We start from the raw sequence: 55,250 nt of genomic DNA, 5'->3' as shown, positions 1-55,250 counted from the left end.
AGCGCGAGCTGTCCGCCCTGCTCGACCGGATCCGGCACGAGTCCTCGCTCGGCACCAGGATCTTCGTGCTCGGCGTGCAGCCGATCCGGTCTATCGCGGCCTTCGACTCCGGGCTGGGCTCCGTGGCCGAGAAGCACGCCCGCAGCCTGGACGAGGCCAGCGCGGCGATCTGCGCGGGGCAGGAGCGGCGCTGCTTTGTTCCCATGGCCGCAACCCTCGCCTCAACGCCGGGGCGGGTGCGCACGGCCGCGCAGTACGTGCAGTGGGCCAATCTCCTCGCCGACAAGATGGCGCCACCGCTCGATGCCGAGTACCTGGCTGCTGCCCGAGGAACTTCCCGAGGAACGGCCGAGGGCCGCGCGGAAGCGTGGGGTGCCAAGCCGCTCTCGCCTGGCCCCCGCCGGGCGGTCGCCAGGCTGGGCATCCTCGCCGCCGACACCGAGGTGCACTGCGACCACATCGTTGCCCTGGCCAGAAGCGCCTACGGCACCCGGTCGGCCGCCCTGACGCTCATCGACGGCGACCGACTCTGGGACCTGGTGAGCGTGGGCTGCACTCCACGCGTCTACTCGTTGGCCGGGTCGATCACGGCCCTCGCCGTGAGCGGGGCCGGAGCGTTCGTGATTTCTGACATGCTCCTGGACGACCGGTTCACCGCCCGCCCGCCCCGTCTGGGCCAGGAGCAGACCCGCTTCTACGCGGGTTTCCCCATCGAGGCCGACTCCGGCGAGCGGATCGGCGTTCTGTGCGTGTTCGACTCGGAACCCCGGGGCGCCGCCGAGGTCGACCCCGTGCTGCTGCGGGAGTTCGCCCTCCTGATCCAGGCCGACCTCGGCCGGCGTCAGGAGTAGGCGCCGCCCGGCCGGCGCGGGTCAGACCGGCGCGACCGGCTGTCTCAGCACCGTCTTCAGCTTCGCGGGCGCGGCGCGGCGCGGGTCGCCGAGGTAGATCTCATGGTGCCGGCCGTTCACCCTCAGCCCGTAGCTTGCCAGGAACTCCCCGTGCAGACGGTCGAGGGCGGGTGCCTCGGCGGCGTAGGGCCCGACATGCAGCAGCTGCGCCGACAGCCCCTCGTCGAGCCTTTCCACCCGCACCCGGGCGAGCGCGGACAGCTTCTTCTTCGCGAGCGCGCCGGTGATGGCCCCGGCGATGAAGGCATCCGTCACCCAGTCCGGCTGGCTCATCAGCAGCGTCCATTTCCACTCCGCCTTCGCGCCGGCGGTGAAGACGGAGGCATCGTCGGCGTACCAGAGGCCTTCGAGCGGTGCGATGACCATCTCGCGGCCGAGCGCACGCTTGGCCGCGAACTTGACCGCGAAGGCGATGGCGTAGAGGGCCTCGACGGCCTCGATGTAGGCCGGCGCCGTGTCCGGGTCGCCGACCCCGTCGAGGGCGACGAACCGCTGGGCCGGAACCTCGATCAGCTCCCAGTCCACGTTGGCAGGCCCGTAGAGCGACGGATGAGCGCGCTTCACGTCCCAGGGGCCGGCCCCGCCGGGCGCGGTGTTGCGGGGCGCGCGCAACGCTCCGGTGCGCCGGTCGGTGCGGAATGGCACCGGGTCACTCATGGGCACTCTCCAGGGGATTCACTGACTCCTGCTAGCGGGAACTGATGGACGCGAACTTGCGCACGCAGAGCGGAACGAACACGACCAGCATGACCGTGGTGCCGATCAGCACCGTGGCAATCGGGTTCTGCATGGTCCAGATATCGGGCACCGGAGCTGTGCCCTCATTGCCGAACAGCTCCCGTGCCGCCTGCACCAGCGACGAAACCGGGTTCCACTCGGCGAAGACGCGCAGCGGGGTCGGCAAGGTGTCGCTGGGCACGAAGGCGTTCGAGATGAAGGTCAGCGGGAAGAGGATCAGGAAGGACGCGTTGTTGATGACCTCGGGAGTCTTCACGCTCATGCCGAGCAGCGCCATCACCCAGCTGAAAGAGTAGCTGAACAGCAGCAGCAGTCCCACGCCGGCGAGGAATTCCGGCACCGAAGAGTTCACCCGCCAGCCCACGAGCAGCCCGGTCAGCATCATGATCACCATGGAGATCGTGTTCAACGCCAGGTCACTATTGGTGCGTCCGATCAGCACGGCGGAGGAGGTCATGGGCAGACTGCGGAAGCGGTCGATGATCCCTTCCTTGAGGTCCTGCGCCATCGCCGCGCCCGAGAAGGTCGACCCGAACACGACGGTCTGAGCGAAGATCCCCGCCATGAGGAACTGGACGTAGTCGGTGCCTTCCACGGAGATCGACCCGGCGTAAACCTGGCTGAACAGCAGCACGAACATGATCGGCTGGATCACCGCGAACACGAGCATGTCGGGCGAGCGCTTGATCTTGATCAGGTTGCGCTTGGTGACGGTCCAGCCGTCGGAGTACCAGAGCGAAAGCGGGTTCCAGGTGGGGAGGGTGGCAGCGGAGCTCATTTCGACTTCTCCAATTCCACGTCGTCCGCCTGGTCGGCGGCCTTGTCCGCCTTGTGGCCGGTGAGTTTCAGGAACACGTCGTCGAGCGTGGGCCGGCGCATGCCGGCGTCGTGCAGACGGATGTCCGCGTCACCCAGCGCCGCCAGCACCTGCTGCAGCGCCCGCGGCCCGTCGACCACCGCGACCTCGAGGCCGCGGCCGTCGCTGGTGATCGCCGGTTCTCCCGCGCCGTAACGGGCGAGGATATCCCGTGCCGCCACGCCGTCGCCGGCCTCTACCAGGGCCACCTCGAGGCGGTGGCCGCCGATCTGCGCCTTGAGGTGGTCGGACGTGCCCTCTGCAATCACCCGGCCGTCGTCGATGACGACGATGTCGTCCGCGAGCTGGTCGGCCTCCTCGAGGTACTGGGTGGTGAGGAGCACGGTGGTGCCGTCGGCGACCAGGCGCTTGATGACGGCCCAGAGCGCGATCCGGCTGCGCGGGTCCAGCCCTGTGGTGGGCTCGTCGAGGAACAGCACCTTCGGGTTGATCACCAGCGCGCCGGCCAGGTCGATCCGGCGGCGCATCCCGCCGGAGAAGCCCTTGACCGGGCGGTTGCCGGCCGCGGTCAGCTCGAAGAGGTCGATCAGCTCCTGGGCCCGGCGCCGGGACTCGGCGCCGCCCAGGTGGTACAGCCGACCGACCATCTCGAGGTTCTCGAACCCGGTCAGGTTCTCGTCGACGGCCGCGTACTGTCCCGAAACGCCGATAATGCGCCGTACGCCCTTGGGGTCGGCGACGACGTCGATGCCGTCGACGAACGCGGTGCCGGAGTCCGGCCGGATCAGGGTGGTCAGCATCTTGACGACGGTCGTCTTACCGGCGCCGTTCGGGCCGAGCAGCGCCTTGACGGTCCCGCGCGGCACGGACAGGTCCAGCCCGGCGAGCGCATGCACCGGCCCGGATTTGGAGTGGTACACCTTGGTCAGACCTCTGGCCTCAATGATGGTCATGGGACATCCCTGCCTGGTCGGGGGAAAAACTAGGGAAACGAGCGGGAACGAGCGGAGCCACGAAATCAACATTTTATGGACCTCGACCGGCTCGGACAAGCGCCACACCTGAACGCACGGATGCGCCCGGCCGACCAGGTCAGCGTGGAACTCCATGTCGACCGGTCCGGACGCGACCTCGGCCAGGTGCAGAAGGGTGCCGTGCTCGTCGGTGCTATACCGCACCGGCACTGCGGCGGTGCCCGGCACGACGGCTGTCTGTCCCAGAAAACCGGTCGGTTCGAGCGCAGCCGAACGGCCGGCTAGCCGGCGGCGAGGATGTCGACGACGAAGACGATCGTGTCGGTACCCGAGATGCCTGCGTCGGGCTGGCCCTCGGCGCCGTAGCCGAGTTCCGGCGGAATCGCGATCATCACCTGGGAGCCGACCGTCTGGCCGACGAGACCCTGGGCGAAGCCGGGAACGACGGCGGCCAGGGAGATCGGGGTCGGACCGCTCTTGCCCCAGGTCTGGTCGAACACCTCACCGGTGGACCAGACGACGCCCGAGTAGTGCATGACCACGGTGTCCGCTTCGGCGACTGTGGCACCGTCACCCTTCTTGAGAACCGAGGTCTTCAACTCGGTCGGAGCGTCGGTTGCCGGGATCGTCACGGTCGGAGCGCCGTCCTCGGCCAGCTTGACAGTCGGGAAGCCGTCCTCCGGCTTCTGGTCCTCGCCGTTCGCGCGAGGGGGGATTTCACTTTTGACGTCGATGACGAAGATGATGTTGTCTTCGGCCCCGACCTTGAGCTCCTCGTTGCCGGTCTCGCCGAACGCGTCAGCCGGCGGGGCCACGACCGCGACGCGCGATCCGTAGTTCGCGCACGCGACACCCTTCATCAGCGCCGGGAATACACTCGAGTCCTTGGCCAGGGTGATGGGAGCGCCGAGGTCGTCACCGAAGCCGCCGGCGTTCATCTTCTCGCCAGTGTTCGCGTTGTAGACGGAGAACCCCAGTTCGACGATGTCGTCGGTCTTGACGGCGTCACCCTTGCCCTCGGTCACGACGGAGACCTCGGTGGCCTTCGTGGTCAGCGGCGACTCGAATTTCACTTTGGGCTCGGCGCCGGCCTTGCCGGAGACTTTCACGGCCTCCGACGCCGTGCCGGAATCGACGCAGGCGATTCCCGCCGCTCCGGTGTTGTCGGAGGGAGACCCGCTGCACCCGGCGAGGGCGAGCACGGCAACCGTGGCAATGGAGATGAGGGCAGGAAGTTTACGCACGCTGATCTTTCTCTTCGACGGTGATCTGTTCACAATGATCTGTTCGACCACTGATCTGTTCGGCAGGATTCGATGCACACACTGATTTGCGAGGCATCTGAGTCGATGGGCATCCGTTCGGGCCTTCGCCAGTATGCCCGACCGAGATCAGTGCCGCCTGAATCCCGGCTGGCACACTGTCAGCCGGGCAGGCTCAACACCGGGACGCCGCCGGGTCAGAGACCTTCGGCGATCGCGGCCGTGGCAACGAGCCACGCTTTACGGGTGCGCGGCGCGAGCGCGTCATAGTTCAGCGATCCCCCGGCCACGAGGGCGGAGTCATACGGCACGTCCACGACGGTGCGGGTCAGCTTGCTGAAGTGGTCGTGTAGCCGCACGGAGAGCTGACGATCGGCCGTCTTGGCCGGTGACGCCAGGATTGTGACCGCCTGCGCGACTTTGTCGGCGTGGCCCTTCTGACGCAGGCCGTCGAGCAGCGAGGCCGCGCCGTACGCGGTGTCCTCTCGGATGGTGGAGACGACGACGAGTTGGTCGGCCGCGTCGACGGCCGCCTCCCAGTTGGACGCCCGCATATTGTTGCCGGTGTCGATGATCAGCACTCGGTAGAACCGGCTGAGCGCGGCATGCAGTTTGCCGAAGGCCACGTCGTCGATACTGGCTGCCCCGGCAGGGTCGAGGTCGGAGGCAAGCGCGTCGAACCGGGCGTCACCCTGGTTGCGCACGTAGTTGTCGAGGTCGCCGACCCGGGCGGAGCTTGAATAGGCGAAGTTGTCGAGGTCGCGGAGCAGGTCAACTGCGGTGTTGGTGTGGGCGGCGGTCTGCGCCCGCACGCCGAGGGTGCCCATGGTCTCGTTGTTGTCCCAGGCGAGGGTGTATCCGCCGCGATGGATGCCGAAGGTCGCGGCGATGAGCAGGGTCGCGGTGGTCTTGTGCGCGCCGCCCTTCGGGTTGAGCACGACGATCGTGCGCGGGCCGACCAGGCTGCGCTGCACGGACGCGACCGCCGCGCGGTGCGACATCTCGCCGGTTCCGGGGGCCGGGGAGACGAGTCCGCCGGTGAGGCGCCGCACCGTGCCCTGCCAGCCCAGAAGGGCCGGCCCCGCCACGAGCGGCGGACGGGAATTCATGAAGTCCGCGAGGTTCGGACCACCACCGGCGAACGCCGCGGGGGCGATCGAGGGGTCGTCGGCGGGCACCTCGGCGAACGTGCCGCCCGGCACCGGTGCCGGGCCGACGAGGTTCGTGGCTGCCCGGGGAGCGGAGAAGGGCGAGGCCGCGAGGTCCTGCTCCTGATCGTCCTCATCGTCGGTGTCGGCGTCGAGATCGAGCACGAGGCCATCGAACGCGGTAAGGGGTGGGACATGGGCCCGTGCCGACGGGGCCGGTTCGATCTGCTGGATGACCTCGGCATCGGCATCGCGCATGTCGGCATCGCGCTTGGCTTCCTTCAGCGTTGCCGTGTCAAGCGCAGCCGTGCCGAGCCCAGCGTCATCGAGCCCGGCGGCCTGGAGTTCGGCGGTGTCGAGACCCGATTTCTGCTGTTCTGCGGGCACGACCAGCGCGATCAGTTCGACGTCCTCGGTTTCGGAGACAGCGGCGGAGACAGCGGCGGAGACGGGAGCAGGCGCGGTCGACACCGGCTCCGATGCCGGTCCCGGTTCCAAGGAGGTCGGGATGAAGGCCCCATCGTCTTCTACGTCCCCGTTCGGGTGAACGATCAACGGCGACTTGCCCTGCTCGTCTTCCGCGGTCAGGCGCACCGCGCGATCGATCGCGCGCGCGGCATCCGTGACCCGGTTGATGATTTCCTCGCGCACGCCGGCCTCGTCGGCGGCGGTGATGCGCGAGCTGACACCGTCGATGACGAGCTCTCCCGTTCCGTCGCTTCGGATCATCGCGCGGATGCGGGGAAGTTCGGAAATGTTCTGCGTCATATTCGGCCTTTTTTCGTCGAGCTCAGCTCATCAAGCGTGAGCACGTCGAATTTCGGTCAAGCGTGCCCCGTTCAGCCTACGGGGTAGCGGCGTCCACCCCTCGTTTGGCCGGGCGACGCACTCAAAGGAGTGCGAGGATCGGGCACTCACCCCCCCCTTCGCGGGCACGCTGCAGCAGCCTCCGGGCGGGGAGGCTGTTCATCACAGGTTGAGCAGCGTCTCCGGCGGTGAACCAATTCGACGGAGATTCTGCTCTGAAACGACCTTTTCGGAGTTTCTGGCATTGATTCGGGAATAATCTCCGTCGAATTCGTTCGGGGCACGGGCGTGTGACAGGGCGGGCCGGGGTCAGGCGTGCTCGGCTAGGCCGCGTGTGGCTCCGGCACTGCCCAGCGGATGGCGCGCAGGCCGGACCTGGTGGCGTGCGTGTCGTCATGGCCGCTCTGCCGTCGGCATTCCACGAGGTCGTTCGTCGGGGTGATGTGCGGGTCGCGGCACGAGCTGGCGTAGCTGGTGTAATCCGTTTCGAGCAACAGCTGATCGTCGGTGAGGTGTTTGTCGGTCATCGATCTGCGTTCCTGGTTCAGGCGCACAGGCCGAGTTTCCCACGACGGTTGCGCGCAGTGCTGCCCGTGTTCTCTGGCACGTTCTGGTGCGGCCGGGCTGAGTGATTGCGTCATAGCGTACGTTGGCAGACGCCGAATGTCTCCACAATGTCGAGTACTGGTCATTTCATCCACCTGACCGAAACCCGCCCGGCCCGCGAGCGGCGACATCCGTCGACCACAGGTCGACCGAGTCCTAAGACGAGCAATCGGGTCAGCGGAAGGCGGTGATCCCGGTGAGGTCCCGCCCGATCAGGAGCGACTGCACGCTTTCGGTGCCCTCGTAGGTGTGCAGCGACTCGATGTCGGCGAGGTGCTGGATGACGTGGTTTTCGAGCAGGATGCCGTTGCCACCGAGCATGTCACGGGCCATCGACGCAATCTCCCGCGCCGCCCTGGTGTTGTGATACTTCGCCAGCGACGCCTGGATCGGGCGCAGCGTTCCGGCGCCGTCGAGCTCAGCCAGACGCAAGCAGTGCAGCTGCATCGACGTGAGCCGGGACAGCATCATGGTCAGGCGCTCCTGCACGAGCTGGAAACCGGCGAGCGGCTTACCGAACTGGATGCGCTGGGTCGAGTAGTTCAGAGCCGCCTCGAACACCGCCGTGGCGTGGCCGAGGGCCGACCAGGCCACTCCGAGCCGGGTCGCGAAGAGCACCGTGGAGGCGTCCTTGAACGTGTGGGTGCCCGGCAGCACGGCGTCCAGCGGGATCCGCACATCCGTGAGGGTGATCCGAGCCTGGTGGATGGCGCGCAGGGACCCCTTCCCGGTGATCGTCTCTCCGTGATACCCGGGGGTGTCCTGTTCCACCAGGAAGCCGCGCACATTGCCGTCGTCGTCGCGAGCCCAGACCACCGTCACGTCGCCGACCGAGCCGTTTCCGATCCACTTCTTCTCGCCGTTGAGCACCCATTCGTCGCCGTCGCGCTGTGCGGTGGTCTCCAGGCCGACCGAGTCGGAGCCGTGGTCCGGTTCGGTCAGGGCGAAGGCGCCGAGTTTCTCGGCGCGGGCCAGCGGCACCAGCCAGCGTTCCTGCTGCTCCGGGCTGCCGAACAGGGCGATACTGCGCAGGGCCAGCCCGCCCTGCACGGCGACCACGGTACCCATCGAGCCATCGCCGCGGGAGATCTCCATGTTGACGAGCCCGGCCGCGAGCGGCGACATGGGACTCAGTCCGGGGCCGACGACACCGTCGGTGAGAAGGTCGAGCTCGCCGAGTCTACGGGCAAGGTGCAGCGGGTACTCGGCTTTGTCCCACGCAGTCGTCAACTCGTCCAGCGACTCGGTGGCAAAACTGCGGGCGCGGTCCCAGAAGGCCCGGTCAGTTTGAGGCACGTCGGCGAATACGCCGTAGTAGTCGGTGTCGAGGGGCGTGGATACGTCGTAGTCGGGCACGGTTTCCCTTTCGTGGAGGACAGCGAAGTCGGGCAGGCCTGATCGGCTGATGTCGTCCGGCACCAGGGAATGAATGCCCTCGTGCGCCGGTCAGAAAATACCCAGGTACAAGTTCTATCTGACACTCAGTCTCAGGTCAAGTGATACTGAGTCTCAGCGGGAGCGCGTCTGGGCGCGCAGCCGCTCCTCGATGGCGCGAGCCAGTTCGGTGGGATCCGTGGCGGCCGGGAAGACGGCGACGACCACGTCGCCCGCGGGTCGCGCCTCGGGACCTTGCGCCGCGGCATCCAGGTGGAAAAGCCGTCGCACCTCGGTGAGTTCGGCGGCCAGCGAATACGGGCCGACGTTGTCCGTCGCCCGGATCAAGCGCCGCAGCACGAAGTTGTGGGTGGCCGTCACGGCGGCCGCGAAGCGGATGGCAGTCAGGGGCGGCACACCCGGCACGGTGCTGCGCAGGTAGCTGGCGAACATCCGTTCATACCGGATCGCCATAATGGTTTCCCGGTCCCGCAGCACGGGGGTCTCTCGCAGGACCCGGTCCCGGATGCGCACGATCTCCAGTCGCTCGCGGAACCGCTCGAAGACCATGGCGGCGGCCTCACACACGGCCAGCCAGGGATCCGAATGCGTCGCAGCGAAGTGCTCGTCGATACGGGCGACCAGCTCGTCGTGGTCGGCGAAGATCACGTCGTCCTTGGACCGGAACTGCCGGAAGAAGGTGCTGCGCGAGACCCCGGCCGCCTCGGCGATGTCCACGGTGCTCGTGGCCTCATAGCCGTGCTCCTGGAACAGGCGAACCGCGATGTCGGCAACCTCGACCCGCGAGAGAGGTCTCTGCGGCCCGAGCGGCTCGGCAGGCCGGGAGGATTCGGCAGGCAGGTCTGACATGGTCAGGTGAAATTATCATGGAATGCGCACGAACGGATGCCCTGACAGGCCACCCCCGCTTGCCCGGTGCGGCACGGACGGGCAAGCTGACGGCGGCGCAGGAGTGACCCTGGCCGCTGCAGGAACGAGCGCCGGCACCCAGGCAGAGCAGGCGCCGCGCGGGGCGCCGCGCCCTCACGACCTCCTGGATTTCCGTGGCCTTCCTGCCGGTGTTTCTTGTCGACGCCGCACTCCTGGGTGATGCCCTGCTGAGCTGCCGGGTTACGAGCGCGACGGCCAGGAGCCGGTCCCGCTGGGGGCAGCAGCATTGGCCGGCCTCCCGAGCCGTTCTTGTGCTGCACGCTCCAAGCATTGAGGCGATGGTGTTCGGCTTCAAGGCACGACGCCTCGGCGCATAGCACCCGCAAAAGTGGCTCCGCCACCTCAGCTCTGGTCGCACACGCCGAATCGGAGTAACGTCACCCGCACGGTCAACACAGACGGCAAACTGCCGCGCCGAGAGAGAGCGCTCCATACATGGACTTCAATCCCCAGTGCCAGCAGGCCGCTTGCGCCGGACTCATGCGAACCCGAGCCGTGGCAACCGACACCCTGGCGGATGAAGAGATCTGGTTCCTGTGCGACGAGTGCGGCTCCGAGAAGCACTGGACGAATCTTGCCGACCAGGACGCTCCGCGGCACCACACGAGAGGGTCCTGATCGATCGGTTGCGTAGCTCCCGGAGGGGCCAGAGCTGACCACACCCCGGGGATGCCTGTCGGCACAGGCGGAGCGCCGGGTCAGCTGTCGAACCGATTCGACGGAGATTTTCCTGAAAAACAGCTGTTCAGCAGTGTCTAGGGCCATTTTGGCCCAAATCTCCGCCGAATTCGTTCAGCGGCGTTGCCGCACGGCCTCGGACTCGGAGCAGGGCGTTCGGGCACACTGCGTTCGGCACGCACGGTGATCCCGCGTAGCGGTCCACTGCTCGTCTACGTCGGCACCAGGAACAACCGCCCCGAAACCCCCAATTCGTGATCCATCATCGCCCGCAGCCGTCAGGATTCGCTCATCGAGGCGTAACGGTCAAATTGAACATAGATTTCGAATAGCACTTATCCACAATAGGAAAGACCCTCATTTCTTTGTTCTAATTTTGGCAACCTTTTGTTTGTGATCAACCTCTGGGAAAGCTTCGAAGCGGTTGCCGTGCCCGGCCCGTCCGCGGCGGCCCGGGCGGTCGCTGAGTGGCAGACCCTCGCGGTGGGGCGTGGGGAGTCTCTGCGGTGTTCGGCGGTGTTCGGCGGTGCGCGGCTTCGACGACGACGACGACCTGCTGCAGGTGACCGCGGCGGTCGGGGTCCACGGGAGACGGGTGGACGCGGTTCGGGTGGCGGCAGCGGCCGAGGTCGCCGACCGGTCCAGGCCCGACGCGCTCGCCGTCAGAGATCTGATCAGCAACGGCGGCCAACAGAAGGCCGTGATCAACGATGGCGGACGCATCATCGCCCGGGGCGCACCGGAGCGTGCTTTACCCGCGCGGAGCGACGGGCCATCCGCATGCTGCGCGGAGCCGCACAGACCATGGCACCACCCCGGCTCGAAACCGGGCCCCACACAGGGCGAAACACGACCAAATCCCGCACCCATACCCACACCGACACCGACATCGACACCGACAGCCGCACCGACACCCGCACCCGCACCCGCATGACGGCCACCATCGAACGGAAGAACGCAACCCGGGACGACGAGTAAGGGGGTACTGGGCCCTAGGCTCGACCGGTTCGACCAACGTCACGGGGTCCCTGGCCGGGTTGGGTCTCCAGGGTCTCGCACGCTCGACCACCGAGGGGGAGCCGCCGGAAGGACAGCCTGAAGGACAGCCGGAATTGCCCTGGCCCACCGGGTGCCGTAACTTCTGAGTCGGTGCTGTTCGCTGCCGCGCCGAGTCGAACCGGAGTTGAACATGACCACAATCGAGCTGCTCGTCTACGCCGACCGCCTGGGCGGCACCATCCACAATCTGCAGACGCTGCTCGACGGCCCGCTGAGGGCCTTCGGCAGCGTGCACGTGCTGCCGTTCTACGTTCCCTTCGACGGCGCGGATGCCGGCTTCGACCCGATCGACCACACCGCGGTCGATGCCCGACTGGGCACCTGGGACGACATGCGCAGCCTCGCCGGCACGCGCGGGCTCACCGCGGACCTCATCGTCAACCACGTCTCCTCCTCGTCGGTCGAGTTCATCGACTGGCTGGCCCGTGGCACCGCCTCCACCTCCGAGGGCATGTTCCTCACCTTCGACACCGTGTTCCCGAACGGCGGCACCGAGAAGGACATCACGGCGTTCTACCGGCCGCGACCCGGACTCCCCTTCACCGCCTACCAGGGCGCCGACGGCAGCCGTCACCTCGTCTGGACGACCTTCATGCCCACCCAGGTCGACCTGGACGTGAACCACCCCGCGGCCCTCGCCTATCTGCGTCGGGTGTTGCAGACGCTGGCCGCCGGCGGCGTCACAACGGTGCGGCTCGACGCCGTCGGCTACGCCGTGAAGACCCCCGGAACCGACAGCTTCATGACCGAGCAGACCCTCGAGTTCGCCCGCACGGTCGTGGCCATGGCCCACGAGGAGAGCCTCGAGGTGCTGGTCGAGGTACACGCGCACTACAGCCAGCAGCTCGCGATCGCCCCGCTGGTCGACCGCGTCTACGACTTCGCGCTGGCACCTCTGCTTCTACATTCGCTCGGCACCGGAACCGTTGACCGCCTCGCGGACTGGCTCAAGATCCGCCCCGCGAACGCCATCACCGTGCTCGACACTCACGACGGTATCGGCGTCATCGACGCGGGCCCGATCGGCGACAAGCCGGGCCTGCTGACCCAGGCCGAGATGATCGACATCTTCGCGCGGGCGGAGCGTGCCACACACGGCCACTCCTCCATCGCATCCGTCGTGCCCGAGTGGTTCACGCTGCCGCACCAGATCAACGCGACGTTCTACAGCGTCCTCGGCGGCGAGGAAGTGCCCTATCTTCTGGCCCGCGCCGTGCAGCACTTCCTGCCCGGCCGACCGCAGGTGTACTACGTGGGACTGCTCGGCGGCCTCGACGACACCGAACTCTTCGAGCGCACCGGCAATGGCCGCGACGTCAACCGCCACGTTTACACGGCGGAGGAGGTCGAACGTGCCCTCGCGACCGACGTGACCCGGGCCCAGCTCGGCCTGACCCGCATCCGCAGCACGCACCCGGCCTTCGACGGCGACTTCTCCTGGACGGCCATCGGCGACGACCGACTCGAACTCCTCTGGACCGGTACGGACGCCGTCGCGCGACTCACCGTGGCCATGACGCTGGACTCACCGAGCCTCCGCATCGAGCTGACGGATGCCGGACGCACGCAAGTGCTCGACACCGTCACATCCGTCGCCGCCTGGGAGCCCCCCGCGCGCTGACCTATTCGATCGGTCGAGATCGGGCTTGACTGGAGTGTGCCCACACCCCGTACCCGCTGCTACCGCGACGGCTCTCTCGTCGACGAGGATTTCCCGCTCGCCGAGGTGTCTGAGCACCTCGCCCTGTCCGGCGCCGTCGTCTGGGTGGACCTCGCCGATCCCGGCGAAGAGGATCTCGTCAGCCTCGCGGGCGAACTGGGCCTGCACGAGCTGGCGGTCGAAGACGCCCTGACGCTGCGGCAGAGGCCCAAGCTCGACCGCTACCCCGACCACCTGTTCCTGTCCGCGTACTCGGCCGAATTCGGCGTGGCGACCGCTCAGGTCACCACGCACGAGATCGCGGTGTTCATCACCGACCGGGCCTTGGTGACCGTGCACACTGAAGGCTTCGACCTGGAGGCCGTCGTGGCCCGCTGGGATTCGGCCTCCGATCTGGCCCGGAACGGAGTGGCCTTCCTCCTGCACGGGCTGCTCGACCACCTCGTCGACGGCTATTTCGACGCCGTTGAAGCACTGGACGAACAAGTCGAAGAACTCGAGGACCAACTCTTCCTGCCTGGTACCAAGCAGGAAGCGGTGCAGCGGGCCTCCTTCGAACTGCGCAAGAGTCTCGTGACGATACGCCGGGTCATTCTTCCTATGCGCGAGGTCGTGAACACGCTGCTGCGGCGCGATCTGCACCTGCTGCGGGACGAAATGGGTCCCTATTTCCAGGACGTATACGACCATGTGCTTCGCGTCATGGAATGGACGGAGAGCCTGCGTGACCAGGCCACCGCCATCCTTGAGGCGAATCTGGCGATTCAAGGCAATCGGCTCAACGTGATCACGAAGAAGGTGACTGGTTACGCAGCCATCATCGCCGTGCCCACAGCCATCACGGGCTTCTACGGGCAGAACGTGCCCTACCCCGGCTTCGCCCAGCCGTTGGGCTATTACAGCTCGGCCGCGCTGATCGTGGGGCTCTCGGCACTTCTCTACGTGCTGTTCAAGCGCAACGACTGGATCTGACGCTCCATGCGTGAAGAACTTAGTGCTTGAAAGCGTCCTTGACGTTTTCGCCGGCCTTCTTCACACTCGCCGAAGACTGCTCCGCCTTGCCGTCGGCAACCTTGGAATCATCCTTGGTGGCCTTGCCCACGGCCTCAGTGGCCTTGCCCTTGAGGTCCTGGGCGGCGTTTTCAATCTTGTCGGATGCACTCATAGCGTCTTCCCTTTCCAGTGGTGTTGCGTCGGTGGCAGCCAGGCGCGCGTGCCCCAGACGTATGCGGTCGCAGCCGTCGAGTCCCCGGCGTCATCATCATCATCGGCCGGACCGACGAGCAACGAATCGAACGTGGGCATGACGGCACCGGCGGATATGCTGTCGTCGACGGCGGGTGAGTGGAACATCGGGAATCCTTCCGTTCTGCGGCTGACAAAGGCTGTCAGTAATACGACGTGTGTTGTGGCATATTTGTCACACGGATTTGTCAAGTAATTTTTGGACACGGCGGGTGAGAGGGTGGAGGAATGATGCCAACGACCCCAATCCGGGCACCGCTCGCATCTCCGTTTGAGTCATTCACCGACCAGACCCTGGCCGACCGCGCCGCCGACGGGGACATTCGGGCGTTCGAGGCGCTCGTGCGTCGCTACGGCCCGCTGATGCGGGTGTATGCCAGCCGGGTCCTGGGATCAAATGACGAGATGGACGACGTCGTTCAGGAGTCCTTCATCACCGCCTGGCAGCAGCTGCCCACCCTCGACAACGGCGCCGCCGTCAGAAGCTGGTTGATGCGGATCGTGAGCCGGAAAAGCGTCGACCGGCTGCGTGCCCGGCGTCCGCACCTCAACGTCGATCTCACCGACGCCCCGGCACCGGAAAGCCACTCCCCCCATAGACTGGCGGAGGTGGAGTCTCAAACCGAAGCTCTGACGCGTGTCCTCGGCGATCTGCCGGAGGACCAGCGCCGTTGCTGGATGCTGCGAGAACTCGCGGAATGCAGCTACGGCGAGATCGCGGAGGAACTGGAACTTCCCGTTTCAACGGTTCGTGGGCTTCTCGCCCGAGCTCGGAAGACTCTGCTCCAAGAGATGGAGGAATGGCGATGATGAACCCCTCCGATGAGCTCGCGGGCCACACCTTCGAAGAACTGAGCGACTACCTCGACCGGGACCGCACCCCCGCAGACCCGAGCATCGACGGCTTCCCCGAGTGCGAGATCGCCCTGCGCGGCATGCAGCGGCTCCGGCGCACGCAGCGCGCCCTGCTCCGGAAAGACGTGGAGCGCGAATCCGAGCGCGAGGACAGCTGGGTCAACTCGATTCTGCAGCACATCAATCTGGAGGCGCGCGCGGGCCGGGACATCCCGATCAGCCACCCCTCCCCCACCGCTCGCCTGAGCGTGACCGAAGGTGCGGTGCGCGGCATTCTGCGTGCCGCCGGTGACGGCGTGCCGAACATCATCGTCGGCCGGTGCCGCCTCGACGGCGAGGTCAGCGAGCCCGGCGCACCCGTCACCGTGCGCGTGGATGCCACGGTTCTGGAGGGCAAGAACATTCCACCGCTCGCCGAGCAGCTCCGGGAGGCGCTTTACACCGCACTTAGCCAGCACACGGAACTCGCCGTCGAGGCCGTCGACATCACCATCCGCGACCTGTACCAACCCGCACCCCCGCCGGCGAAAGCGAAAGCGAAAGCGAGCAGCGATGAGTGACGACCTTGCACCTGAAGCGCCGCCGCCCGACCCCGGGACGCCGGCCCAGCTGACCGCTCAACTCGACGGGGCGGTGCTGGCAGTCCCCGGCGTGGATGCGCTGTATTCGGCAGCCCCGCTCGTGGCAACCGTGGTCGCCTCGGTGATCGCAACCACCGTCGAAGCCGTGACCGGCAAGCCGCGGTCGACCAGCTCCGTCTCCGTCTCTGTCTCCGAGAAGGAGGGCGGCCTGAAGATCGCGGTCAAGATCGGCGTCGCCGCACCCTTCGCGGCCCCCGACGTGAGCCGCCGCGTGCACGATGCGATCACGGATCAGCTCGACCAGAACGGTAACCCGGTCGTGACCGAGGTCGCGGTCACCGTGGCCCGGATCGACTGACCGGGTTCGCGGTCACTCCGGTTGGCCACCGGTCCTCACGGCGGCGTCACACCCCGGGTGTGTAGCGTGAATACCCACACGACCTAAGGAGTCATCAGTGAGTCAGATAATCGACATCGGTATCCCGGATCAGCAGCTCGAGAAGATCGTTCACGGCCTGTCCCGGGTGCTGGCGGACTCGTACACCCTGTACCTCAAGACTCACAGCTACCACTGGAACGTCGTTGGCCCCATGTTCCACTCTCTGCACACCATGTTCATGGACGAGTACACCGAGCTGGCGCTGGCCGTCGACGACATCGCCGAGCGCATCCGTGCACTGGGCACCCCGGCGCCGGGCACCTACCGTGAGTTCACCGAGCTCGCCGTCGTGCGCGAGGACACCGACCTGCCGGATGCCCCGGAGATGCTCCGTCGTCTGGTCGCCGCCCACGAGGCCACGGCCCGCACCATCCGGGAGGTACTGCCCCTCGCCGAGGGTGCGCCCGACCAGGTCTCCACCGATCTGCTCGTGCGTCGCCTCGACGTGCACGAGAAGACGGCGTGGATGCTGCGCAGCATGCTGGCCTGAGCCTGCCAACTGCATTCAGTCGCCCAGAGCACGGCCGATCCGATCGATCACCTGGCCGACGAGCGCCTGCTGTTCTCCAACGCTGAATTCGACCCACCAGAACGGGGCCGCATCAGCCGCCGCCGACAAGGCGTGTGCCGCCATCGGACCTGGACGTGACGTGACGTGACGTGACGAAAGAGGGTGCGCCGGCTGGCCCTGGCGGCGGATGCGACGTCCGCCCCGCTGCAGGCATCGAGTTCGCGCTTCCGGAAGAGCCGCAAGGCGATCAGCGCCAGCTCGTTCGGATTCCATGGCACCCGCATTCGCCCCGTACCGTTTGCAGGGCCAGACGGCCATCGTGACCGGTGCGGGGTCCGGGCTCGGCCGGGCCCCGGCCATCCGTTTCGCCAGCGAGGGTGCCCGGGTCATCGCGAGCGATGTGTCCCCGAACGGATGAATCAGTTGGCCGTCCTGCCGGCCGACGGCGGCCAGGCCGCGATCTGAGGCGAGCACGCCCGGACTTGTGCGCTATGCCCCGCGTCGGGCCGCCGCGACTGCGCTGCCAGCCATCGGGTCCCAGGTCGCGCTCGGGCGGCCCAACAGGTAGCCCTGGGCAAGCACGGCGCCGCTGGTGCGGAGACTGTCGAGCTGTTCCGTGGTCTCCACCCCCTCGGCGATCACCTCCACGTCGAGCTTCGACGCCAGCGCCAGGATTCCCTGCACGAGGGAGACGGAGGAGGCGTTGGGAAGGTCCTGAATGAAGCTGCGGTCGATCTTGATCTGGTCGACGGGAAGGGTGTTGAGCCAGGCCAGGGTCGAGAAGCCGGTGCCGAAATCGTCAAGGGAAATGCGGATGCCCAGGCGGCGCAGTTCCACGAGGCGCTCGACGATGCCGGGGAGGTCGACCAGTGATCTGCTCTCCACCACCTCGAGGGTGAGTCGCTCCGGTGCGAGGTCGTTGCGGTTGAGAGCCGTGCGAACCGTCGACACGAGTCGGCAGTCCAGAAGGGTGGCGGCGTCGAGGTTGACCGCGACGCCTAGAGGCCGAGCGCCTAACTGCGGCCACTCGACCACGTCCCGGCACGCGGTCGCGATCACCCACAGATCCATCTCGGTGATGAGGCCGCGTTCCTGCGCCAGCGGCAAGAAGGCGCCCGGGGCCAAAACGCCCAGTCGCGGGTGCGCCCAGCGGATGAGGGCTTCCGCGCCCACCACCGTCTCCTCGCCGAAACGGGAGATGTCCACGACAGGTTGGTAGTAGAGCCTCATCTCGTTCGCCTCGACGGCACGGGCCAGCTCGACCAGCAGTGACGTGTCGGTGTCCCCCGGTGATTCCGGGTTCGATGATGCACTGCCCGGCACCTCGGTGCGGGCGACGGCGATCTGATTCCGTCCCGTTCTCTTTGCGTCGTACATCCCGGCGTCGGCCGCGTCGAGGAGCTGCTCGCCGCGACCCCCCTGTCCACTGTGCGAGGCAACACCCACACTGGCGGAGATGCGCACGTGCTGGCCGGCCAGGTGGAAAGGGGGATTCAGGCAGCCGACTACTCGGTGGGCCAGCTCGATGGCCGAATCTTCGCCGTCGAGATCGGTGACAAGCACCGCGAACTCGTCGCCGCCGAGGCGGCCGATAGTGTCATTGGTTCGAACCTCGGCGCGCAGGCGAGCCGCGACCTGCCGCAGCAGCTCGTCCCCGGCGCGATGGCCCAGCCGGTCATTGACGCGTTTGAAGTTGTCGAGGTCGCAGAACAGCACCGCCGTTCGGCTGTGAGGCTGGCACTCTGCCAAGGCGGTGTCGAGCAGCAGCGCGAACAGCGCTCGGTTGGGCAAGCCTGTTAAGGCATCGTGCTGGGATTGGTGCCTCACTGTCTCGAGCAGCCGGGCCCTTTGCATGGCCGTTTCTCCTTGGTGGCTGACACCTTCGATCAGGGTGATGGCCTCCGCCAGGACCTCGGCCGCGACGGGGGCAACCCAGCAGGCCGTTGCGACGCCCATCAACATATCCCCGGCGAGAAGGGGAACGGCGACCACGTTGTGTGAACCGATGGCACGGAGCAGCTCTGCCAGGGCCGGGCTGGCGTCGTCAGCCGTGATCAGAACGCGTTCCTGCCGTCTGAGAACGCCGAGAAGCTCCGGCGTCTGCTCCACAGTCAGCGTCGTACGCATGAAGAATTCGCGATCGGCAGGCTCGAAACCGACGGCTGAGGCAGGGCGAAGCTCACCAAGGTCGGCGTCCCAGAGGAGAACGGATGCCGCGTCACTGCCGACGATCGCCGCCAGTGCCGACGCGATGACTTCCGCGATCGCCTCGACGCTGTCGCTGATCGCCAGTTGGTGGGCGAGGTTGAGCAGTGCGGTCGTGCGAACTCCCTCCCGGCGGGATTCCTCGAGAGCCGTGAACAGGTCCAGGGCTGCGGCCGCGTGTCCGGCGTAGGCCTCGAGCAGGGCCCGATCTCCTAGCATCGCGGTGTGTCCCTCCGTGAACACGGCGGCCAGATGCCCGTGGATCCTGCGATTGGAGGCGATGTCAACGACCAGCGCGCGCTCGCCCAGTTGCTCTCCGCGCAGCATCCGTGCCACGAGATCGGCGCCACGTTCGTCGCCAAGCCCTCGGTGGCGGACCAGCGGCGCGCCGCCCCCGGCAGGTTCGACGATGAGGAGGTATGACGGCGCGAGCACGGCGGAGGCGGCGCGATCGACGATTCGGGCGAGCACCTCGTCGACATCGTCGCTGCTAACGAGGTCAGCCGCGGCCAGTTGCACCTCCCGCACCTTGTCGCGCAGTACGCCGAGGGATGCGTCGACCCAGCGACTCCGCGTGCGCCAGGACCACCAACGCACCCGCGTTGACCAGGTCAGCACGTATTCGCACGCCGGGTAGCCGTCCGATTGGCACTGCGGGTGGCTGATGTGGGCAAGGGCGAGTCCGAAAATGGCCGGCACGGACGAAAACAGTCCCTGGGCGTATTGGCAGTCGAGTCGGGACGGACGATAGCCGTCGTGGAGGCGGTAGCGCACGGTCGCGCTGGTCTGTCCGACCCGGACTGCATCCATCGTCGACGTTGTGGTGAACTTCGGCACCATGCGTGGCAGCTGGCGAAAAATTGCTCCAGGTGAGGCGAACACACTCAGGAGCTGCACCAGCACGGGCTGAACGTCACCGCGGACCGCACCGGTACCCACGGTGAACATGGTGTTCGGGTCACCGAGCACCGCGGTTGCGGCCTCGAACAGCCGGATTCGGGTGGCGTAGCTGACCCACGCGGACGTGTTCTGGAGAGTCTTTGCATCCTGCTGTACGCCCGCTCGGGCGAGCACCTCGATGACGGCTCCCTCCCCACCGCGCTCACGCACGTGGCGCAGGAGTAGGCTGATAGTCGTGTTTGCGGTTTCGCGCGGCTCTGTGTCCATCGTCTTGCACCTCTCAACTCTTTATCGACGGGTTTCGGCGTGGGGTAAGCGCGGAAATCGGTTCAGGACCGTCATCCGCTTGTCGAACGCCTCCAATCGTGCCACCAAGATCTCCTGTCGTGACACGTGACGCGCGAATGAAGACGCGATGAGCGAGCGCTACCCCGTCATTTGTGTGCGAGGCTTTTCTGACAGCAGAACGTCCTGATCAATGCCTATCCCGGAACGCTGGAACCGGACTCCGTTTGGATCCACCAGTTCTACGACGCCGCATGGGCACATTCGGGGTCAAGCCGCAATCGTACGACATCGGCCGCGCGGCCAGGGGTCTCGTCGATTTCATCGATCTGGTGCATGCCAAGACTCGCGGCGGACCACCCGTCTACCTCGTGGCGCACTCCATGGGCGGGCTGATCTGCCGCACCGTCCTGCAGCGCGAACTGGCCGACCCCGCCGAAGCGGTGTCGAAACTCTGCACGATCGGGACCCCGCATGGAGGAATCTCCCCCGAGCTCGGCGGGCCGATCGGGGGCTGGCTCATGGACCGGTTCGGGCCGCTGGGCAGCGATATCTTCTCCCCCGGCACATGCAGGAGTACCTGCTGTCGGCCACCCACGACCCTGCCCGGGAAACCGACCCGAAAACGGGCCGGTGGGACCCCCGGGCATGGTGGGCTCCTTCCCTCCCTACCGCATCCTCAGCATCGTCGGCACGAATTCACGCGACTATTCCGTGGCCGCCGGGCTGTCGTCCGCGGTCATGGGCGTGCAGAGCGATGGTCTCGTCGCGATCCGCAACGCTTACGTTTACGGGGGCGCGCGGGCCTACATCCATCGCTCCCACTCGGGTCGATACGGCTTGGTCAACTCCGAGGAAACGTACCAGAACCTTTCCCGCTTCCTGTTCGGCGGGTTGCGGGTGGAGGTCGCCCCGCACGGGGTGGAGCTCGATCGCAACGACCGCATCTGGCAGGGCGAGGCGAGGCTGGCCATCCGTGGCGTGCCTGCGCTTATTCATGAGCAGACGGCCGATCATTATTGCCCGATCGATCTGAACGCCACGGAGAAGGGCATCGCCGGGCCCCTGTCACCGGTCCCGTCGATGACAATCTTCCTGCAGCCGAAGAACGTGCGTAAGTGCCGCTACGCCCTCGACCTCGACCTCGACCTCAAGATCATCTCACTCAAGGAGACGGGCGGCATCCTCGGTTTCGGGGGACACCTCGAGCAGATCGCGGACTGGCAGGACACGCTCATCGTCGACGTCGAGGTGAACGACAAGGGCGCGGCCAGAAGCGTGATCTGGGAGTGGAACAGCACCCTCGCCGTTCGAATCGCCGAACAAGCAGAGCTGCCCAACCAGCTCGACTGGGCACCGGGCAAGTCCAGCGACGGGCAATGGCAGCTGCCGGTTCCCATCGTCCCGATGGGGCAGGCGGTGCTCGGCAGCCACGCGCGCCTCCAGCTCAGCATCGGCCTCTGGGCCTGAGCGGCCGCCTCGCGCGATCGACCCGATCCTGATCACGCATCACCGCCCGGACCCCACCGGGACGTAGGCGCCCCTGTGCGCCATCCACCCTGGCCCCTTCTCGACCGCGGACCGAGGGCGACAGTCCAGCCCGACGCCGAACGAATTCGACGGAGATTTTGCTCTAGACCGCCCGTTCTCGGTGGGAATGGCCGGATTTTGGCAGAATCTCCGTCGAATTGGTTGGGGGCGCACGGCAGCCAGTCGGGGCGGCTCTGCCCCGAGGCAGGTAGCACCGGCGCACGTCAGGCCGTGGGCCGGTAGCGCCGTGGGGCGGAGGCCTGGGCGACCAGGGCGCGCAGGCTGTCGAGGCTTCCGGTCACAAGTCCTTGGGCACGGGCCTGCACGAGCACGTTTTCGATCGCGGTGGCCTCGACGGGGCCGGCCAGCACGGTCAGCCCCGTTCGGTTCGCGGTGAGCTGGCAGAGAAGGTCGTTCTGCGACCAACCGCCGACGATATGCACCGCGCGGATGCTCCTTCCCGACAGCTCGCTCACGACCCGGAGGGTCTCGGCATAGGCAGCCGCCAGGCTCTCGACGATGCTGCGCATGAGTTCGACCGGGGTGCCCGGCACCGGCAAGCCGTGCTCGGCGCAGTAGGAACGGATGCGCGCCGGCATGTCCCCGGGTGCCAGAAAACGGGGGTCGTCCACGGCGAAGGTCACGTCTGCGAAGAGGCCGGCGCGGCCGAGCCCCTTCACGGAGAGCACGGTGTCGCCCACCGGGGCGACCTCCCGCATCACGGTGATGCGGTCGCAGACGGCGAACACCTCGTCGAAGCGGTGCGAGATGAAGAGGATGCTCGCGCCCTGGGCCCGCAGGTTGCGGGCAACCTGGAACAGGCGCTCCACCTCGATGTCCGACAGCGCGGCGGTCGGCTCATCCATGACGAGCACCGTGGCGCCCTGGGAGATGGCCTTGGCGATCTCGATGATCCGCTGGTCGGCGATCGACAGTCCCTCGGCCGCTCGGTTGGGATCGATGCGCACGCCGAGCTGGTCGAACAGGTCGCGGCGGCCGTGCGCACGGAGGCCCGGCTGATCAGGCCCAGCCGGCCTTTCGGCTGGCGCCCAATGAAAATGTTCTCGGCCACTGTGAGGTCGGGGAACAGGGTGGGTTCCTGATAGATCGCGGAGATGCCGGGGGCCTTGCTGTCGGCCACGGTGCGGAACGACACCGGCTGCCCGTCGACCTGGAACTCGCCGGCGTCGAGGCGGTAGAGCCCGGCCAGGATTTTCACGAGGGTGGACTTGCCGGACCCATTCTCGCCGACCAGGGCATGGATCTCACCGGGGAGGATTTCGATGTTCCCGTCTGCGAGGGCGACGACCGGTCCGAATGGCTCAACGGCACCGACAAGGGTGAATCGTTTCAGAGAACGTGTATTCAGCGAATATACGGATTGGTTGGGGCGTCCGTCGACAGCAGAAAAAGTGCAATCCCCCAAATGAGATTCAACCGAGACTTCGAATAGGTCTCGTGTATTGAGTCGTTTCAATCTGCGGCGCGGTGATTCACACTTCACCTAGAGGCAGCAAAGCGCAAGGCGAAAGGGTGACGATGGCAACGGTGAGTGTGCGCGAAGTCGCGGCTCGCGCCGGGGTGTCGGTCGGCACCGTCTCCAATGTGCTCAACCGGCCGGGCAAGGTTTCCCCGGCAACCGTGGAGCGGGTGCAGACGGCAATCTCCGCCCTCGGCTTCGTGCGCAACGACGCTGCCCGGCGACTGCGGGCCGGCCGCAGCCGCAGCATCGGGCTCGTCGTGCTCGACGTCGCCAACCCGTTCTTCACGGATGTCGCGTGCGGCGCCGAGGACCGGGCCGCCGAAGAGGGTCTCACCCTGCTCCTCGGCAACAGCGACGAGAACATCGACCGAGAGAGTGCCTACCTCGACCTGTTCGAAGAGCAGCGTGTGCACGGCGTCTTGATCTCCCCGCTCGGCGAGGTCGGGGACCGGCTCATGCGGCTGCGCGCCCGCGGCACCCCCACCGTTCCCGTCGACCGGCAGACGGCCGTCCACAGCTTCTCCTCCGTGGCCGTCGACGACGTGGCCGGCGGGCACCTCGCCGCGGAGCACCTGGCCTCGATTGGGCGCACCCGGATCGCGTTCGTGGGTGGGCTGCAGAGCATCCGTCAGGTTGCCGACCGGCTGGAGGGCGCGCGGCAGGCCGTGCGGGAGCATCCGAACGTGTCGCTCGAGGTGATCAGCACGGAGTCCCTCTCGGTGCTGCAGGGGCGTTTCGTGGGCGAGCAGTTGCGCGCCCGCGACCCGGTCGACCGGCCGGACGCCGTGTTCGCGGCGAACGACCTGCTCGCCATCGGCGTGCTGCAGGCCCTGAGCATGCTGGGCGATGTGCGGGTCCCCGAAGACGTGGCGCTCATCGGCTACGACGACATCGCTTTCGCGGCGGCAGCCATCGTGCCGCTCTCCTCGATCCACCAGCCGAGCGCCCTGATCGGCCACACGGCCGTCGACCTGCTGCTGCGCGAAGCCGCCGGCGGCGACGATTTCGTGCACGAGCAGATCGAGTTCCAACCGGAGCTGATCGTGCGGGAGTCCACCGCCGGCTGACTGGGTCCCGCTCCTTCCGCCCGGGCATCCGCTGGCGATTCCGCTCCTAAACTTGACCGCATGACACTGCAGCCCCTGCTCAACAAAGACACCCGCCTGTGCATCTCCCTGGCCGCCCGGCCCAGCAATTTCGGCACGCGTTTCCACAATTACCTGTACGCCGAGCTGGGGCTCGATTTCATCTACAAGGCGTTCACCACGACGAATCTTGCCGCCGCGATCGGCGGCGTGCGTGCGTTGGGCATCCGTGGCTGCTCCGTGTCGATGCCCTTCAAGGAAGATGTCATCGCCCTGGTCGACGAGTTGGATGACTCGGCGAGCGCCATCGCGTCGATCAATACGATCGTCAACGACAACGGTTGCCTGCGGGCCTCGAACACGGATTACATCGCCGCCGCCGATCTGATCCGCGCGCGCGCCCTCGACCCGACCACTCCGTTCCTGCTCCGCGGCAGCGGCGGAATGGCGAAGGCCGTCGCCGCGGCCTTCCGCGATTCCGGGTTCGAGCATGGCACCTTGATCGCCCGGAACGAGGCCCGAGGCCGGACTCTCGCCACCGAGCTCGGCTACCGCTGGGCGGCCGAGCCGACCGGTCTCACCGCACCTCTGCTCGTGAACGTCACCCCGATCGGCATGACCGGCGGTGCCGAGGCGAACGACCTGTCCTATTCCGCCGAGGTGATCGCCGACGCGACCTGCGTGTTCGACGTGGTGGCGTTGCCCGCGGAGACTCCGCTCATCCTGGCCGCGCGCGCGGCAGGTAAGACCGTGATCACGGGGGCCGAGGTCATCGCTCTGCAGGCAGCGGAGCAGTTCGAGCGCTACACCGGGGTGCGGCCGGGGCCGGAGCAGGTCGCCGCGGCATCCGCCTTCGCCCGCACTCACGCACGGTAGCGCGCGCCTGAACCAAGTCGACGCCGAAGCAGGTTGCTTCAGTCGGCGTTCACGTGACTTGACCGGGGCCCTCGTTGCCTCCAGGGGATCCTCGTCAGGAAACGCCTCCCCACGAGGACAATCCACCCCGGTAACGACGAATGGCCTCCGAAATCTCGGAGGCCATTCGTTTTAAGACCTGTTCTAAGACCAGAATCAACCAGTTCTGAGCACGACCCTGTGGCGGGCTGTTCCTATAACTCACAGGCCACTGAATCAGTGGGCAATTTTTTGGTACTTTCGCGTACATCCTCTGCGCTCTGTCAAATAATCCTCTACCGGCCGAGCAACGTGGCCAACTCGTCGAGCGACTCCCCCGTAATCGTGAACTACTAGGTGACACCCTCGAGTAAAATCGCGAGCTCGTCGAGTACGACGTCCCAGCCCTCTCGGTTCTGCTCAAAACGTTCGCGACGGTAGCGGGTGCCGCCGGGGAGTGTGTCGAAGCCCGATTCGATCACCGTGACATCCGTCCCGGTACCAGCATCAGCGATGGTAAAGCGCACGTGCGTCGAGTACTCGTCGAGCTCTTCTGCGGGGATTCCCGACCAACGGAAGCCGAACGAGCCGTCGGGCACCACCTCGGTGATTTCGATCGGGAAGCTGCCGTAATCATCCCAGTCGATGCTGCCAGTAGCACCGGGCTCGAGCGTACCCATGATTGCGTATCTGTTCACGGGCGGGAGAACTCCGTGAACGCGAGTGGCAACGCATTAGTGGTCGGTCTAAGTTCCTTGCCGACCGTGCCACGCAGGCAACGCAAGGCAACCCGACTGCCCAACGGGCATGGGGCCGGTATGTTCAACGACTCGACGTCGGGACCGCGATGTCCACTCCAACTACAAGGCCAACTGGCCACTCAAGGTGCTACCCGGCGCTGCAGACGGCGCAGAACTCGACCCGCCGCTCCGAACATAACCGCGCGCACCCACTCGGCACTCATCACTCCATCGCACGAGCAGGACAATTCGCAGCGCCGAAAAGCGGCCGTTCGAGCATCCCTGGCCGTGCATCGTCATTTAATCCGCAGCCGCCAGCCCGCATGAGTTTCCTCTGCCCTCTGCCTCGCTTCCACTGGAGGTGTTGACCCGTTTTTGCTGGATAAGAGACATTTGTGTCAGAAGTGCCCGCCAGAATGAGCTTGTCTACGTCACATCACGGAAAGATGGCATCATGCCCAAACCGCTTTAAATCATGCTGCTCATTGCGGCGCCCCTCGTCCTTGGCGGAACCACCGGAAGCGGAGTTGCCGCCTTGGCCGCGCTTGCACTGGTTCTGATCGCCAGCCCGATCATCTGGAAGGTCCGCAAGGATCGCTATTTCAGTTCCGACCAGTTCCAAACATTGCGATCCGAGATCGCCGTCGTTGTCGCCGAGCACAACGAGGTCGTGAACTACGTGGCCGAGATCCGCTCACAGGGCTCATTTGAGCTGGGAGCGTCCTCAGCGGGTCAGTATGCGCACCTGGCCACGTTTGAGAACAACTCGGCGTGGAACAATCGGCGCGACCGCAACGTCTCCGACTACGCGCCGCAAGTGCACAACACATCTCTCCAGGTCGTCCGCAATGCCAGCGTCGAGCCGATCAAGTACGTCATGAAGTACTTCTCCATCAAGGCCGACCAGGAGACCCTGGCTGACGTTCAGCGTGTCGCCGAGGACATCTCGCGGCTGGAGGAGGCGGTCTCCAACGTCAAGGGTCGCGAGGCAGAGATCACCGCGAGAATCAATCCGCCGAAGTTCATCCTCAAGCGTCACGCCGACGAGTTCTGGAACCAGATCGGTGCCCACCTGTCGCCCATCGAGGTGCCGTACCCGGTTTACAAATTCCAGTACACCTCCGCAGGAGGCAACAGCGGTCAGGCATCGACCATCGCACTCGACACTCCCACCCTTGATGCACTGTCCGCGACGCTCGTCCAGAAGATCCGCTGGACGAAGTCGGCCGCTGGGCAGCGCACGCTGATGACGGTGCGACTCCGAGGCGAGATCAAGCAGCGCGACCGCTACGCCTGCTTGCAATGCAGCGTCTCGGTGGCTGCCAAGCCGCACCTTTTGCTCGAGGTCGACCACATCATGCCGGTGTCCAAAGGCGGTCTCAGCACGCCCGAAAACCTCCAGACGCTCTGCTGGCGGTGCAACCGAACGAAGGGCTCAAAGGTCCTCGCGTAGCTCAGCGCGGCCAGAGCCGTCATGTTGTTCCTTTCGTGTGCGCCGATGGGCGTTCACTTATCGGGATTCGTCTATCTCCCGACGATGTCCGAGGCGGAGGATGATCACAATTAACTGGTCGTCGTGAAGGCTGTCCTGTCGTAACCGTGGGTTAAACCCTGCTCGGGAGTACCGGTTTATGGCCGCCGAGGCTGAGCATGGTGAGGGCGATCAGGCGTCGGGGATGTGAAGCCGAAAGCGATGCGGGTGATGAGTCGGATCTTGGTGTTCATGGATTCGACCCGGCCGTTGGCTGATCCGACTAAGCCGTGGCGTGCGCGGCGAGCAGTTCTCGGGTGAACGGATGCTGCGGCGCAAGAAATAGCGCCGCAGCCGGTCCCTGCTCCACGACAACGCCATCCTTCATCACGAGGATGTCGTGGCTGAGCGCGCGTACCACTGCGAGGTCGTGCGAGATGAACACCATCGCCAGCCCCGTCGTCTCCTGCAAGGATGCCAGCAGCTTGAGCACCTGGGCCTGAATAGACGCGTCCAGCGCCGACACCGGCTCGTCGCAGACCAAGATACTCGGCTGCCGGGCCAGCGCCCTGGCGATCGCCACGCGCTGGCGCTGCCCGCCGGAGAGCTGGTGCGCCCGCCGCCCCAGCAGGGAATCGTTCAGTGCCACCAGCTCGAGTAGCTCGATCGCCCGCGCCCGGCGTTCGCGCCGTCGACGCCGCCCGAGCCGGGTGCCATCCAGAGCGATTGCCTCCGACAGGATCTGCAGTACTGTCGCCCGCGGGTCGAAGGCACTCAGGGAGTCCTGGTGGATGATCTGGATGCCGCCGCGTCGGGCCCGCCGCGTCGATTCCGGCACTCGGCTCCAGGGCTCACCGTGCATCAGAACATCGCCGCGGTCCGGGGTTTCCGTGCCCAGCAGCATCCGTGCCACCGTGCTCTTGCCCGACCCCGACTCGCCCACGATGCCCACGGTGTGGCCGGCACGCAGCTCGAACGAGACCCCGTTCACAGCGTGTAGCTGCGCGGCCGCCTGGCCGTAGGTCTTGGCGAGGTCCCGCGCGGCGAGCACCACGGGGCCGGTGTTCGGCGGGGCCGGCGGTCGGCTCTGCGACGCCGCCGCCAGAAGCTCGCGAGTATACGGATGCTGCGGCGCGGCGAACAGGTCGGCCGCAGGCTGCAACTCGACGAACCGCCCGTCTTTCATCACGGCGATGTCGTCGGCGAGCTGGCGGATAATCGTAAGGTCGTGGCTGATCAGCAGCAGCGCGAGGCCCGACTCCTTCAGCTGGCGCAGCAGGACCACAATCTGGGCCTGAACGGTCACGTCGAGGGCCGTAGTGGGTTCGTCAGCGATCAGCACGGCCGGCGAAGCCGCGAGGGCCGAGGCGATGAGTGCGCGCTGGCGCAGGCCACCGGAAAGTTCGTGCGGGTAGTGACGCACGCGCATGGCGGGCTCTGGCATGGCCACCTGATCGAGCAGCTGCAGCACCCGGCCGGCACGGTCGGCGCGGCCGAGTGTGGGTTCGTGCACCTCGAGGGGTTCGGCCACCTCGGCGCCCACCCGGCGCAGCGGGTCAAGGGAGACGAGGGCGTCCTGGCTCACGAGGCCAACGCGGGCACCGCGCAGGCGTCGCCAAGCCGGCTCGGTCAGGTCTCGAGCGTCAACTCCGGCCACGGTCAGTTCCTCGGCGGTGACCCGTGCGCCCTCCGGGGTGAGTCCGATCAGGCTGCGGCCGGTCACCGTCTTACCGGCACCGGACTCCCCCACTATGCCGAGGCATTGCCCGGCGGCAATGCTGAACGAGACGCCGTCGACCACGGCGGTCGCCGAGCCCGGCAGAACCACGCGCAGGTTGCGCACCGTGATGACGCTCATCGCTGCCGTCGCGCGCTTCGGGCCTGCAGGTGTCGGCCTAGAATGCTTGTCGACACCACGGTGGCGGTGATCACGAGCCCGGGGAACACGGCGATCCACCAGGCGCTGGCGAGAAAATTGCGGCCTTCCGAGAGGATGAGTCCCCACTCCGGCGTTGGCGGCTTCGGCCCGAGGCCGAGGAAGCTCAGGCCGGCCGCGGCAGTGATAGCGGTGCCGACTCCCATGGTGGCCATGACCAGCAGCGGGCCGAGGGTGTTGGGTAGCACGTGGCGCAGCACGGTCACCGCGGGCGACACACCGAGCGTGCGCGCGGCCTCCACGTAGCCGGCGCGCTTGACCACGAGGGTTTGCACCCGGGCGACGCGCGCGTAGGAGGGGATCACCGCGAGGGCCACGGCCACGAGCAGGCTCGCCTCCCCCGGGCCGATGATTGCGATCACGATCAGGGCCAGCAGAAACTCCGGGAAGGCCATCACGATCTCGATGGCGCGGCTCAGCACACCGTCGCCGAGGCTGCGCATAAGCCCAGCGAATGAGCCGATCACGAGCCCCACGACCAGAGCGATCAGCGTGGCACCGAAGCCAATGGCGAGCGAGTACCGCGAACCGTAGATCACCCGTGCGAACACGTCGCGGCCAGTCTGGTCCGTTCCAAACGGATGCCCGGGGCCGGGCGCCAGCAGCGCCTCACCGATGTCGGTGCGCAGGGGGTCAGCGGCGGTGAACACCCCGGGCAGAAGGGCCGACACCACGAGGAGCACGAGGAACCCGGCGGCGGCCCAGAGTGCCGGGGCGGGCATCCGCTTGACTCGACGTGACCGGACGGCGACGAGGACGCTCATGCGTAGGCCTGCTTAGTCTCCAGGCGCGGGTCGATGCGGTCGGCGACAAGGTCGACGAGCAGGTTGATCACGGAGAAGGCCACCGCGGCGAGCACGATAATGCCGAGCACCACGGGTACGTCCCGGTCAACGATGGCGTTGAGGGCTACGCGGCCAAGCCCTGGGCGGGCAAAGACGGTCTCGACCAGCACCGACCCGCCGAGCAGCGAGCCGACCATATACCCAGTGAGCGTGATGGTGCTGGCGGCGGCGTGGCGCAGGGTGTGGCGCACGACGAGCCGGGTGTGGCTGGCACCACGGGCACGCACGGTGTCGACGAAGGGCAGCGCTGCTGCGTCATCGAGGCCCTGCCGCAGCACCTGGCTGATGATGCCGGCCACCGGGATGGCGAGGGTCGCTGCTGGCAGGAGGAGAGCGCCGAACCCCACCGTGGCGACGACCGGAAACCAGCCAAGCCCGAAGCCGAAGACGCTAATCAGCACGAGACCGATCCAAAACGTGGGCGACGACACGGCAACGAGTTCGAGCAGGCCGGCCAGCGGTGCTGTGCGCCGGCCGCGCCCGAGCAATGCCGACCCGAGCGCGAGCAGGAGCGCGAACACAACGGCGAGGGCCATCAGCTGCACGGTGGGCACGAGTTGCTGGCCGATCACGTCGGCGACGGGTTGCTGCCTGCGGTACGACGTTCCGAGGTCGCCCTGCACGAGGCGGCCGAGGTAGCCGAGGTATTGCACGAGAAGCGGGTCGGCGAGGCCCCAGTCTTCGCGGATCTGGTCGCGTACCTGTGTCGAGACGTTGCCGAGCCCGATGAGCACGTTCACCGGGTCGCCCGGGATCAGCCGCAATGCGAAGAATCCCAGCGTGGCGGCGCCCCACACCACGAGCACCATGCCGCCGAGCCGACCGAGTAGGCGAGCGCCCGGTCGGGCAGCGCCGCGTGCGTGCCCGTGGCGTTCGATCACGGAGCGGTCGTGAGGGACGCCTCGTAAAAGAGCGGCTGCCCGTACAGGTCGAAGCTCAGGTTCTCGATGGTCTTGCTGTATGCGGTGATCGCGGTGGGCACGGTGATCGGAACCATGGCGACGTGGGTAGCGTTCCACTGCTGTAGCTGCTGGTAGAGGGACTCGCGTTCGGCCGGGTCGCTTGTGGCGATGGCGTTGTCGAGAAGCGTGTCAACGACCGGATCGGCGGTGGATGAGCCGTTCTTGTAGCCGCCGCTGTGCAGGTGGGCGCGCAACACGTCGGCGTCGACACTGGGAAAACTCCAGTCTGATAGGTCGTAATTACGCTGGTCGAATGCTTCGTAGTACTGGGCGATTTCACGGTTGTCGCGCACAATTTCAAAGCCGATTTCGCGCAGGTCCGACTGCACGACGTCTCCGAAGCTCGCGTTGGCATCGGAGACAGGGTTATAGGCGAGCCACTGCGCGCTGAGTCGGGCTCCGTCTTTCATGCGGTAGCCCTCGGAGTCGCGCTCGGTCCAGCCGGCCGCGTTGAGCAGGGCATTAGCCTGATCGGGGTCGAAGGCCCAGCTGTCTTCGAGGCTCGGATCGTAGGAGTTCGGGGTGGCCGGGGAGAGGATACTCCACGCGCGTTCCGCCTGCCCCTGGTAGATGCTCTCCACGGCCGGACCGATGTCGACTCCGAGGGCAAAGGCGCGGCGCACATTCTCGTCGGCGAAGACGCCGTGCGCCTCGTTGAGGAACAGGGTGTACGGCAGGCCCGGCATGGTCACGTTTTCGATAGTGAACTCGTCACCGATCTGTCCCACGGCGTTCGGGGTGATGTCGCTGGCGATCTGTGCTTCACCGCTCGTGAGTGCGCCGGTGCGAACCGACGATTCGGGCAGGATGCGGAACTCGAGCGTGTCGATGGCCGGCGCGCCCCGGTGGGTGCTGCCATCCGGTGCCCAGTTATAGTTTTCGTTCGCGGTGAAGACGATGCTCTGGTCTGGCGTGTACTCGCTCAACACGTACGGGCCGGTGCCCACCGAGATGCCGGGGCCGCCGGCGGGCAGCTGGGCTGCGTTCTCACGCAGCGCCGCGGGCGAGTAGAAGCCGAGCTTGGCGGTGCTCACGGCCTGCAAGAACGGGGCGTAGGGCTGGCTGAAGTCGACCCGCACGGTGTACTCGTCAACGACCTCGGTGCCCGCGTAGAAGCCACCGGTTTCGGCGTACCCGATGAGGCTGGCGGCATCCGCTGACGCCGTTTCGGGAGCGACCACGTGCTCGAAGTTGGCCTTGACGGCCTCGGCGTTGAAAGGCTCGCCATCGTGGAAGGTGACGTCATCGCGCAGGTCGAAGGTGTACTGCAGGCCGTCGTCGGAGATCTGCCACGACGTGGCGAGCCACGGCACGAAGGAGCCGTCGGCCTTCTGATAGACGAGCGAATCGAAGGAATTGCGCATCACGAGGGCGGTGGCTTGGAAGGCCGATGAGTGAATGTCCATCTTGCCGCCGCTGAGCGTGCCACCGTTGATGGCGTAGGTCAGGGTAGTGGAGTCGGCCGCGGTGTTCTGGGCGGTGGCACTGCACCCCGTAACCACAGCGACGGTGGCGATAATGGCAGCTGCGGCGCGCAGCCAGGATGTTGTATGGGCGCGAGAGCGCATAAATGGGGTCTCTTTCTCAGGTGCGGATCAAACTAGCAACTAATTGACTCCGCCCATCAAACGTACCTTGCCCGTGGAGCAGGCCGGCCGGAACGAGTGACCGCGTAAACCGCCTTGCGCGAACCCGCGACCAGTCCGAGGTGGAGAAAGTCCTCTGGATGATCGCCGTCGTATTCGCGCCTCTACTCGGCGCGCTCGTTTGGTATTTCGCCGGGCCACACCCATTCGGCCTTCGACTCACACGCCAGGTTCGATAGACCTCGACCTTCATTTCCCTTTGCGGAAGGGGTTCCTTGGCTGGCCTATCGCCGGCTCTCCCCCCGTTTTGATTCCATCCCGTGATTGCTCGGCCCCTCATGACATCAATTGCACTCCGTGACATGGGGATAAAGTGGGAACCACCGATGGTCGCCTGGTTTCACGCCCACGTGTGCACGGTCGAGGGCGTGGGAGGCAACCGATGGGCACCTTCCTCAGCACGTTTCTCTCCGATTCCGCGGAACTTCCGGAGCTAGCCGATCGTGTTCGTTTGTCCGGGCCGGTGCCGCTTTCGTCGCCTTTGCCTGTCGGGGATCTTGCCGCGGACAGCATCGCGGCGACCAAGCTGATGGCCTCGTTACTGCACCTTGTCCGTTCGGAAGTGCGGGATCCGAAGGCGGACGAAGTTCCGCGGGTGGGCTCTGCGCCGCAACTGGTCGCCGGCGCCTTCCGGAGTGACCAACTATTTCGGTGGAACGGGGACCCCGCGCCAGCGTGGGCGCCCCTGTCCGGATTCTTCGCCTCGAGCGACGGTTGGGTTCGCACTCACGCCAACTATCCCCATCACGAAGCGGCTTTGCGCTCACTTCTGAGATTGGATGGCTCCGCCACCACCGAGGCTGTCGCTCGCGCAATTTCGCGCCGCAGCGCCCTCGCTCTGGAGGATGAAGCAACAGATTCTGGTGCGGTGATCAGCGCGGTTCGCAGCCCGAGCAGTTGGAGAGGACATCCTCAAGCCCAATCCCTGAAAGCAGCTCCCTTCATCAGCCTGGTGCAGCAGGCAGGAGACTCGGGCCTCCATAGCCTGGGGTCGGCCGACAGACACGCGCCCCTGGAGGGCGTTCGGGTGCTCGACTTGACCCGCGTCATAGCCGGGCCGGTGGCCACTCGCAGCCTCGCGTTCTTCGGGGCAGATGTCCTTCGCATCGACAATCCTGGCATGCCGGAACTCCCCTGGCAGTACCTCGACACCGGGCAAGGGAAGCGTTCCGCGCTCCTCGATCTCGGCTACAAACCGGATCGAGACCGCCTCGAACAGCTACTGACGGACGCCGACGTTGTTGTCTCGGGATACAGGCCGAACAGCCTCAACCAATTCGGCCTCTCGCCGGTCGAACTCCACAACCGCCATCCAGGGCTCGTTATCGGCCGGGTGAGCGCGTGGGGGCAAAGCGGACCTTGGGCCGAGCGCCGAGGATTCGACAGCATTGTCCAAGCAGCCAGCGGCATCGCCCAGATTCACGCAGACGGCACCGGCAGGCCAGGAGCTTTGCCGGCCCAAGCACTGGATCACTCCGCCGGGTACCTACTTGCCGCCGGGATCATGTCAGCACTTCGACGTCGCCACCTCGACGGGCACGGGTGGACCGTCGACATTTCATTGGCCCGGGTCGCTCACGAGCTACTCGCCCAGCCTCATTCCCCGCAGACCGAAGCCGGCCCATATGAGATCCAAACCGTGAACGCGGAAACGTTAGAAGGGACCGTCACCTGTGCCGCACCCGCGATCAGCATTAGCGGCGGTCCGAATCGCTACAGGTGGATCGGCAGCCAGTGGGGAGCGGACCAGCCGGAATGGGCCGAGTCACGATCCGCCAGCGGCGAGCGATAAGTCCCACCCGTAAGGCGCGCCATCGGCAAGTGCAGCATGGCGAAAGCCGCCCGCTGAAGGTTAGTGTCGCGCCATCCCTGTGCAGCGCACCTGTTGGCTGCTGTGGTGCCGGCCATTCCGGCACCGATCACGAACAGGTCGTATTCCTTACTTATGCCGCTCAAGCTGTAGTAATCGCATCGCGCAGTTGCTCCAGTGTTGGGGCGCCGGCTAGTCCCGTGGGGGTCTTGTAGATGCGGCAGGCCAGCCCGACCGACGCCGACGGGTCGGGAAAAAGGTCTGTTCCGTCCACCAGCATGCTCGGAGATCCCCGAAAACCGATTGTCTCTGCGTCTTCCAGATTCTCGACCAACCGCCGGGTCACAACGATGCCGGGGCATGCAGCCGCGATCAACGCCAGCCGGTCAGCAGCGATTTTCCAGTTCGGGCACCCATCGAAGTACTGCAACGTAATATCCATGCCTTCACCGTAAACGTTGCACCGCAGTGCAAGGTCAAGTGGTGAAATGGGAATATGCAGATTAGAGACCTGGCCATTGCGAGCGGCGTAACCGCACAGACGATCCGGTTTTATGAGCGGCGCAGCCTGTTGGATCACGCCGAACGTGGGGGGAACGGTTACCGCCGCTACAACGAAGCGGCCCTATCGCGCCTGCGGTTCATTCGGTCTGCCCAGACGGCTGGTCTGACATTGGCCGAAATTGGCGGCATCATCACTGTTAGAGAAGCTGGCGAGGTGCCGTGCGAACACGTCTCCAACCTCCTTTTGAAAAGACTTGCGGATGTGCACCGCCGCCAACAAGAACTCGTACTTCTTGAAACAGAGCTGCAACACATCATCGACGCGAGCCAGCATCTCGACCCAGGCGATTGCGAAGCGGGCGGTGTCTGCCACGTCATCACCCACGCTCACCAGTAGCGCGCAACGTTCACCCATGCCATGAAGCGATGCGAATTCACCGCCATCTAGCGCTGCCATTCACACAAAAGAACCGAATCTGTCACCTATGCGGTCACTGATTCCAATTCCCGCAAAGACTGCCGCTCCTTCGAACCCTCATCGGCGGATGACCGCAGGACGACGTGCCTCAGGGCACGCGCCCACCTGGCGCAGCGGGATTTGTGGAAGTACCTACCGATCCTCCGTGACGGATCGAAGCACGAATGGCTAGCGGAAGTGTGCGCTGGGCCGGCCCGCCCGGTGGGGCATCTGCTCCTGTCCCGAGTTGCAGGATTGCCAGGGATGAAACGTGAGCGTTGAAGGCAAGACCGCATGGGGACGGCCGAGCCACACCAGTACCTGACCGCGCGCATCGCCGCTGCTGTCGGCACCGAACTGAGCATCCATGGGCGCCACACTCTGCCCACGGTAACGATTGGCATCGCATTGTTTACGGACCACTCGACAATAGCCAGCCTGGTGCGCGACACCGATTTCGACCTGTTCCACGCCAAGCGATCCGGTCGCGGTCATTGGCAGCTCTACAACGACACGATGCGCTCCGAGAGCGGCCCGGTCAAGACTGGGCTTTCGCCCCTACGTCGATGGAGACCTCGGCGATCCGCTTGATCGCTGCGAGGGTTTTCGGTATGCCACCGAGGGCCTGCTGGGTGCGGTCGGTGATCTGAGCGTGCGCCTTTTCGCCGAACTTCTCCTCGAACATGGCGATCCCGTCCGGCAGGAACTCCCAGGACTCGGTGAGCATCGTCCCGGTCTCCGCGGCGGTGAAGCTGAAGCCCCAGCGCACGAAGCTGCCGCCCACCACCCAAGCGAACTCACGTCCGTGCTCTGCCGTCACCACCTCGGACCGGGTCTGCCAGGTCCGGTGTGGGAGCTCGTTGTGCCCGGTGAACCAGGCACCGACCCGACCGGCCTCGGCCTCGTCATCCCACCAGCATGACGTACAGACCGGGCTCCACTCTCCGGTGCGGGTGATGTCGGAGAGTAGGTCATAGAGAAACGCGGCCGACGCCTCGACGATGATGGACTCCTGGTGGCTGAGGGTGCTCGTCTCATTCATGCATTTACCCTAATGGAGGGGGTCATTTCTGCTGCCGCCGGCTGCCGCCGTGCCAGTCTTCTTGCTTTCCGACCGTGTCCGCGTCGACTCCGAACGCGGCCAGCTGTGGCTGCTCGCGCAGGCTGCGCTTGAGTTCGGCAAAACCCGGGAAGCGGGCCAGCCCGACCACGTGGTCCCACAACTCGACCGCCGAGTCCTCGTGTGGCAGCCGGCTGATCACCGGCCCGAAGAAGGCCGCACCGGCGGGCGGCTCGAAGTGGATGATGGGCGTGCCCACGTCTTTTCCCGTCAGCGAGAGTGCCTCGTCCGTCTCCTGCTGGATCTCGATGTCCCATGACTCGTCGTCGAGAGCTTCCGCCAGCTCGGGCGGTAGGCCCGCCTCGGCGAGGATCGGCTCCGCAAACTCACGCGTCCCGCGGAGCTCACGCACCTCACCCTCGGTCCGATGGTTGTCCGGGCCGGGGGCGGTGTCGAAGATGTGGGTCCCGAAGGCGGCGTATAGCGGCGCCATCGCCTCGCGGCCGTGCTCCGCTCGCGCGCGGGCGGCTACCCGCAGGAGCCTGAGTCCGGCGGTGTGTCCAGCTTCGTACTCGGGAGGGAAGTGCGTGTCGTAGTCGACCTGGGCATTGATCAGGCGTAACGAGATGAACCGCCAGTCCACGGTGTAGTCGCGTTGCTCCTGCACCTGCCGCACCCACTTGCTCGTCATCCAGGCGAAGGGGCAGACCGGGTCGAAGTAGAAGTTGATGTCAGCGTCCATGCGTCCACCCTAGGTCAGTGCCGCAAGCACGACCGAGATCGATTTGGCGAGGTGGACTCGATGGGTGCCTCGGGATGACGTATCGCTCAGAGTCGCATTCATTACCTTGGTGCTTACACGGTAAGTGACACGCGCTCCTCCACTTCTGGGCATGTCGAACGAACGATCGCTGCCGAACGCCACAAACACTTAGCGTCGGGTATTTGAATAGGCCACAAGCCACCCTCGGTTCTCCACCGTTCCGAGCTGTGACTCTGGGGCGGATCCTGGGGCTGCACACTGGCCCTCACCTATGCCGAGTGCTACCCGCAGCACGTGCGCACCCTAGTCCTGGTCTCCGTCACCATGACCCAGCGCAGCGACGTGCGCTGGCTCCGCCACGAGACCGGCCGCTACCTGCCCGAGAAATGACAGCGCTTCCACGAGGGAGTCCCCGCCTCCGAGCGCGACGGTGACCGCGTCGCCGCCTACGACCGCCTACTCAACCACAGCGACGACGCCACAGTGATACGCAGCGCAGCGCTGGTGCGACTGGGGAGACGCCGCCGTCTCGCTCGAACCCGGCTCGGCACCCAGCCCTCGCTTCACCGACCCACATTCCAGCTACAGTTCGCCCGCATCGTGACGCACTACTTCACGCACGGGGCCCGGCTCGAGGAAGACCAACTGCTGCGTAATGATGACCGTCTCGCCGGAATCCCCGGCGTCTTGCTCCACGGCCAGCTCGACCTCGGCGGGCCCGTCGACGTGCCCAGGTGCTGGCACAGGCCGGACCAGATGTAACCCTCCACGTGATCCGTGCAAGTGGACACCAGTGCAACAACGAGACGACCGAGCGTTACGGAGATCCCATGCACCGCAGGATATGAGGCCGGAACACTAAGCGGGCGGTCTTGAAGCGGTTCGCATCCAAGGTCGCTCTGATCGCTGGATATTTTCACTTAGGAGTGAACCACTCCTGCGCGATCTAGTGTGTCATTTAACCTAGGCGCCTCATATCGGGCGGATTCAAGTGGTGTCTGCAACACCGGTTTGATTGGTTGGGTTCGAGGTTAGCGTGGCGAGGACCTCTGCGGGCGTTCGGTAGCCGTGGCGTTTGCGGGGCCGGCGGTTGAGTTCCGCAGCGACGTTCTCGAGGATCCCGGGCCCGTGAAAGGACAGGTCTGTGCCTTTTGGAAAGTACTCGCGCAAGAGCCCGTTGGTGTTCTCGTTGCTGCCACGCTGCCAGGGCGAGTGCGGAGCGCAGAAATAGATCGGCATCCCGGTCGCCATCGTGATTTCCTGGTGTCGAGACATCTCCGCTCACTGATCCCAGGTGGTCGAACGGCGCAGCTGTTCGGGGAGGGCATTCATTGCCACGATCATCGCGTCGGCCACGGTGCGAGCGGTGTGATCCCCGGGCAAATGCAGCAGCATCACGTATCCCGTAGTCCGTTCGAGAAGGGTTCCGATCGCGGACTTCGACGAGGTCGAGCCGATGATCAGGTCGCCCTCCCAATGCCCGGGAACGGCGCGGTCCTCGATCTCCGGCGGCCGGTCGGAGATCATCACCATCTCCCGGAACCTCTGCGGCCGCGGACCCTCCGACCGCTGCGGGCGCCGTGTGACACGCCCTGACCGCAACGCGGTGGCAACTTTCAAGCGCAACGATCCGCGGCCCTGCACGTAGAGGGCCTGGTGGATCGTCTCGTGTGACACCTGCATCTCCGGATTCTCCGGATGTTCGACTTTTAGTCGGCCCGCGACCTATTCCGGGCTGAACCGATTCGTGAGCATCACGGCGACTTGTTCCCGTAACGCTAACCCGTCCAGCTTTCGGGCTCTTGGCCGCGATGTGGTCCTGGAGTTCACCGACCGGCCGGTGGTTCTCGCCAGCGCTGGAATCGGCGTCACGCCCATGGCGGGCATGCTCTCCCACCTTGTGAAGACCGGTAGCCAACGAAAGGTGGCTTTTCTCCACGCCGACAACTCAGCAAACACCTTTGCCTTGCGTAACCAAATCAGGGAAGACTTGGCAAAAATGCCCGACGCATCCCTGATCACCTGGTATGTGGAACCCACGAAATCCACGCAGACTATCGACGGCGAACTCGCCGGATTCATGGACGTCAGCACCATCGAACTGCCCACGGACGCCGAATACTACCTGTGCGGCCCGCTGGTCTTCATGCAATCCGTCCGCAGCGCGCTAATCGCCCGCGGCATACCCGCAAAAGACATCCAATACGAAGTCTTCGACCCCGACCTGTGGCTAGCCGACTTCCAATCGTAAGTTGTTCCAACCTGTCGGTCAGTGCGTGGGATGTCAGATGGATTGCCGATAGCCGAAGAACTCATGGTCGTTGTCGTACCCACCCAGACCACCGCCGACCTCGGAGAAGTCTTCGACGAATTCGATGCCCTTAATCCACTTGACCAGCTTGAAACCGAGCTGCACCTCGTTGCGCAACCGCAGCGGAGCACCGTGACCGAACGACAGCGTTTCATCATTCATGTCATAGGCCAGCATGGTCAGTTTGTAACTCATCTGCTCGATCGGTTGAGCGTCGTAGTAAATCCCACCATCAGAACCGACCGCAAAGGAGTAAAAAATCACCCACTTCGCTTCCGGCTTCGGCTTCGCGATGTCAAGAATGGTCTGCATTGAGACGCCGCCCCACTTCGCAACACCCGACCAGCCCTGAATGCAAAAGTGCTGCGTGATTTGCTCGTGGTGTGACAGCGCCCGTAATTGCTCAAGGTCCAACTCCACCGGATTATCAACGAGCCCACCGATTTGCAGCTTGTAATCCGTGAAGGTGCCAGCTTGGAGCTTCTTGTACTCCTCCGATTCCGGGAACTTACCGTTATGCCAGAAATAGGGAGAGATATCTTTCTCCGTGTACTGACCCGGCTTCGAATCGATGTGCTCGAACAACCGCTGCGCGGGACCGATCAGCGCATACCCCACCTTCTGCACCACACGCGGATGCCGGTACGTGAACGGTGTCGCCGCCACCCAGCCGACGATGATGACCACCATCGAGGCGGCGAAGATCAAAAACCCGACCCAGGAGCTGTCGTCCCGTGACGCGTACATGTGGTTGAGGTTGCGGAGGGCGCCGGTGGTCAGCACGAGGGTCACGTGGATGATGATGAACATGACGAACCAGGCGAGCACCAAGAAATGGAGTGATCGTGCGACCTGGATACTGAAGACCGAACTGATGGTCCGGAATTTGGTCGACAACGCCGGTGACATCCCGAGCCCGGTGATGAGAGCGGTCGGAGCGGCGATGAACACGGTGATGAAGTAGGCGATCAGTTGCAGACCGTTGTAGTTGACCCAGCCGTTTTCCGTCGGCCAGTCCAGCGACAGATATTGGATTGCGACCGAAATGGAATGCGGGATGACGTCCCAACTCGTGGGGACCAAGCGCATCCACTGGCCGGTGACGAAGATCAGAACGTAGAACACGATTCCGTTGAGTAACCACAACGTGTCAACGCCGAGGTGCCACCAGCGGGCGAGCCCGATGGAGTGACGACGCCCTGGCAAGCCGACGCCGTCCGGCAAGGTGATCGAATCCTGCTTCGACGTATACAGCGGATCACTCGGCACCGGCTTCTGCATACGCAACCAGTCTTTACCCGGTGTGGAGTGTCTGGACCAGTACAAACGCGGGTGATCGGCGATGATTGTGACGCCGGAGCGGATGATGAAGATCATCAGAAAAGCATTCAGGAAGTGCTGCCAGCCCAGCCATGCAGGGAAACCCACCGGCGCGTTCTCCGGAAGCTCAGACTCGCCCGGATACTGTTGAATGAAATCCTGCACGGCAGGGAGCTCGCGTATCCCCTTCGCTACCGCGATGCCGATGACCAGGAGCACCAAGCCGATCGGAATCAACCACAACAGGTTGAACCACTTGCTCTTACCAATTCGCACCCGCGGAGCGACACCGTACTGTGCTGGGAGACCGCCTGCCCAGTGTTCGTCGACCGCGGTGTAGTGCGTGCTGTCAAGCTCCGAACGGAAGCTTCGCATCCCCCCCGGCCCACGATCGGGGGCGGGAACATTCTGATCTTCCAGTCCGGACATCATGTCGTGAGCTTAGCAACCGCTAAAATGCCAGCACCAGATTGACGGGATCTCGCAACCGAGTCACTTTGTGCTCGGACGGCAACGACCGCAGCAATGGCGATTTCCGTCGCGAAACCTCGCCCCCACGTCGCCGGGGAGAGACGGTACCCGAGGTTCCAGACGGGCGCTGGAGTCATGTTCACTCCACCCGTACCGACGAACGTGCCAGCTCTCAGCGCATCATCCGATCCCCGGTCGCCCACACGAACCGCCCATTGACCAATGCCATGTTCTCGCCGGCTCTTGATGGCGTCGTCGACGATCCTTTTGGACTGCTCTCGAGTGTTGTGACGACCCACGTGCAAGTGCCGCCACGTGTCGGGATCGCTGAAGACGCCAAAAACTGATTCGAGATCGTCAGGAGTCAGAGGTGAGAATGCAAGGCGAACATCTGGCGCTAAATCTAAATTCGTCATCAAGACCATTGTTCCCAATCTCGGCGACACTGAGCTGCGGGCTGTCCGCAGGCCGGACCTCGACGGACGCAGATTCGGCGCCAAGTCACCGAGGTCCTGAAGTTTCGGGGGAGTGGCGGTTGGGAACGACCTAGGCTAGCGAGCATGACGGTCGAACAGGTTGAGCAAGGACCGCGCCAAGTCGCGCGCACTGTCGAGGTGCCGGCTTCGGCCGACGACGTCTTCGCGTTGGTGGCTGATCCGCACCGTCACGGTGAGCTGGACGGCTCGGGCACCGTCCGCGACACAGTGTCGGGTCCGCGGCGGCTCAGCCAGGGCGCACAATTCTCGGTAGCGATGAAGCAGCACGGACTCCGGTATCGCATCACCAGCACGGTGACGCGCTTCGAGGACGGTCGGCTTGTGGAATGGAGTAGCCCAGCGGGCCACCGGTGGCGCTGGGAACTCACGCCGCTCACGCCCACGTCGACGCGCGTCACTGAGACGTTCGACTACAGCACCGTCCCAGCCGTGCAGGGCAAGGTCTTTGAGTTGCTCGGCTTTCCTCGGCAGAACGCCGCCGGTATCGAAGCCACCCTGCGCCAACTTGCGCTGCGCTACGCCCGCGCTTGACGTGACGGTGCTCGCGTCCTGACTGGACGCCAAGGCCCCCGTGTGCACGGGCGTACGCCTCGCCAGATGCTGCCAGCGGTGCGGTCGGGAGGGCGCAGCGACAGGGCCGCTGGGGAGACAGCAGCACACGACGAGCTACTCCCACCCGCTGGAGTACGCAAACGAGCCGCCAGAGCCACGACGCCTTCCTTCCACGTGGCACCTTCGGCACTCGTCGTTGCGGTGATCGTTGATGTTGCGAGACGTTGATCCACAGCGAGAGGGCTTGGAGGCACGAGGGTTCACTGTCGTCGGCCGATCTTGGAGTGCCCGGCTTGAACTGGCGGATCCGCCAAATCTGTCGAACTTCCGCCTGGCGCTCTCGCGAGTTCAGGCTGCCGGACTCAGCGTTTCCGAATTGACTGTGACCTCCTCGGCCGATCTGTATGAGCTGGAAAAGACAAACAACGCCGACTACCCATTCACGTCAGCCACCCCGCACGTGCTGTTGGATGCCGACGCCACTCAAGACCTCTGGAACCGGGGTTTTCGCGTGTTTGGCGCGTACGACCGCGACGAACTGGTCTGGGCGACCCTCAACGCACATCGCGATCGCCACGTTGAGACGGAATGCACGTCGGTGTTGGCCAGTCATCGAGGCCGCGGAAGCCCTAGCTATGGCGTTGGCTATCCACTTACGTGCGGGCTCCGGCGTGCAGGGCGATCGAGTCGCCGGCGCCCACGGTAGCGGTGAAGGTTCCGTCAGCGGCGACGAAGTAGCTTGGGCCCGAGCAGGAGCCGCCCGCGCCGGGGTCGCCGTGCTGGACGTCGCAGTAGCTTCCTGCGGGCAGGGAGGTCTTGAACGTCTGGCTGATCGCGCCACCCTCGTGGTTGATCACGACGAAGCCCCCACTCCCCCGACCGAAGGCGATCGCGTTGTTGCCGTTAGACCACCAGTTCGTCACCGAGGTGCCCGTCACGGTATTGCGGAAGGCGACCATGTTCGCGATCTGCCGCCAAGCGTGCTGGCACTTCCAGCCGTCGCTGTAGCAGGCGTTGACCGTGCCGCCAGTCGGCGGGCCGGCATCCGTGTTGCTGAATTCATAGCCCGAGTACACGTTCGGCGAGCCGTAGGGCCAGGCCAGCATGAAGATGTTCGCGAGCGTGTAAGTGTTGCCGTCCTTGTAGCTGAGGGTCGAGCCGTTGCGCTCGGTGTCCCAGTTGTCCACGAAGACCCGCGCCTTGTTACTCGCGAGGTAGCCCCAGGACTCGCCCCATGTGTTCAGGTAGGCGATCTTGTCGCTGGTGAACATGCGTTTGAGGTCGAAGGCCCCACGGAATTCGTCGACATCGCCGGTCGAGGTGTATTCGCCCGGCTGGACCGCCTCGTTCCCGCCGGCGATGACCTCCTGCGCCCAGTAGACGCTCGAGTTGGTCAGCTTTGCTTTGATGGCGGAGAGGTCGGCCGCGGCCATGTGCTTGGCGCCGTCGATCCGGAAACCATCGACGCCGAGGGCGCTGAGGTGGTTGAGGTACGCCGCGATGGTGGACTGCACGTAGGTGCTCGCCGTGTCGAGATCGGCGAGGCCGACGAGCTCGCAGTTCTGCACGTTGGAGCGGTCGCTGTAGTTGGTGATCGGGGTCCGGCAGGAGTGGAAGTCCTGGTTCTGGTAGTAGCCCGGGTAGTCGTACTTGCTGTAGACGGTGCCCCCCGTGCCCGTGCCGGAACCCGCACTCATATGGTTGATCACCGCGTCGGCCACGACCTTGACACCGGCGGTGTGGCAGGTGCTGACCATGCTCGAAAAGGCGGCCTCGTTGCCGAGTCGCCCGGCGATCTTGTAGCTGACCGGCTGGTAGGAGGTCCACCACTGCGAGCCCTGGATGTGCTCCTGGGCCGGCGAGACCTCGACGAATCCATACCCCTTGGGACCGAGGGTATCCGTGCAGGCCCGGGCGACCGATGCGAAGGACCACTCGAAGAGCGTCGCCGTGACGTCCTTGGCACCCGGCGGACTCGCATCCGCCCGGGGCGTTGTCACTCCTACATCGAGGCTCAGGGTCAGGACTAGGGCCAGGCCGGCCACCGCTGCAAACAACGGACGGGTTGATCTGCGCACGATGAAACTCCTTGTCGCGCGCGCCAGCGGACCACGCCGACGCGCTCCATTGGGAACGGGCGATTGCGAGTGGGCCGCGGAAGCGGAACTCGGTAAACGAGGTACTACACCCTCGGGTCACGCTACTGCAAGCGCTTGCAATAGTGCAAGCGCATGCCGAGTTACTGTGCGCCAGCCACCTAATACTCGCCCGAGGGCTGGTGGAATCCTTCCGGAACGCCGGCGAGGCGTGCTCTCACCCTCGTCGGAAGTCGCCCGAAAGACGAGTCCGGAGGCGATGAAGCCGAAAGGCCGACCAGACAAGGACGGATTCCAGCGCTTCATCTATCCCACACCCGGCACCTACATGGCCATTGACCGCGCCAACGGGAAGCGAGTGAAACCCCAGGCCCCAGCGAGCATCACCATTCCGCAGGATGCTGGAGCACCCGCCGCGAGGAATCAGGGCCCGCGACGCTCTCTCGCCACGCCCTCTTTCTTCCCGCCAAATCGTGGTCAGCATCAGGCGGTCGCAGGAAAGACGTTCCGGTGCCGATCACAGCGATTGGGCGGATCATGTCGTTGACGTTCGGGGATCGTGGCTTTCGTCGGTCGTTCTAAAGAGTCAACACGCCCTGGACCACTGTTGCTAGGGAGCCGATACCCGCGATGGCCAGGACCGCCTTTTTCGCGACCGACTCGTTGATGGTTGAACTGAGGAGGTTTCCGATCACGAGACCTGCCACCGCGGCTCCCACCGCGACCGCCCATCCTGCCGTCGGGAGGTCAGGCACTCCCCGTGCGAGCAGCGACAGAACGTTCAGACCTGCGAAGTAAAGCTGGACGGTGGCCAGATACTCTTTGTACTCCCAGTTGGTGGAGTTGGCATAGATGGCGATTGGCGGCCCGCCCACGACTGCGGTCACGTTCATGAATCCGGACAGGGCGCCGGCGATTCCGGTGCCCCGCGCTCCTACGAAGAGCTTGCTTTTGCGCAGGAATACCGTCGCGGCCAGAGCAGCGAGCGTCACGCCGCCGATGAGGATACCGAGCCAGCTGGCCGGCAGCGACTTTGCGATCAGGGTCCCGGGGACGATCCCGATCGCGGAAGTCACCAGCAACAGGGCCGCCACACGGATGTTCACGTCGGACCACAGCGTGATCGCACTAACTAGACATTCGCCGCAACATGCGAAAACACGATCGCGGCCAGTACGATGAGCTGACTGGTTAGCTGGATCGTAGTACGTCGGCGAGGAGCTGGGCTGGCGTCCAACTCTTCCGGCTCGCGCCGGGGTCAACATAACGAGGCCTATGGGGGCGCCGTCGGTGCTGATGAGGTGCAGTGAGGCCCCGGAGCCAGCGGCTGAACTTCAGCTGGATGCGCTGGCCGCCGCCGGGGTGCAGAAGCGAGATGTGTTCGCTGATATCCCGTCCGGGAGTGAGACCGCGATTGAGCGGCCGGGGATGACGAAGTTGCTCGAGTATGCCGATCCTGATGACACTGTCATGGTGTGGCGGGTGGATCGCTTGGGACGATCGTTGATCGATGTCCTGAATACGGTCACTCTGCTGCGCGAGCGCGGCGTGAATGTGCGGTCCATTTCGGACGGCATCGACCCAGCCACCACCAGACGGCTCATGCTGAACATGCTGGCCACTTTCGCCGAATACGAACGGGAACTCATCGTCGAGCGCGTCACCTCTGGCATCGCCGCCGCCCGTCAATCCGGCACCCGCTTCGGCCGGCCCCTCTCAGACCCAGCCGTCATCGCCGACAAACTCGTGATCGCAACCGCCGCTCGAGCGAAGGGGCGCACCACTGAAGACGCGGCCCACCTCGTGGGCTGGAGCCGAGCGACTCTCTACCGCCACCAACAAGCCTCCTCGTCCCGCGAGAGCGGCTTAATCTCAAGGACGAGCCGCTCTATTCGCACCGTGACCTTGTTGTGAACTTATTGCCCGGTTTGAAGTAGGCCTCGTAAACTGGTCATGTGGACGACTCTCGAAGTTGCCACCACGTCACACCTACGGGTTGGACGCGGTAGCTGACGGGGTGCCCTCTGTGGAATTCGACACACGCGCAACGATATGGCGCTCAGCGGCGCAGAGTAGCCGACGTATAAGGTGACCGCGATCGTGGATGTTCCGCCGCACGTCCCGTGCCTCAGCTTGTGCCTGAGCGACCGGCTTCCGCAGGTTTTCTGCCGAGCAGCTCGGCTTCGTCGTCTGGCCGTGACACCCCGCCACAGTGAGAGGCAGTCCTTCAAACGATCAAGCACACGAACCGATCGCTCGCAAACCTCTCTCGGGTATTTTTGGGCACGTCCGAGTCGTATCACCAGAAAGCGGCAGGAAATCAGGGACGGCTGTCTGGCCCCACCCCGATGGGTGGGGCCGACGACCCTGGGTTTCACAGCCCGCCTTTCTGAACATTTTTCGTGGCCGTTGGCTCGAGCAGGACGTCGGCCTGATCTTAGGTACCCGTTCGCGTCAACGGAGTCAGGAACTACGGCTGGTAGAGCTGAATTTGGTCCAGCTCGGCGAAGCCAGTGCCCTTTGTGAAGGTGATCGTGTTGGTGCCGGCCACCAGAGCGATCGTTTTCTGCGCCCAGCCGAAGCGACCCCAGTTGGGCGTGGCCGGGTACGCCACCGACGAGAGCGCTCCTCCGTTCACACTGACGGTGTGCGTGCTCGCGGCACCCGTGCCGTTGTCGTAGCGCACGTTCATTGTGTAGTTTCCGGCGGTCGCCACCTGCACCGTGAATTTCACGATGCTGGTGGCGTTGTTGATGTTGCCAACCTTGGAGCCGCCCTTAGCATCCGGCTGTGTGACAAGGCTGGTGTCGGTGAGCGACGCCAACTCGGCCTCGTACTGTTGGGCGTTGATCGGGATGGACCCGACCCGGACGTCGTTATACGTAGTCGTCAGGTTCTCGACGTTGGTCGCCTGGTAAAGCGTCTTGGCATCGGCGCTGCTATCGAAGCCCTGTGCGAAGCCGCTGAACGTTCCTCCCTCGGTGTCCGCAGAGTCGTAGGTCACTGCGTACGGCAATTGCTCCCAGGACCCGCTGCCCAGGTTGCGATTGACGACAAAGTTCTGGCCTCCGCTGATGTTGCCCGACGCATCGAGCGCCCATTTCGACGAGACCACGATCATACCGTTGGCGGTGCCAGCCGTCGGCACCCAACGTACCTCGGGGGACGAACCGATGCCGCGCCCATTCGCGAGCACGATCTTGGTACCGATGCTCGTCTCCGGTGACCAGGTCAAACCATCCGGCGACGTCTTGAAATACACCGGAGCTGTGTTGTTCTGCTGGCTCGGGCGGTTAACCACTTCGAAGGTGGCCAGGTAGCGACCATCGGGCAGCCGCGTCACAGTGATCATGCCGGGGCGATCACTCGAATTGGTCGGCGCCGAAACGTTCACCACCCCGCCCCAGGTGAGGCCGCCGTCGGTCGACCGGCGGTAGCTCACCGCCTGCAAAACGTTGTTGGCCTTCTGCCGCTCGTCGGAGAAGTAGGTGACCAGACCCCCGTTGGCGTCGACAGCGACGGATGGCTCCCAAACCGTCGAGGTGGTGGAGGTCGGGCTCGGGTCGTACGTGGCCGGCCCTCCGGTGTCAACGGTACTCACGAACGACCAGGTCACCCCGTGGTCGAGGCTCTTGTACATCACCAGGCGGCTGCTCGAGCGATCGGTGGGCATGATCATGCCCGACAGGAGCAGGGTTCCGGCCGGCATCGTGCCCAGCTGAACCGGTGTTTCGTACAGCGACGGCTGGGAGGTACGGGTGAGAGACGGGAACTGCGTGCTCGGCTTGACGGCCGCGATGCGGGTCCAAGAGGTTCCGTTGTTAGTGCTGCGATAGATCGGGTAGACCTGTACCCCGTTCTCCAGAACGAGTTGGTCGAAGGTGACCAGTTGGGTCCCGTTCGAGGTGCCGCTGTTCTTGAGAACGATCATCTTGGAATAGGTCGTGCCGGCCGCACGGCCGCCTTCGGGGTTGAACGAGGTGCCCGCCGCCGGGGAATAGACCAGCGCGCCGTTACCCGTGGTCACCGCCACCGCCGGGGTGGCTGACACGAGCGCAGCGACCATGGCTACGGCCAGGGTAGATGCAGTGGCCCACCGCCGGAAACGGCGGGGTGGTCGTGGAGTGCTGGCTAACGACGTTGTCATCATGTGGTCTTTCTCTGGAGGATTGCAGGCTCGCCCGCCTGATTTACATCGTTGTAAACTAGCGAGGCCAAACGTAGATCACCGCCACGGCCGGTGTCAAGGGTTCCGTTCTGACACGGAGCTGCCGTCGCTCCCGCACGAGCAAGCCCCGGTGAGGTACCGTCGAGGTGATATCCGGAACACAGCACGCGTGGGGAATGGGGCAACGGTGAGAGGCAACGGTTCGCCCGCGACAATGCAGGATGTCGCCCGCCTCGCCGGGGTCTCGGTCAAGACCGTCTCTAACGTGCTGTCAGGCTACGAGCACGTGAGCACCCGCATGCACGACCGGGTCATGAGCGCCGTAACCGAGCTGGACTACGAGATCAACATCTCTGCCCGCAACCTGCGGTCGGGGCGCACCAAGGTGATTGGGCTCGCCGTGCCCGACCTGAGCCAGGCGTACTTCGCTGAACTAGCGGATGCCGTCATCCGCGCCGCGAAGGCCCACGACTACACCGTGCTCATAGAGCAGACCAGCAGTGACGACGACGAGATCGCCACGGTCGCCGCGATGCGCCGCCACGCGATCGACGGCCTCATCTTCAGCCCTATCGCGCTCGGCCCCGGTGACGTCAGCGGCCTGTCCGTCGACTTCCCGGTGGTGGTCTTGGGCGACTGGGTCGAGGGCAGCCCCGCTGATCACGTCACACTGCCCAATACCGCCGCCATCCGCACGGCCACGGAGCACCTGCTCGACCTGGGCCGCAGCCGGATCGCCGTGGTCGGGGCGCATCCAGAAGGGCCCGTGGGCACCAGCGCGCTGCGATTCAACGGCTACGCGGAAGCGCTCGCGGCTCGAGGCCTCGGCATCTCTCCCGAGCTGGTCGCCGACGTGCCACTCTGGCACCGCTCCGATGGAGCGGCGGCCGTGACCCAACTTCTGGCCGCCGGCACCCGGTTCGACGGGCTGGTCTGCTTCAACGATGCCCTCGCCCTCGGCGCCATGAGCGCCCTGCAGCGGGCGGGCCTGCGGGTTCCCGAGGACGTTGCCGTGGTTGGCTTCGACGATATCGAAGACGCGCGCTTCTCCACCCCCGCCCTCACCACCATCTCCCCCGGCCGCGAAGAACTCGCCCGCCTGGCCGTGGACCGCGTACTCGCCCGCATCGCAGTGGGCGACGACGCTTCGGAGTCGGTGCATGTGGAGGTCGGCTACTCGCTCAAGGTGCGCGCGTCCACGATTCCCATCCCCGCGAGGCTTATCCCAACCACCGTGAAGACCCAGCTCCACGACTGACGGGGCCGCTTCGCGGTCTGGGACAAGAAGGTGTTGACAGCACCCAGGCGATGGCGTACCTTCAAATTTACATCGATGTAAATTGCATCGAGTGTCCACTTCCAAGAGCTTCCCGACAGCGCCGTGGGAAGCAGATAGCAGGTACCCAGTGAAGAAGCTGATGGCCGCCTTTGCGGTCTCCGCCGTCGTCGTTTCCGGTTTGTCCGGCTGCGCCGCCATCCCCGCCGCCAGCGACGGCCCCGTCGCGCTGACCTTCTGGCACGGTTACACCGAGGCCGACGGCGACGTGCTCAACGGCATCGTCGAGGACTTCAATGCGTCGCAGGACGAGGTCAAGGTCACCACCCAGACCAAGACCTGGGCCGTCATCGACGACACCCTCCTCACGGCGCTCTCCTCTGGTGAAGGCCCCCAGATTGTCGCCATGCCGGCGGAGCGCCTGCCGGTCTACGCGTCCAAGAAGGCGCTCGTCAACCTCGATGACTTCTATGCCGATGACACGAGCAACACCGCCGAGCTGAACACTGAGGCCGTCGCGATGGAAACCGTCGACGGCTCCAAGTACGGCGTCCCCACCGGTTTCGTTCCGCTGTCGGTCTTCTACGACAAGGACAAGCTGGCCGCAGCCGGCGTCACGACCTTCCCGACCACCTGGGACGACTGGGTCGTCGCGGCAAAGGCCACCACGATCGATGCCGACGGTGACGGCACTCCCGAGCAGTACGGCCTGGCCCTGCCCGACCACGGCACCGTCGGCAACGGCGTCTGGGCGAGCCTCTTCGAGGGCGGTGGCGGCTCGATCACGAACGACGATGGCACGAAGGCCACAGTGGACTCGGCCGCCAATATCGACACGCTCACCTACTGGGCGGATGCCGTTCAGAAGGATGCGATCTCGCCGACCGGGCTCGACGGCATCGATGCCGACGCCCTCTTCACCTCGGGCAAGGCCGTCATGCACATCGGCGGCCCCTGGATGACGGGCCTCGCCACCGACGCCGGCATCAACTACGGCATCGCAGCTATCCCGGCCGGCCCCGAGGCCCAAGCCGCGTCGGCGATCGGCGTCTCGATGGCCGTCACCGAGCAGGCGACCGAGGCCGAGCAGGCCGCCGCGGAGAAGTTCCTGGCCTACTTCAACGAGAAGGATGTCGCCACCCTCTGGTCGCTCGGATCCGGCTGGCCCGCGCTGCGCACCGATGTGACCTCGGAAGATGTCAGCGCGAACGCCACCGTCGCCGCCCTCACCGAATTCTCCGACACCAGCCGCGCTCTCCTGCCCGGCGTCGTCAACAGCACCGACGTGCTCACCGCCGTGGACGAAGCCACCCAGAAGGCTCTCGCCGGCGGCGACCCCGCCGAACTACTCACCGCCGCGCAGGCCGCGGTGCAGCAGGCTCTGGACAACTGAACCGGAACCCGATGACGACTCCAACTGTGCAGCGCCGCCGACCCTGGCGGCCTCCAGGCCAGCTCGGCGGCCGACGACCGCTCAACGACGGCTTCCGCCGGCGGGCCGTCGTCGTCGGGTTCCTGGCCCCTGGCTTGATCATCCTCACGGCCTTTGTGGGCTGGCCGATGCTCTCGGCCCTCCGTCTCTCCTTCACCGACGCGAGCGGCTTCGGGCAGGAAACCTGGGTCGGTCTCGCCAATTACTCGCGGGTCTTCACCGATTCGAGCATCCTGCAGTCGATCGGAAACACCGCTCTGTATGCCCTGTTGTTCACTCCGGTGGCCCTGGTGGTTGCACTGGTGCTGGCCCTCGCGATAAACAGCCCGCAGCTGCCCTTCCGCGGGTTCTTCCGCACCACGCTGTTCCTGCCGTTCATCGTGTCACTCGCCGTGGCAGCGTTCGCCTGGTCGTACCTGCTCGACCCGCAGATCGGCCTGCTGAATTACTGGCTGCAAGCCGTGGGCATCCGCATCGGCAACGTTCTGGAGGATCCGGCGCTGGCCATGCCCACCGTGGTGCTCGTGGCCGTGTGGAAGAGTTTCGGCTTCTACATGGTGATCTTTCTGGCCGGCCTGCAAGACATCCCCAAGAGTTTGTACGAAGCAGCCTCGCTCGACGGTGCAAACGGATGGCGCCGATTCACCAATGTGACCTTCCCGATGCTCAGCAACACGATGGCGTTCGTGGTGGTGATCGCCTTGATCGCCGCACTGCAGGCTTTCGATCAGATCTATGTGCTCACCGGAGGCGGGCCCTACCGGAGCACGCAAACCATCGTGATGGAGATCTACCAGTCCGGGTTCAAGGACCTCGAACTCGGGTTCGCCTCCGCACTGTCATATGTGTTGCTGGTGGCCACGCTCCTGCTGAGCCTCGTACAGTTCCTGTTCTTCGGTCGGCGTGGAGGGGACACCAGCTCATGACCAGCACCCTCAGCCGCCCGGCACTCAACGCCCCGGCATCCACCTCCCGCACCGTCCGCCGGCGGCCTCCTCGAGTCAGCCTCACGCGAGCCCTCTATTTCGTCGGTTTCTTGGTCGTGACGGCGGCGATCATGCTGCCTGTGATCATCATCGTGTTGACGGCGTTCAAGCCGGCCTCCGAGGTCAACGCCTTTCCACCCACGCTCGCGCCGGCCGAGTGGACGCTCGACAACTTTCGGGCGATCTTCTCCGAACTGCCCTTCGCGCGGCTGATCGGCAACAGCTTCATCTTCGCTGGCGGGGTCACCCTGTTTGCTTTGGTGTTCGACTCGCTCGCGGCCTACGCGTTGGCTCGCCTCGATTTTCGGGGCAGCAAGGTGCTGCTGATCGTCATCATCGCCAGCCTAATGATCCCGTTCCAGGCCACGCTCATCCCGATCTACCAGCTAGTCTCCGACCTCGGCTGGGTTAACACCTTCGCCGGGCTGATCCTGCCGCGGGCAGCGGATGCCTTCGGTATCTTCTTCCTCCGGCAGTTCTTCCTCTCCCTCCCCCGCGACCTCGACAACGCCGCCCGCATCGACGGCGCCTCCGAGTTCCGCGTGTTCAGGAGCGTGGTGCTGCCCAACGCCATTCCGGCACTGATGACCCTGGGCATCTTCACTTTCGTCAACAACTGGAACGACCTGCTCTGGCCGTTGGTGTTCACCACCGAAACGGACCACGGCACGATCACCTCTGGCCTGACCCTGTTGACCGGTCCCGGCGGCATCGTTCCGCAGGGTGTGATGATGGCCGGCGCACTCATCGCCGTGCTGCCGCTGGCGATCCTCTTCCTCTTGGTGCAGCGGCGCTTCATTGAGAGCGTCGCGAGCAGCGGCCTGAAATAGCCCACGCCGCCGCCCACTCCCACTCACCATCAGCACCGAAACGAGCACTAATGACCTGGTTTAACGACGGCCGACTGCACTTCGCAGTCGGCATCGAAGACACCTTCGTGCCGCAGGCCCGCCCGGGCGAGCGCGCCATCGACGAATACGAACTCACCGAGCACTACGCGCAGTACGCCGGCGACCTGCAACTGGCCAGCGACGTCGGCGCCGAACTGGTGCGCTGGGGAGTTCCCTGGCATCGAGTGGCCGCCGAACGAGGCCAGTGGGACTGGTCGTGGGTGGACGGCGTCATCGCGCGGTTCGCAGAACTGGGACTCCGCCCCGTCATCGACCTGCTGCACTACGGCACGCCGCTCTGGCTCGACGGCCAATTCTCCAATCCCGACTATCCCGACCACGTCACCGAATACGCCCAACGGTTCGCCGAGCGGTACGGCGAACTCGCCACCGACTACACGCCGGTCAACGAACCCGTGATCCACGCCCTGTTCTCGGGCGAGTATGCCTACTGGCCGCCGTATCTCTCCGGCCCGACCGGGATGGTGTCGATTGCCACCGCACTCGCGGAGGGATTCGTGAAAACGCAACACGCGATTTCATCAGTACTCGGCGACCGGGCCACCTTCGTGCACGTCGATGCGGGCATCCGCTACTCCGGCGCCCTGGACGCGCCCGAGCATGTCGACACCGTGACCCGGCTTCGACACCAGGGCTTCCTCGTCGAGGACCTCGTCACCGGCGCCGTAGGCCCGGACCACCCGCTGCTGGGCCAGCTCGAGCGTGGCGGCACCTCCGACTCCCTGCTCGATTGGTTTCGGGCGCACCCGGTTCGCCCCGATGTAATGGGCGTGAACTACTACCCGCTGCACTCCACCGAGGTGTTTGAGGCGGGAATCCACCACGGCGGCGGATTCGCCGACCCTCGCCCTTATGAAGACAGCGGCACGGAGGGCCTGAAAGAGGTGCTCACCACCTGGGCCGACCGTTATAGTGCTCCCGTCATGCTCACTGAGACCTGCGTCACCGGCACCGTGGCCGAACGACGCCGGTGGCTGGACGCCTCCGTTGCCGCGCTGCACGAGCTCAAGGCCGACGGCGTGAACGTGGTGGGCTACACCTGGTGGCCGCTGTTCGACATGTACGAATGGACATGGCGGCACACCCAGGCGCCCCGCGCCGAGCACCTGCTGACAATGGGCCTGCACGACCTGCTGGAAACGCCATCGGGACAGCTCGCCCGGCGACGCAACCCGGTCGCCGATTCTTTTCAACGGCACGCGACCGAAGCACGTCTCCTGGCCACGGGACTGTCGATGGATTCAGTCGACGTCGTCGCCTGACACCTGCCGCTCTCCCTCCCCCATACACCCGCTTTCCTTCCACCCACCCATTGACGAAACGGATCTGCGATGTCGCACGCCCATTTGACCCTAAACCCCCGCGCTTCCATCGGTGCCATCGATCGACGCTTGTTCGGCTCGTTCATCGAACACCTCGGCCGAGCCGTCTACGACGGCATCTACGAACCGAGCCATCCCACCGCGGATGCCCAGGGCTTTCGGCAAGACGTCATCGAGCTGGTCAAGGAGCTCGGAGTCACGACAATTCGCTACCCCGGTGGCAATTTCGTGTCGGGTTTCCGCTGGGAAGACAGCGTCGGGCCGATCGAGCAGCGCCCGGCCCGCCTCGACCTGGCGTGGCACTCCACGGAGTCGAATGAGGTGGGTCTGCACGAATTCCAGAACTGGCTCGACTCGGTCGGTAGCGACCTGATGTTGGCCGTCAACCTGGGCACCCGCGGCACCGCCGAGGCCCTCGACCTGCTGGAATACGCCAACCTCGCGCAGGGCACCGCGCTTGCGGACCAGCGTGTTAACGCCGACCCAAAACAGGGCCAGTAGTGCCGGGCGAGTTCTAGGTCTCGTCGCAACACTCCACCAAGATTTGGAGTGTGAAGATGGCCAGACGTGGGCGCAAGAGAAACCTCAACCGCGAAGACGAGTATTGGAAACTCATACTTGCCGGGATCGGACCGATCGCCGCCGCGAAGCGCGTGGGGATCGGACGCACGACCGGTCACCGTTGGCGATCTCAACGTGGTGGGATCGCGCCGCTA

Annotated in this window: 54 protein-coding genes and 6 pseudogenes (1 of these 60 running past the window's edge); 29 read left to right on the top strand and 31 right to left on the bottom strand. The window is 65.3% G+C overall.

Annotation, left to right across the window (positions count from 1 at the left end):
* On the top strand, positions 1-851 hold the 3' portion of the coding sequence (locus E3O54_RS10280) for a GAF domain-containing protein (RefSeq protein ID WP_134401533.1). It extends 334 nt beyond the left edge of the window; 851 of the gene's 1,185 nt are visible here — the last part of the coding sequence; its start codon lies beyond the left edge, outside the window; it ends in the stop codon at positions 849-851.
* A 21-nt stretch (positions 852-872) separates the two neighbouring features.
* On the opposite strand, the gene E3O54_RS10275 is transcribed toward E3O54_RS10280, so the two are convergent.
* From E3O54_RS10275 to E3O54_RS10265, 3 genes are read right to left on the bottom strand one after another with little or no spacing between them, the layout of a single operon-like run.
* Positions 873-1,568 carry a GyrI-like domain-containing protein gene (locus E3O54_RS10275; RefSeq protein WP_134401532.1) on the bottom strand — a complete coding sequence of 232 codons (696 nt, stop codon included), beginning with the start codon at positions 1,566-1,568 and terminating at the stop codon, positions 873-875.
* Positions 1,569-1,599: 31 nt separating this feature from the next.
* On the bottom strand, positions 1,600-2,427 hold the full coding sequence (locus E3O54_RS10270; RefSeq protein ID WP_134341753.1) for an ABC transporter permease: 828 nt from the start codon (positions 2,425-2,427) through the stop codon (positions 1,600-1,602).
* Positions 2,424-3,419, bottom strand: coding sequence for an ATP-binding cassette domain-containing protein (locus tag E3O54_RS10265; protein WP_134341752.1), 996 nt, complete (start codon positions 3,417-3,419; stop codon positions 2,424-2,426). Before E3O54_RS10265 ends, E3O54_RS10270 begins: the two co-directional genes overlap by 4 nt.
* A 75-nt stretch (positions 3,420-3,494) precedes the next feature.
* Between E3O54_RS10265 and E3O54_RS10260 the strand changes: the two genes are divergently transcribed.
* Positions 3,495-3,725 carry a hypothetical protein gene (locus tag E3O54_RS10260; RefSeq protein WP_134401531.1) on the top strand — a complete coding sequence of 77 codons (231 nt, stop codon included), beginning with the start codon at positions 3,495-3,497 and terminating at the stop codon, positions 3,723-3,725.
* On the opposite strand, the gene E3O54_RS10255 is transcribed toward E3O54_RS10260, so the two are convergent.
* The 5 genes from E3O54_RS10255 to E3O54_RS10235 all read right to left on the bottom strand — a co-directional run bounded on the left by E3O54_RS10255 (position 3,722) and on the right by E3O54_RS10235 (position 9,507).
* Positions 3,722-4,684, bottom strand: coding sequence for an FKBP-type peptidyl-prolyl cis-trans isomerase (locus E3O54_RS10255; RefSeq protein ID WP_134373247.1), 963 nt, complete (start codon positions 4,682-4,684; stop codon positions 3,722-3,724). The two genes, E3O54_RS10260 and E3O54_RS10255, sit on opposite strands and share 4 nt — an antisense overlap.
* Positions 4,685-4,899: 215 nt before the next feature.
* A complete protein-coding gene (locus E3O54_RS10250; protein ID WP_134401530.1) occupies positions 4,900-6,618 on the bottom strand; it encodes a chromosome partitioning protein in 1,719 nt (572 codons plus the stop codon).
* A 362-nt stretch (positions 6,619-6,980) separates the two neighbouring features.
* Positions 6,981-7,184, bottom strand: coding sequence for a hypothetical protein (locus tag E3O54_RS10245; RefSeq protein ID WP_104171714.1), 204 nt, complete (start codon positions 7,182-7,184; stop codon positions 6,981-6,983).
* A gap of 253 nt (positions 7,185-7,437) precedes the next feature.
* Positions 7,438-8,655, bottom strand: coding sequence for an acyl-CoA dehydrogenase family protein (locus E3O54_RS10240; RefSeq protein ID WP_134401573.1), 1,218 nt, complete (start codon positions 8,653-8,655; stop codon positions 7,438-7,440).
* Between the two features lie 117 nt (positions 8,656-8,772).
* Positions 8,773-9,507 carry a TetR/AcrR family transcriptional regulator gene (locus tag E3O54_RS10235; RefSeq protein ID WP_134401529.1) on the bottom strand — a complete coding sequence of 245 codons (735 nt, stop codon included), beginning with the start codon at positions 9,505-9,507 and terminating at the stop codon, positions 8,773-8,775.
* A 194-nt stretch (positions 9,508-9,701) separates the two neighbouring features.
* Here E3O54_RS10235 and E3O54_RS10230 point away from each other — a divergent pair, with 194 nt between their 5' ends.
* The 5 genes from E3O54_RS10230 to E3O54_RS10215 all read left to right on the top strand — a co-directional run bounded on the left by E3O54_RS10230 (position 9,702) and on the right by E3O54_RS10215 (position 13,957).
* On the top strand, positions 9,702-9,905 hold the full coding sequence (locus E3O54_RS10230; protein WP_104101018.1) for a hypothetical protein: 204 nt from the start codon (positions 9,702-9,704) through the stop codon (positions 9,903-9,905).
* Between the two features lie 118 nt (positions 9,906-10,023).
* On the top strand, positions 10,024-10,206 hold the full coding sequence (locus tag E3O54_RS10225; RefSeq protein ID WP_104101019.1) for a hypothetical protein: 183 nt from the start codon (positions 10,024-10,026) through the stop codon (positions 10,204-10,206).
* 864 nt (positions 10,207-11,070) lie between these two features.
* Entirely contained in the window at positions 11,071-11,244 is a 174-nt protein-coding gene (locus E3O54_RS16375) for a hypothetical protein (RefSeq protein ID WP_166785056.1), read from the top strand.
* Between the two features lie 211 nt (positions 11,245-11,455).
* Entirely contained in the window at positions 11,456-12,946 is a 1,491-nt protein-coding gene (gene gtfA / locus E3O54_RS10220; RefSeq protein WP_104102242.1) for a sucrose phosphorylase, read from the top strand.
* 36 nt (positions 12,947-12,982) lie between these two features.
* Entirely contained in the window at positions 12,983-13,957 is a 975-nt protein-coding gene (locus E3O54_RS10215; protein ID WP_134343430.1) for a magnesium transporter CorA family protein, read from the top strand.
* Positions 13,958-13,976: 19 nt separating this feature from the next.
* Here the strand turns inward: E3O54_RS10215 and E3O54_RS10210 are convergent, their stop codons facing one another.
* Together E3O54_RS10210 and E3O54_RS10205 are read right to left on the bottom strand one after the other, a co-directional pair.
* On the bottom strand, positions 13,977-14,150 hold the full coding sequence (locus E3O54_RS10210; protein WP_104195005.1) for a CsbD family protein: 174 nt from the start codon (positions 14,148-14,150) through the stop codon (positions 13,977-13,979).
* A complete protein-coding gene (locus tag E3O54_RS10205) occupies positions 14,147-14,338 on the bottom strand; it encodes a hypothetical protein (RefSeq protein ID WP_134343431.1) in 192 nt (63 codons plus the stop codon). Before E3O54_RS10205 ends, E3O54_RS10210 begins: the two co-directional genes overlap by 4 nt.
* Positions 14,339-14,461: 123 nt before the next feature.
* Here E3O54_RS10205 and E3O54_RS10200 point away from each other — a divergent pair, with 123 nt between their 5' ends.
* The 4 genes from E3O54_RS10200 to E3O54_RS10185 all read left to right on the top strand — a co-directional run bounded on the left by E3O54_RS10200 (position 14,462) and on the right by E3O54_RS10185 (position 16,595).
* Positions 14,462-15,040, top strand: a complete 579-nt coding sequence (locus E3O54_RS10200; RefSeq protein WP_104102253.1) for an RNA polymerase sigma factor — start codon at positions 14,462-14,464, stop codon at positions 15,038-15,040.
* Complete coding sequence (locus E3O54_RS10195) at positions 15,037-15,645, top strand: Asp23/Gls24 family envelope stress response protein (protein ID WP_134401528.1); 609 nt, start codon at positions 15,037-15,039, stop codon at positions 15,643-15,645. The genes E3O54_RS10200 and E3O54_RS10195 overlap by 4 nt, the downstream gene beginning before the upstream one ends.
* Complete coding sequence (locus E3O54_RS10190; RefSeq protein ID WP_134401527.1) at positions 15,638-16,024, top strand: hypothetical protein; 387 nt, start codon at positions 15,638-15,640, stop codon at positions 16,022-16,024. Before E3O54_RS10195 ends, E3O54_RS10190 begins: the two co-directional genes overlap by 8 nt.
* Before the next feature lie 97 nt (positions 16,025-16,121).
* Complete coding sequence (locus E3O54_RS10185; protein WP_104102258.1) at positions 16,122-16,595, top strand: Dps family protein; 474 nt, start codon at positions 16,122-16,124, stop codon at positions 16,593-16,595.
* A gap of 15 nt (positions 16,596-16,610) precedes the next feature.
* Here the strand turns inward: E3O54_RS10185 and E3O54_RS17175 are convergent, their stop codons facing one another.
* The gene (locus tag E3O54_RS17175) at positions 16,611-16,739 is read right to left on the bottom strand and encodes a hypothetical protein (protein ID WP_255453057.1); all 129 of its coding nucleotides are present in this window, start codon (positions 16,737-16,739) and stop codon (positions 16,611-16,613) included.
* A 148-nt stretch (positions 16,740-16,887) separates the two neighbouring features.
* On the opposite strand from E3O54_RS17175, the gene E3O54_RS10180 reads away from it, so the two are divergent.
* On the top strand, positions 16,888-17,034 hold the full coding sequence (locus E3O54_RS10180) for an SDR family NAD(P)-dependent oxidoreductase (protein WP_369827985.1): 147 nt from the start codon (positions 16,888-16,890) through the stop codon (positions 17,032-17,034).
* Between the two features lie 71 nt (positions 17,035-17,105).
* Here the strand turns inward: E3O54_RS10180 and E3O54_RS10175 are convergent, their stop codons facing one another.
* A complete protein-coding gene (locus E3O54_RS10175; protein WP_104102263.1) occupies positions 17,106-19,988 on the bottom strand; it encodes a bifunctional diguanylate cyclase/phosphodiesterase in 2,883 nt (960 codons plus the stop codon).
* Between the two features lie 666 nt (positions 19,989-20,654).
* Between E3O54_RS10175 and E3O54_RS10170 the strand changes: the two genes are divergently transcribed.
* A complete protein-coding gene (locus tag E3O54_RS10170; RefSeq protein ID WP_134401526.1) occupies positions 20,655-21,476 on the top strand; it encodes a hypothetical protein in 822 nt (273 codons plus the stop codon).
* Between the two features lie 284 nt (positions 21,477-21,760).
* Here the strand turns inward: E3O54_RS10170 and E3O54_RS10165 are convergent, their stop codons facing one another.
* Both E3O54_RS10165 and E3O54_RS17370 read right to left on the bottom strand, forming a co-directional pair.
* Positions 21,761-22,504, bottom strand: a complete 744-nt coding sequence (locus E3O54_RS10165) for an FGGY-family carbohydrate kinase (protein ID WP_370247723.1) — start codon at positions 22,502-22,504, stop codon at positions 21,761-21,763.
* An 89-nt stretch (positions 22,505-22,593) separates the two neighbouring features.
* Positions 22,594-23,040 (bottom strand): annotated as a pseudogene (locus E3O54_RS17370) (ATP-binding cassette domain-containing protein); the annotation flags it as partial.
* A 35-nt stretch (positions 23,041-23,075) separates the two neighbouring features.
* Here E3O54_RS17370 and E3O54_RS10160 point away from each other — a divergent pair.
* Entirely contained in the window at positions 23,076-24,086 is a 1,011-nt protein-coding gene (locus tag E3O54_RS10160) for a LacI family DNA-binding transcriptional regulator (RefSeq protein ID WP_134401572.1), read from the top strand.
* A gap of 60 nt (positions 24,087-24,146) precedes the next feature.
* Positions 24,147-24,980 carry a shikimate 5-dehydrogenase gene (locus E3O54_RS10155; protein WP_104102272.1) on the top strand — a complete coding sequence of 278 codons (834 nt, stop codon included), beginning with the start codon at positions 24,147-24,149 and terminating at the stop codon, positions 24,978-24,980.
* A 371-nt stretch (positions 24,981-25,351) separates the two neighbouring features.
* Here E3O54_RS10155 and E3O54_RS10150 read toward each other — a convergent pair whose 3' ends face one another.
* The gene (locus E3O54_RS10150) at positions 25,352-25,696 is read right to left on the bottom strand and encodes an SRPBCC domain-containing protein (RefSeq protein WP_134401525.1); all 345 of its coding nucleotides are present in this window, start codon (positions 25,694-25,696) and stop codon (positions 25,352-25,354) included.
* 517 nt (positions 25,697-26,213) lie between these two features.
* Here E3O54_RS10150 and E3O54_RS10145 point away from each other — a divergent pair.
* A complete protein-coding gene (locus tag E3O54_RS10145; protein WP_134401524.1) occupies positions 26,214-27,191 on the top strand; it encodes an HNH endonuclease in 978 nt (325 codons plus the stop codon).
* Between the two features lie 151 nt (positions 27,192-27,342).
* Here E3O54_RS10145 and E3O54_RS10140 read toward each other — a convergent pair.
* The 5 genes and pseudogenes from E3O54_RS10140 to E3O54_RS10120 form a co-directional block, all read right to left on the bottom strand.
* Positions 27,343-27,490 (bottom strand): annotated as a pseudogene (locus tag E3O54_RS10140) (transposase); the annotation flags it as partial.
* A 2-nt stretch (positions 27,491-27,492) separates the two neighbouring features.
* The gene (locus E3O54_RS10135; protein WP_134373219.1) at positions 27,493-29,067 is read right to left on the bottom strand and encodes an ABC transporter ATP-binding protein; all 1,575 of its coding nucleotides are present in this window, start codon (positions 29,065-29,067) and stop codon (positions 27,493-27,495) included.
* The gene (locus tag E3O54_RS10130; protein WP_233191474.1) at positions 29,064-29,909 is read right to left on the bottom strand and encodes an ABC transporter permease; all 846 of its coding nucleotides are present in this window, start codon (positions 29,907-29,909) and stop codon (positions 29,064-29,066) included. The genes E3O54_RS10135 and E3O54_RS10130 overlap by 4 nt, the downstream gene beginning before the upstream one ends.
* Complete coding sequence (locus tag E3O54_RS10125) at positions 29,906-30,871, bottom strand: ABC transporter permease (protein WP_241976853.1); 966 nt, start codon at positions 30,869-30,871, stop codon at positions 29,906-29,908. Before E3O54_RS10125 ends, E3O54_RS10130 begins: the two co-directional genes overlap by 4 nt.
* Positions 30,868-32,520, bottom strand: coding sequence for an ABC transporter substrate-binding protein (locus E3O54_RS10120; RefSeq protein WP_104102282.1), 1,653 nt, complete (start codon positions 32,518-32,520; stop codon positions 30,868-30,870). Before E3O54_RS10120 ends, E3O54_RS10125 begins: the two co-directional genes overlap by 4 nt.
* A 137-nt stretch (positions 32,521-32,657) precedes the next feature.
* Here E3O54_RS10120 and E3O54_RS17365 point away from each other — a divergent pair.
* Together E3O54_RS17365 and E3O54_RS10110 are read left to right on the top strand one after the other, a co-directional pair.
* A pseudogene (locus E3O54_RS17365) lies at positions 32,658-32,777 on the top strand (PLDc N-terminal domain-containing protein); the annotation flags it as partial.
* A gap of 203 nt (positions 32,778-32,980) precedes the next feature.
* On the top strand, positions 32,981-34,390 hold the full coding sequence (locus E3O54_RS10110; protein WP_134401522.1) for a CoA transferase: 1,410 nt from the start codon (positions 32,981-32,983) through the stop codon (positions 34,388-34,390).
* A 160-nt stretch (positions 34,391-34,550) separates the two neighbouring features.
* Here the strand turns inward: E3O54_RS10110 and E3O54_RS10100 are convergent, their stop codons facing one another.
* Complete coding sequence (locus E3O54_RS10100) at positions 34,551-34,850, bottom strand: thioredoxin family protein (RefSeq protein ID WP_134401520.1); 300 nt, start codon at positions 34,848-34,850, stop codon at positions 34,551-34,553.
* Between the two features lie 54 nt (positions 34,851-34,904).
* On the opposite strand from E3O54_RS10100, the gene E3O54_RS10095 reads away from it, so the two are divergent.
* The gene (locus tag E3O54_RS10095) at positions 34,905-35,309 is read left to right on the top strand and encodes a heavy metal-responsive transcriptional regulator (RefSeq protein ID WP_134373208.1); all 405 of its coding nucleotides are present in this window, start codon (positions 34,905-34,907) and stop codon (positions 35,307-35,309) included.
* Positions 35,310-35,558: 249 nt separating this feature from the next.
* Here E3O54_RS10095 and E3O54_RS10090 read toward each other — a convergent pair whose 3' ends face one another.
* From E3O54_RS10090 to E3O54_RS10080, 3 genes are read right to left on the bottom strand one after another with little or no spacing between them, the layout of a single operon-like run.
* The gene (locus E3O54_RS10090) at positions 35,559-35,864 is read right to left on the bottom strand and encodes a hypothetical protein (protein ID WP_134373206.1); all 306 of its coding nucleotides are present in this window, start codon (positions 35,862-35,864) and stop codon (positions 35,559-35,561) included.
* Positions 35,865-35,907: 43 nt separating this feature from the next.
* Positions 35,908-36,411 (bottom strand): SRPBCC family protein, encoded by a 504-nt coding sequence (locus tag E3O54_RS10085; RefSeq protein WP_104102295.1) that lies wholly within the window; start codon positions 36,409-36,411, stop codon positions 35,908-35,910.
* Between the two features lie 22 nt (positions 36,412-36,433).
* Positions 36,434-37,171, bottom strand: a complete 738-nt coding sequence (locus E3O54_RS10080) for a hypothetical protein (protein ID WP_134343436.1) — start codon at positions 37,169-37,171, stop codon at positions 36,434-36,436.
* Between the two features lie 264 nt (positions 37,172-37,435).
* Here E3O54_RS10080 and E3O54_RS17170 point away from each other — a divergent pair.
* Positions 37,436-37,582 (top strand): annotated as a pseudogene (locus E3O54_RS17170) (prolyl aminopeptidase); the annotation flags it as partial.
* Between the two features lie 192 nt (positions 37,583-37,774).
* Here the strand turns inward: E3O54_RS17170 and E3O54_RS16370 are convergent.
* Together E3O54_RS16370 and E3O54_RS16945 are read right to left on the bottom strand one after the other, a co-directional pair.
* Positions 37,775-37,936, bottom strand: coding sequence for a hypothetical protein (locus tag E3O54_RS16370; protein WP_158250296.1), 162 nt, complete (start codon positions 37,934-37,936; stop codon positions 37,775-37,777).
* Positions 37,937-38,179: 243 nt separating this feature from the next.
* A pseudogene (locus E3O54_RS16945) lies at positions 38,180-39,004 on the bottom strand (IS30 family transposase); the annotation flags it as partial.
* Between E3O54_RS16945 and E3O54_RS10060 the strand changes: the two are divergent.
* Positions 38,940-39,443 carry a hypothetical protein gene (locus E3O54_RS10060; RefSeq protein ID WP_370247717.1) on the top strand — a complete coding sequence of 168 codons (504 nt, stop codon included), beginning with the start codon at positions 38,940-38,942 and terminating at the stop codon, positions 39,441-39,443. The pseudogene E3O54_RS16945 and the gene E3O54_RS10060 overlap by 65 nt on opposite strands.
* Positions 39,444-39,476: 33 nt before the next feature.
* Here E3O54_RS10060 and E3O54_RS10055 read toward each other — a convergent pair whose 3' ends face one another.
* Together E3O54_RS10055 and E3O54_RS10050 are read right to left on the bottom strand one after the other, a co-directional pair.
* Entirely contained in the window at positions 39,477-41,255 is a 1,779-nt protein-coding gene (locus tag E3O54_RS10055; protein ID WP_198411475.1) for a molybdopterin-dependent oxidoreductase, read from the bottom strand.
* Positions 41,252-41,710 (bottom strand): GNAT family N-acetyltransferase, encoded by a 459-nt coding sequence (locus tag E3O54_RS10050; RefSeq protein ID WP_166785372.1) that lies wholly within the window; start codon positions 41,708-41,710, stop codon positions 41,252-41,254. The genes E3O54_RS10055 and E3O54_RS10050 overlap by 4 nt, the downstream gene beginning before the upstream one ends.
* A gap of 144 nt (positions 41,711-41,854) precedes the next feature.
* On the opposite strand from E3O54_RS10050, the gene E3O54_RS10045 reads away from it, so the two are divergent.
* Positions 41,855-42,322 (top strand): SRPBCC family protein, encoded by a 468-nt coding sequence (locus E3O54_RS10045; RefSeq protein WP_134343440.1) that lies wholly within the window; start codon positions 41,855-41,857, stop codon positions 42,320-42,322.
* Between the two features lie 674 nt (positions 42,323-42,996).
* On the opposite strand, the gene E3O54_RS10040 is transcribed toward E3O54_RS10045, so the two are convergent.
* Complete coding sequence (locus E3O54_RS10040; protein WP_241976852.1) at positions 42,997-44,421, bottom strand: alpha-amylase family protein; 1,425 nt, start codon at positions 44,419-44,421, stop codon at positions 42,997-42,999.
* Positions 44,422-45,017: 596 nt separating this feature from the next.
* Positions 45,018-45,704, bottom strand: coding sequence for a sulfite exporter TauE/SafE family protein (locus E3O54_RS10035; RefSeq protein WP_104102319.1), 687 nt, complete (start codon positions 45,702-45,704; stop codon positions 45,018-45,020).
* 31 nt (positions 45,705-45,735) lie between these two features.
* Between E3O54_RS10035 and E3O54_RS10030 the strand changes: the two genes are divergently transcribed.
* On the top strand, positions 45,736-46,353 hold the full coding sequence (locus E3O54_RS10030; RefSeq protein WP_134343460.1) for a recombinase family protein: 618 nt from the start codon (positions 45,736-45,738) through the stop codon (positions 46,351-46,353).
* 556 nt (positions 46,354-46,909) lie between these two features.
* Here the strand turns inward: E3O54_RS10030 and E3O54_RS10025 are convergent.
* A complete protein-coding gene (locus E3O54_RS10025) occupies positions 46,910-48,505 on the bottom strand; it encodes a CBM35 domain-containing protein (RefSeq protein ID WP_241976850.1) in 1,596 nt (531 codons plus the stop codon).
* A gap of 316 nt (positions 48,506-48,821) precedes the next feature.
* Here E3O54_RS10025 and E3O54_RS10020 point away from each other — a divergent pair, with 316 nt between their 5' ends.
* The 6 genes and pseudogenes from E3O54_RS10020 to E3O54_RS09995 all read left to right on the top strand — a co-directional run.
* Positions 48,822-49,865 (top strand): LacI family DNA-binding transcriptional regulator, encoded by a 1,044-nt coding sequence (locus E3O54_RS10020; RefSeq protein ID WP_134343443.1) that lies wholly within the window; start codon positions 48,822-48,824, stop codon positions 49,863-49,865.
* Between the two features lie 91 nt (positions 49,866-49,956).
* Positions 49,957-51,276 (top strand): ABC transporter substrate-binding protein, encoded by a 1,320-nt coding sequence (locus tag E3O54_RS10015; protein WP_241976848.1) that lies wholly within the window; start codon positions 49,957-49,959, stop codon positions 51,274-51,276.
* Positions 51,277-51,287: 11 nt separating this feature from the next.
* Positions 51,288-52,241 carry a carbohydrate ABC transporter permease gene (locus tag E3O54_RS10010; protein WP_134343444.1) on the top strand — a complete coding sequence of 318 codons (954 nt, stop codon included), beginning with the start codon at positions 51,288-51,290 and terminating at the stop codon, positions 52,239-52,241.
* Positions 52,238-53,131: a carbohydrate ABC transporter permease gene (locus tag E3O54_RS10005; RefSeq protein WP_134343445.1), complete on the top strand. Its 894-nt coding sequence runs from the start codon at positions 52,238-52,240 to the stop codon at positions 53,129-53,131. The genes E3O54_RS10010 and E3O54_RS10005 overlap by 4 nt, the downstream gene beginning before the upstream one ends.
* Before the next feature lie 50 nt (positions 53,132-53,181).
* Positions 53,182-54,474, top strand: a complete 1,293-nt coding sequence (locus E3O54_RS10000; protein WP_134343446.1) for a family 1 glycosylhydrolase — start codon at positions 53,182-53,184, stop codon at positions 54,472-54,474.
* 69 nt (positions 54,475-54,543) lie between these two features.
* Positions 54,544-55,008: pseudogene (locus E3O54_RS09995) on the top strand (alpha-L-arabinofuranosidase); the annotation flags it as partial.
* Positions 55,009-55,250: the final 242 nt, after the last annotated feature.

The organism is Cryobacterium sp. TMT2-4, assembly GCF_004402575.1.
In the GTDB taxonomy this organism is placed as follows: Bacteria; Actinomycetota; Actinomycetes; order Actinomycetales; family Microbacteriaceae; genus Cryobacterium; species Cryobacterium sandaracinum.
The sequence above is the reverse complement of the archived record's forward strand: the minus strand, read 5'-3'. Positions and strand labels throughout refer to the sequence as shown.

Coding starts and splice junctions, on each gene's coding strand:
- E3O54_RS10160 (WP_134401572.1), top strand. CDS start 23,076: ATGGCAACGGTGAGTGTGCGCGAAGTCGCGGCTCGCGCCGGGGTGTCG.
- E3O54_RS10145 (WP_134401524.1), top strand. CDS start 26,214: ATGCTGCTCATTGCGGCGCCCCTCGTCCTTGGCGGAACCACCGGAAGC.
- E3O54_RS10195 (WP_134401528.1), top strand. CDS start 15,037: ATGATGAACCCCTCCGATGAGCTCGCGGGCCACACCTTCGAAGAACTG.
- E3O54_RS10270 (WP_134341753.1), bottom strand. CDS start 2,427: ATGAGCTCCGCTGCCACCCTCCCCACCTGGAACCCGCTTTCGCTCTGG.
- E3O54_RS10085 (WP_104102295.1), bottom strand. CDS start 36,411: ATGAATGAGACGAGCACCCTCAGCCACCAGGAGTCCATCATCGTCGAG.
- E3O54_RS10010 (WP_134343444.1), top strand. CDS start 51,288: ATGACGACTCCAACTGTGCAGCGCCGCCGACCCTGGCGGCCTCCAGGC.
- E3O54_RS10035 (WP_104102319.1), bottom strand. CDS start 45,704: ATGTTGACCCCGGCGCGAGCCGGAAGAGTTGGACGCCAGCCCAGCTCC.
- E3O54_RS10235 (WP_134401529.1), bottom strand. CDS start 9,507: ATGTCAGACCTGCCTGCCGAATCCTCCCGGCCTGCCGAGCCGCTCGGG.
- E3O54_RS17175 (WP_255453057.1), bottom strand. CDS start 16,739: ATGGCGGCACACGCCTTGTCGGCGGCGGCTGATGCGGCCCCGTTCTGG.
- E3O54_RS10250 (WP_134401530.1), bottom strand. CDS start 6,618: ATGACGCAGAACATTTCCGAACTTCCCCGCATCCGCGCGATGATCCGA.
- gtfA (WP_104102242.1), top strand. CDS start 11,456: ATGACCACAATCGAGCTGCTCGTCTACGCCGACCGCCTGGGCGGCACC.
- E3O54_RS10080 (WP_134343436.1), bottom strand. CDS start 37,171: ATGGACGCTGACATCAACTTCTACTTCGACCCGGTCTGCCCCTTCGCC.
- E3O54_RS10180 (WP_369827985.1), top strand. CDS start 16,888: ATGGCACCCGCATTCGCCCCGTACCGTTTGCAGGGCCAGACGGCCATC.
- E3O54_RS10020 (WP_134343443.1), top strand. CDS start 48,822: ATGCAGGATGTCGCCCGCCTCGCCGGGGTCTCGGTCAAGACCGTCTCT.
- E3O54_RS10225 (WP_104101019.1), top strand. CDS start 10,024: ATGGACTTCAATCCCCAGTGCCAGCAGGCCGCTTGCGCCGGACTCATG.
- E3O54_RS10005 (WP_134343445.1), top strand. CDS start 52,238: ATGACCAGCACCCTCAGCCGCCCGGCACTCAACGCCCCGGCATCCACC.
- E3O54_RS10110 (WP_134401522.1), top strand. CDS start 32,981: ATGGGCACCTTCCTCAGCACGTTTCTCTCCGATTCCGCGGAACTTCCG.
- E3O54_RS10200 (WP_104102253.1), top strand. CDS start 14,462: ATGCCAACGACCCCAATCCGGGCACCGCTCGCATCTCCGTTTGAGTCA.
- E3O54_RS10095 (WP_134373208.1), top strand. CDS start 34,905: ATGCAGATTAGAGACCTGGCCATTGCGAGCGGCGTAACCGCACAGACG.
- E3O54_RS10175 (WP_104102263.1), bottom strand. CDS start 19,988: ATGGACACAGAGCCGCGCGAAACCGCAAACACGACTATCAGCCTACTC.
- E3O54_RS10045 (WP_134343440.1), top strand. CDS start 41,855: ATGACGGTCGAACAGGTTGAGCAAGGACCGCGCCAAGTCGCGCGCACT.
- E3O54_RS10205 (WP_134343431.1), bottom strand. CDS start 14,338: ATGTTCCACTCACCCGCCGTCGACGACAGCATATCCGCCGGTGCCGTC.
- E3O54_RS10030 (WP_134343460.1), top strand. CDS start 45,736: ATGAGGTGCAGTGAGGCCCCGGAGCCAGCGGCTGAACTTCAGCTGGAT.
- E3O54_RS10100 (WP_134401520.1), bottom strand. CDS start 34,850: ATGGATATTACGTTGCAGTACTTCGATGGGTGCCCGAACTGGAAAATC.
- E3O54_RS10135 (WP_134373219.1), bottom strand. CDS start 29,067: ATGAGCGTCATCACGGTGCGCAACCTGCGCGTGGTTCTGCCGGGCTCG.
- E3O54_RS10190 (WP_134401527.1), top strand. CDS start 15,638: ATGAGTGACGACCTTGCACCTGAAGCGCCGCCGCCCGACCCCGGGACG.
- E3O54_RS16375 (WP_166785056.1), top strand. CDS start 11,071: ATGGCACCACCCCGGCTCGAAACCGGGCCCCACACAGGGCGAAACACG.
- E3O54_RS10090 (WP_134373206.1), bottom strand. CDS start 35,864: ATGACCGCGACCGGATCGCTTGGCGTGGAACAGGTCGAAATCGGTGTC.
- E3O54_RS10055 (WP_198411475.1), bottom strand. CDS start 41,255: ATGATGTCCGGACTGGAAGATCAGAATGTTCCCGCCCCCGATCGTGGG.
- E3O54_RS10025 (WP_241976850.1), bottom strand. CDS start 48,505: ATGGTCGCTGCGCTCGTGTCAGCCACCCCGGCGGTGGCGGTGACCACG.
- E3O54_RS10245 (WP_104171714.1), bottom strand. CDS start 7,184: ATGACCGACAAACACCTCACCGACGATCAGCTGTTGCTCGAAACGGAT.
- E3O54_RS10265 (WP_134341752.1), bottom strand. CDS start 3,419: ATGACCATCATTGAGGCCAGAGGTCTGACCAAGGTGTACCACTCCAAA.
- E3O54_RS10170 (WP_134401526.1), top strand. CDS start 20,655: ATGGTGGGCTCCTTCCCTCCCTACCGCATCCTCAGCATCGTCGGCACG.
- E3O54_RS10260 (WP_134401531.1), top strand. CDS start 3,495: ATGGACCTCGACCGGCTCGGACAAGCGCCACACCTGAACGCACGGATG.
- E3O54_RS10130 (WP_233191474.1), bottom strand. CDS start 29,909: ATGAGCGTCCTCGTCGCCGTCCGGTCACGTCGAGTCAAGCGGATGCCC.
- E3O54_RS10275 (WP_134401532.1), bottom strand. CDS start 1,568: ATGAGTGACCCGGTGCCATTCCGCACCGACCGGCGCACCGGAGCGTTG.
- E3O54_RS10000 (WP_134343446.1), top strand. CDS start 53,182: ATGACCTGGTTTAACGACGGCCGACTGCACTTCGCAGTCGGCATCGAA.
- E3O54_RS10155 (WP_104102272.1), top strand. CDS start 24,147: ATGACACTGCAGCCCCTGCTCAACAAAGACACCCGCCTGTGCATCTCC.
- E3O54_RS10210 (WP_104195005.1), bottom strand. CDS start 14,150: ATGAGTGCATCCGACAAGATTGAAAACGCCGCCCAGGACCTCAAGGGC.
- E3O54_RS10120 (WP_104102282.1), bottom strand. CDS start 32,520: ATGCGCTCTCGCGCCCATACAACATCCTGGCTGCGCGCCGCAGCTGCC.
- E3O54_RS10050 (WP_166785372.1), bottom strand. CDS start 41,710: ATGACGAATTTAGATTTAGCGCCAGATGTTCGCCTTGCATTCTCACCT.